General features: G+C 65.9%; 35 protein-coding genes, 1 tRNA gene and 1 pseudogene. 20 read left to right on the top strand and 17 right to left on the bottom strand.

The window, feature by feature from the left end; all coding sequences use genetic code 11:
• Nucleotides 1–293: 293 nt before the first annotated feature.
• Both guaB and OIU93_RS19235 read right to left on the bottom strand, forming a co-directional pair.
• Nucleotides 294–1,799 (bottom strand): IMP dehydrogenase, encoded by a 1,506-nt coding sequence (gene guaB / locus OIU93_RS19230; RefSeq protein WP_264271669.1) that lies wholly within the window; start codon nt 1,797–1,799, stop codon nt 294–296.
• Nucleotides 1,800–2,115: 316 nt separating this feature from the next.
• Nucleotides 2,116–2,664, bottom strand: coding sequence for a 4'-phosphopantetheinyl transferase superfamily protein (locus OIU93_RS19235; RefSeq protein ID WP_264271670.1), 549 nt, complete (start codon nt 2,662–2,664; stop codon nt 2,116–2,118).
• 40 nt (nt 2,665–2,704) lie between these two features.
• On the opposite strand from OIU93_RS19235, the gene OIU93_RS19240 reads away from it, so the two are divergent.
• Genes OIU93_RS19240 through OIU93_RS19255 form a run of 4 tightly spaced genes read left to right on the top strand, consistent with a single transcriptional unit; the run spans nt 2,705 to nt 9,000 of the window.
• Nucleotides 2,705–5,365 carry an AMP-binding protein gene (locus OIU93_RS19240; protein ID WP_264271671.1) on the top strand — a complete coding sequence of 887 codons (2,661 nt, stop codon included), beginning with the start codon at nt 2,705–2,707 and terminating at the stop codon, nt 5,363–5,365.
• Nucleotides 5,362–6,396, top strand: a complete 1,035-nt coding sequence (locus OIU93_RS19245; RefSeq protein WP_264271672.1) for an extracellular solute-binding protein — start codon at nt 5,362–5,364, stop codon at nt 6,394–6,396. The genes OIU93_RS19240 and OIU93_RS19245 overlap by 4 nt, the downstream gene beginning before the upstream one ends.
• Nucleotides 6,380–7,903: an iron ABC transporter permease gene (locus OIU93_RS19250; RefSeq protein ID WP_264271673.1), complete on the top strand. Its 1,524-nt coding sequence runs from the start codon at nt 6,380–6,382 to the stop codon at nt 7,901–7,903. Before OIU93_RS19245 ends, OIU93_RS19250 begins: the two co-directional genes overlap by 17 nt.
• Nucleotides 7,900–9,000 carry an ABC transporter ATP-binding protein gene (locus OIU93_RS19255; protein ID WP_264271674.1) on the top strand — a complete coding sequence of 367 codons (1,101 nt, stop codon included), beginning with the start codon at nt 7,900–7,902 and terminating at the stop codon, nt 8,998–9,000. The genes OIU93_RS19250 and OIU93_RS19255 overlap by 4 nt, the downstream gene beginning before the upstream one ends.
• A 50-nt stretch (nt 9,001–9,050) precedes the next feature.
• Here OIU93_RS19255 and OIU93_RS19260 read toward each other — a convergent pair whose 3' ends face one another.
• Nucleotides 9,051–10,706 carry a glycoside hydrolase family 10 protein gene (locus OIU93_RS19260; protein WP_264271675.1) on the bottom strand — a complete coding sequence of 552 codons (1,656 nt, stop codon included), beginning with the start codon at nt 10,704–10,706 and terminating at the stop codon, nt 9,051–9,053.
• Between the two features lie 185 nt (nt 10,707–10,891).
• Nucleotides 10,892–12,991, bottom strand: a complete 2,100-nt coding sequence (locus OIU93_RS19265; protein ID WP_264271676.1) for an acyltransferase family protein — start codon at nt 12,989–12,991, stop codon at nt 10,892–10,894.
• Nucleotides 12,992–13,647: 656 nt separating this feature from the next.
• Between OIU93_RS19265 and OIU93_RS19270 the strand changes: the two genes are divergently transcribed.
• A complete protein-coding gene (locus OIU93_RS19270; protein WP_264271677.1) occupies nt 13,648–16,026 on the top strand; it encodes an Ig-like domain-containing protein in 2,379 nt (792 codons plus the stop codon).
• A gap of 383 nt (nt 16,027–16,409) precedes the next feature.
• A complete protein-coding gene (locus OIU93_RS19275) occupies nt 16,410–16,634 on the top strand; it encodes a helix-turn-helix domain-containing protein (protein ID WP_264271678.1) in 225 nt (74 codons plus the stop codon).
• A gap of 134 nt (nt 16,635–16,768) precedes the next feature.
• Here the strand turns inward: OIU93_RS19275 and groL are convergent, their stop codons facing one another.
• The 3 genes from groL to OIU93_RS19290 all read right to left on the bottom strand — a co-directional run bounded on the left by groL (nt 16,769) and on the right by OIU93_RS19290 (nt 19,900).
• On the bottom strand, nt 16,769–18,382 hold the full coding sequence (gene groL, locus OIU93_RS19280; RefSeq protein ID WP_264271679.1) for a chaperonin GroEL: 1,614 nt from the start codon (nt 18,380–18,382) through the stop codon (nt 16,769–16,771).
• A 61-nt stretch (nt 18,383–18,443) separates the two neighbouring features.
• Nucleotides 18,444–18,740 carry a co-chaperone GroES gene (groES, locus tag OIU93_RS19285; protein ID WP_217391057.1) on the bottom strand — a complete coding sequence of 99 codons (297 nt, stop codon included), beginning with the start codon at nt 18,738–18,740 and terminating at the stop codon, nt 18,444–18,446.
• 491 nt (nt 18,741–19,231) lie between these two features.
• Complete coding sequence (locus OIU93_RS19290) at nt 19,232–19,900, bottom strand: hypothetical protein (protein WP_264271680.1); 669 nt, start codon at nt 19,898–19,900, stop codon at nt 19,232–19,234.
• A gap of 42 nt (nt 19,901–19,942) precedes the next feature.
• Between OIU93_RS19290 and OIU93_RS19295 the strand changes: the two genes are divergently transcribed.
• The 3 genes from OIU93_RS19295 to OIU93_RS19305 are packed head-to-tail and all read left to right on the top strand — an operon-like array spanning nt 19,943 to nt 22,490.
• The gene (locus tag OIU93_RS19295) at nt 19,943–20,635 is read left to right on the top strand and encodes a DUF2306 domain-containing protein (RefSeq protein ID WP_264271681.1); all 693 of its coding nucleotides are present in this window, start codon (nt 19,943–19,945) and stop codon (nt 20,633–20,635) included.
• A 20-nt stretch (nt 20,636–20,655) separates the two neighbouring features.
• Nucleotides 20,656–21,810, top strand: a complete 1,155-nt coding sequence (locus OIU93_RS19300) for a sensor histidine kinase (protein WP_264271682.1) — start codon at nt 20,656–20,658, stop codon at nt 21,808–21,810.
• The gene (locus OIU93_RS19305) at nt 21,807–22,490 is read left to right on the top strand and encodes a response regulator transcription factor (protein ID WP_264271683.1); all 684 of its coding nucleotides are present in this window, start codon (nt 21,807–21,809) and stop codon (nt 22,488–22,490) included. The genes OIU93_RS19300 and OIU93_RS19305 overlap by 4 nt, the downstream gene beginning before the upstream one ends.
• 584 nt (nt 22,491–23,074) lie before the next feature.
• Here OIU93_RS19305 and OIU93_RS19310 read toward each other — a convergent pair.
• Entirely contained in the window at nt 23,075–23,887 is an 813-nt protein-coding gene (locus OIU93_RS19310) for a TetR/AcrR family transcriptional regulator C-terminal domain-containing protein (protein ID WP_264271684.1), read from the bottom strand.
• 264 nt (nt 23,888–24,151) lie between these two features.
• On the opposite strand from OIU93_RS19310, the gene OIU93_RS19315 reads away from it, so the two are divergent.
• The gene (locus tag OIU93_RS19315) at nt 24,152–24,634 is read left to right on the top strand and encodes an N-acetyltransferase (protein ID WP_264271685.1); all 483 of its coding nucleotides are present in this window, start codon (nt 24,152–24,154) and stop codon (nt 24,632–24,634) included.
• 94 nt (nt 24,635–24,728) lie between these two features.
• Entirely contained in the window at nt 24,729–24,938 is a 210-nt protein-coding gene (locus tag OIU93_RS19320) for a hypothetical protein (protein WP_264271686.1), read from the top strand.
• Nucleotides 24,939–25,453: 515 nt separating this feature from the next.
• Here OIU93_RS19320 and OIU93_RS19325 read toward each other — a convergent pair.
• From OIU93_RS19325 to csrA, 4 genes are all read right to left on the bottom strand, one after another.
• Nucleotides 25,454–27,589 (bottom strand): hypothetical protein, encoded by a 2,136-nt coding sequence (locus OIU93_RS19325; RefSeq protein WP_264271687.1) that lies wholly within the window; start codon nt 27,587–27,589, stop codon nt 25,454–25,456.
• A gap of 305 nt (nt 27,590–27,894) precedes the next feature.
• Nucleotides 27,895–28,077, bottom strand: coding sequence for a transcriptional regulator (locus tag OIU93_RS19330; protein ID WP_264271688.1), 183 nt, complete (start codon nt 28,075–28,077; stop codon nt 27,895–27,897).
• Between the two features lie 346 nt (nt 28,078–28,423).
• Nucleotides 28,424–28,972 carry a hypothetical protein gene (locus OIU93_RS19335; RefSeq protein WP_264271689.1) on the bottom strand — a complete coding sequence of 183 codons (549 nt, stop codon included), beginning with the start codon at nt 28,970–28,972 and terminating at the stop codon, nt 28,424–28,426.
• 131 nt (nt 28,973–29,103) lie between these two features.
• Nucleotides 29,104–29,370, bottom strand: a complete 267-nt coding sequence (gene csrA / locus OIU93_RS19340; protein ID WP_264271690.1) for a carbon storage regulator CsrA — start codon at nt 29,368–29,370, stop codon at nt 29,104–29,106.
• A gap of 255 nt (nt 29,371–29,625) precedes the next feature.
• Here csrA and OIU93_RS19345 point away from each other — a divergent pair, with 255 nt between their 5' ends.
• The 4 genes from OIU93_RS19345 (at nt 29,626) to OIU93_RS19360 (ending at nt 32,187) form a co-directional block, all read left to right on the top strand.
• Nucleotides 29,626–30,165: a hypothetical protein gene (locus OIU93_RS19345; protein WP_264271691.1), complete on the top strand. Its 540-nt coding sequence runs from the start codon at nt 29,626–29,628 to the stop codon at nt 30,163–30,165.
• A 135-nt stretch (nt 30,166–30,300) separates the two neighbouring features.
• On the top strand, nt 30,301–31,176 hold the full coding sequence (locus tag OIU93_RS19350) for a glycosyltransferase family 2 protein (protein WP_264271692.1): 876 nt from the start codon (nt 30,301–30,303) through the stop codon (nt 31,174–31,176).
• Nucleotides 31,177–31,491: 315 nt separating this feature from the next.
• Complete coding sequence (locus OIU93_RS19355; protein ID WP_264271693.1) at nt 31,492–31,689, top strand: hypothetical protein; 198 nt, start codon at nt 31,492–31,494, stop codon at nt 31,687–31,689.
• Nucleotides 31,690–31,884: 195 nt separating this feature from the next.
• Nucleotides 31,885–32,187, top strand: a complete 303-nt coding sequence (locus tag OIU93_RS19360) for a DUF4193 domain-containing protein (RefSeq protein WP_264271694.1) — start codon at nt 31,885–31,887, stop codon at nt 32,185–32,187.
• Between the two features lie 452 nt (nt 32,188–32,639).
• Here the strand turns inward: OIU93_RS19360 and OIU93_RS19365 are convergent, their stop codons facing one another.
• Both OIU93_RS19365 and OIU93_RS19370 read right to left on the bottom strand, forming a co-directional pair.
• Entirely contained in the window at nt 32,640–33,956 is a 1,317-nt protein-coding gene (locus tag OIU93_RS19365) for an MFS transporter (RefSeq protein WP_264271695.1), read from the bottom strand.
• Nucleotides 33,957–34,013: 57 nt separating this feature from the next.
• The gene (locus OIU93_RS19370) at nt 34,014–35,255 is read right to left on the bottom strand and encodes a M20 family metallopeptidase (RefSeq protein WP_264271696.1); all 1,242 of its coding nucleotides are present in this window, start codon (nt 35,253–35,255) and stop codon (nt 34,014–34,016) included.
• A gap of 126 nt (nt 35,256–35,381) precedes the next feature.
• Here OIU93_RS19370 and OIU93_RS19375 point away from each other — a divergent pair, with 126 nt between their 5' ends.
• Nucleotides 35,382–36,386: an Lrp/AsnC family transcriptional regulator gene (locus tag OIU93_RS19375; RefSeq protein ID WP_264271697.1), complete on the top strand. Its 1,005-nt coding sequence runs from the start codon at nt 35,382–35,384 to the stop codon at nt 36,384–36,386.
• Between the two features lie 90 nt (nt 36,387–36,476).
• On the opposite strand, the pseudogene OIU93_RS19380 reads toward OIU93_RS19375, so the two are convergent.
• Nucleotides 36,477–36,779, bottom strand: a pseudogene (locus tag OIU93_RS19380) (hypothetical protein); the annotation flags it as partial.
• Nucleotides 36,780–37,005: 226 nt separating this feature from the next.
• Entirely contained in the window at nt 37,006–38,037 is a 1,032-nt protein-coding gene (locus OIU93_RS19385; RefSeq protein ID WP_264271698.1) for an AsnC family transcriptional regulator, read from the bottom strand.
• Nucleotides 38,038–38,142: 105 nt separating this feature from the next.
• Here OIU93_RS19385 and OIU93_RS19390 point away from each other — a divergent pair, with 105 nt between their 5' ends.
• Together OIU93_RS19390 and OIU93_RS19395 are read left to right on the top strand one after the other, a co-directional pair.
• Nucleotides 38,143–39,396, top strand: a complete 1,254-nt coding sequence (locus OIU93_RS19390; protein WP_264271699.1) for an amidohydrolase family protein — start codon at nt 38,143–38,145, stop codon at nt 39,394–39,396.
• On the top strand, nt 39,393–40,964 hold the full coding sequence (locus OIU93_RS19395; RefSeq protein ID WP_264271700.1) for an AbgT family transporter: 1,572 nt from the start codon (nt 39,393–39,395) through the stop codon (nt 40,962–40,964). Before OIU93_RS19390 ends, OIU93_RS19395 begins: the two co-directional genes overlap by 4 nt.
• A gap of 314 nt (nt 40,965–41,278) precedes the next feature.
• Here OIU93_RS19395 and OIU93_RS19400 read toward each other — a convergent pair whose 3' ends face one another.
• Entirely contained in the window at nt 41,279–42,202 is a 924-nt protein-coding gene (locus OIU93_RS19400) for a M20/M25/M40 family metallo-hydrolase (protein WP_264271701.1), read from the bottom strand.
• A gap of 603 nt (nt 42,203–42,805) precedes the next feature.
• Between OIU93_RS19400 and OIU93_RS19405 the strand changes: the two genes are divergently transcribed.
• Nucleotides 42,806–42,878: transfer RNA gene (locus tag OIU93_RS19405), tRNA-Gln, on the top strand.
• A gap of 220 nt (nt 42,879–43,098) precedes the next feature.
• Nucleotides 43,099–43,536: a hypothetical protein gene (locus OIU93_RS19410; RefSeq protein WP_264271702.1), complete on the top strand. Its 438-nt coding sequence runs from the start codon at nt 43,099–43,101 to the stop codon at nt 43,534–43,536.
• Nucleotides 43,537–43,621 lie beyond the last annotated feature (85 nt).

The raw sequence follows: 43,621 nt of genomic DNA on the forward strand, positions 1-43,621 counted from the left end.
TCGCGGAGATTGGAAGGCTTTTCGTGAAAACTTTAGTGGCTACAGTTTTCGGCCAAAAGAGGGGAATTGCCCCGGAACCATGCGGTTCCGAGGCAATTCCTTAACGTAACCTCAGTCTAGCGATGCGCCAATGCTTTGCAGTGTCACGTAGCCCACTGTTTGGGAACGCCTGCGCGAAACGCGGGATGGGGGTTTTCCCCCCGCCGTTGGCGCAAGCGTGCAGGAGCACGACGAAGGCCCCGGCACTGTCTTTCGAGGGAGACAGCGGCCGGGGCCTTCAAATCAGACGGCGTCTAGCGCGAACGGTAGTTCGGGGCCTCGACGGTCATCATGATGTCGTGCGGGTGCGATTCCTTCAGTCCGGCAGCGGTGATGCGCACGAACTTGCCGCGTTCCTTCAAGTCCGGGATGGTGCGTCCGCCAACGTAGAACATGGTCTGGCGAAGGCCGCCGACCAGCTGGTGGGCCACGGCCGAGAGCGGGCCGCGGTACGGGACCTGTCCCTCGATGCCTTCGGGGATCAGCTTCTCGTTGGAGGGCGCGTCCGACTGGAAGTAGCGGTCCTTGGAGTAGGAGGTGTTCTTGCCGCGGGTCTCCATGGCACCGAGTGAGCCCATGCCGCGGTAGGCCTTGAACTGCTTGCCGTTCATGAACACCAGGTCGCCCGGGGACTCTGCGGTGCCGGCCAGCAGGGATCCGAGCATCACCGAGTCGGCGCCGGCAACCAGTGCCTTGCCGATGTCGCCGGAGTGCTGCAAGCCACCGTCGGCGATGACCGGGACACCGGCCGGGATGGCGGCCTTGGCGGCCTCGTAGATGGCGGTGACCTGCGGGACGCCGACACCTGCGACGATGCGGGTGGTGCAGATGGACCCCGGGCCCACGCCGACCTTGATGGCGTCGGCGCCGGCGTCGATCAGTGCCTGGGCGCCCTCGCGGGTCGCGGCCTGGCCGCCGATGACGTCCACGTGTGCAGCCGCCGGGTCCTTCTTCAGGCGGGCGATCATGTCCAGCACGCCCTGGGTGTGTCCGTTGGCGGTGTCCACGACCAGCACGTCGACGCCGGCCTCGACCAGCTTCATGGCACGGTCGTAGCCCTCGCCGAAGAAGCCGACGGCGGCGCCGACGCGCAGGCGGCCCTCGTCGTCCTTGGTGGCCAGCGGGTACTGCTCGGCCTTGTCGAAGTCCTTGACGGTGATCAATCCCTGCAGCACGCCGTCGTTGTCGACCAGCGGAAGCTTCTCGATGCGGTGCTTGCCCAGCAGCGCGATGACCTCTTCGCGGGACACCCCGACCCGGGCGGTGATCAGCGGCATGGCCGTCATGGCCTCATAGACCTTGGTGGTCATGTAGTTTTCGCGCGGCACAAAGCGGGTGTCGCGGTTGGTGATGATGCCCAGCAGCTTGCGGTTCTCGTCCACCACCGGCAGGCCCGAGACGCGGTAGTGCGCGCACAGGTCGTCCCATTCGGCCAGCGTCGCGCCCGGGTTCACCGTCACGGGGTTGGTGATCATGCCCGATTCGCTGCGCTTGACCTGGTCCACCTGGTTGGCCTGGTCATCGATCGACAGGTTGCGGTGGATGATGCCGATGCCGCCCTGGCGGGCCAGTGCGATGGCCATCGGTGCCTCGGTCACGGTGTCCATGGCAGCGGAAAGCAGCGGGATGTTGATGTTGATCCGCTTGGTCAGGCGCGTGGTGGTGTCAGCCTCCGAGGGGATCACATCCGTCGGGCCGGGAAGCAGCAAGACGTCATCGTAGGTGAGGCCTTCAAAGGCAAATGGATTGAACTCAGTCACGGGGGACCTTTCACGCCGGTGCGGGGATTGATTACATCCTAGAACGCTTCACTCCCAAGCGACATTCCCCCATGGTAGGTGTGGTGAACGCAACTCCCCCGGGCCGCTGCGCGCGACACCCTGCCCCCTAACCACGGACCCTTGGTGCGACGCCTGTCCCTCGCCCATTCCCTTCATGAAAAGAGCACCGAGCGCCGCCCCCGGGAAGGCCAGGCCTGCGACCATCGACATCTGCATGGTCGTGCCGCTCCTCCTGATGCATTGGGGCCGGCGACGGTGCCGAAAGTCCTCCGCCGCTTGGGGGGTCTCGATGCCGTCAAGGCCAGCTCAGGACAACAACGTCACGGTCGTCGCGGGCCGGAAGCGCCGCGGCGGCGGCGTATCCCGCCAACGGGGCCTGCAACTCGCACACCGAACCGGCGGCGGCGGGCCCACCGGACCGCGCCTTGAACAGCGCCTCCCGCCGAACCCACCCTGCCGCGGCTGCCGGGTCATTCAGATCTGCGATCCGCTGCACGTCCACTCCGACCGGTCCCATGGTGCTGAGCGCCACGACGACGAGCACCCCGGAATGCGACACGGACACCCACGGCGCGGCCATCCCCGGGTTCATGACGCGGGGCGCGCCGTGAGGTGCGCCACATTCATTGCAGGTTCGGTCGATGGAGACGTCGGTCGGGGCAATGCCGGCATGGGAGGCGACGGCTACGCGGAGCAGCACTGCCCCCACCAGAAATCGGCCGCGGTCAGCAGGCCTTTCCAACGACTCCAGCCGGGCGCGTTCGGTGGGGTCGAGCATGTCCAAGTGCCCGTGCCCGGCCGCAGTGAGCGAGGACCACCATACCTCCGCCATAAATTGCCTCATGCTTCTCTTGTCTACTTGCCTTAGGCTAACCTTAGCTTTCGTGACGCAAACTCCCGTGCAAGACCTCACGGCCCCGACCCCCGGCCAGGATTCACTGCTGGACCGCGCCTTCGGCTCCCCCCGGGCGGCACGGACCGCGCTGCTGACCGCTGCCGGAAAAGCCATATCGTACGGTGAGCTGCGCGCCGCCGTGGACCGGCTCGTCCTCCATCTCCCGGACGCCGCGACCGGGAAGCGCCTGGTGCACCTGCCGTTGCGCGCCGAAGTGCACAGTGTCGCCGCCTATCTCGCGACGCTTGAGGCCGGCCACGTCGCGCTCGTGACCTCGGACGAGCCCCGGACGGCTGCCATGCTCGAGCGTTACCGGCCGGATGTGACAGCCACCGGCGACCCGGAGCACCCGTTCGAGTTCGCCTCGGGCGCCCCGCTCCACGTGCTGCACCCCGACCTGGCGCTGCTGCTGAGCACCTCCGGCAGCACCGGATCCCCCAAGCTCGTCAGGCTCTCCCATCGAAACCTCGCCGCCAATGCCTCCGCCATCGCCAAGGCACTGCGCCTCACCGAGACCGACAGGACCATCACCAGTCTCCCCCTGCACTACTGCTTTGGACTCTCGGTCCTCCACTCGCACCTGGTCGCCGGCGCATCCGTCGTCCTGCACGAGGGTTCGGTCCTCGACAGCTCCCTCTGGGACGCCATCGACGGCCTCGGCGTCACCAACCTGGCCGCGGTCCCCCACATGGTCGAGCTCATGGAATCCACCGGCGTACTCGAAGCGAGCCACCCTTCGCTGCGGCTGATGGCCCAGGCCGGTGGCCGCATGCACCCTGACCGTGTCCGGCGCACCGCCGACCTCGGCCGCGCGCAAGGGTGGGGACTGTCGGTGATGTACGGGCAGACGGAAGCCACCGCCCGCATCTGCATCCTGGATCCGGCCCTGGCCGCAGAGAACCCCGACGCCGTGGGCAGGCCCGTCTCCGGAACCTCCCTGCATTTGGACACGACCGTGCCCGAGGCGGTCGACGGAGCCGGTGAAGTCGTCGTGCGCGGCCCCGGCGTCATGATGGGATACGCCGAACACCCCGATGACCTGGCGCTTGGCCCGATGCTGACCGAGCTGCGCACCGGGGACCTCGGGCGCATCGGGCCCGACGGGCTGCTGAGGATTGTCGGGCGGCGCTCCGGATTCGTCAAGGTCATGGGCGTGCGCATTGACGTGGCCGCCGTCGAGCATGCCCTGGATGCGGCAGGTCACACGGCGTGCGTGGGCGGGGACGGAACCCGGCTGCTGGTCGCCGTCGAGCCCCGGCCCTCAGGAGCCCCCGATGCCACCGCGGCCGAAGCCCGACGGATCGCCGGGCAGGCCTCGGGCCTGGGCGCCGCAGCAGTAGCCGTCGCGGTCACCGAGCTGCCGCGCCTGGCCAACGGGAAGCTGGACCGGCCCGGCTGCACGGCGCTGGTGCTGGCCGGCGCCGCCGGCCATGCCGCCGAAGCAACGGCCCCGGCCGGGGCCAAGAGCGCGGCCGCCGAGGTCGCGAAGGTTGTCTCGGAGGTGTTGGGCACCGATTCCGTCGACCTTGGCCGCAGCTTCGTCCAGCACGGCGGGGATTCGCTCAGCCACGTCCAAGCCTCCCTCCGTCTCGAGGGCATCGCCGGGCCGCTGCCGCGCGGTTGGCACCATCGAACCCTGTCCGAGTTGGCGGATTTGGCCGCCCACCGGCGCAACGCGCCCGCCGATCCGGGAGCCGCCGGCCTTGCCCGAACGCGCGCCCGCCCGCCCCGGATCTGGCGCACCGTGGAGACCTCCGTCGTGATGCGCGCGCTGGCCGTCGTGGCCATCTGCGGCTCCCACGCGGACCTGTTCGACGTCATGGGCGGGGCACACCTGCTTCTGGCCATCGCCGGCTACAACACCGTCCGCTTCGGACTCTCCGCGCCCGGCGTGGCCGACAGGTGGCGGGCCACCGCACGGATCCTGATCGGCGTGGCCGTCCCGACGATGCTCATCGCGCTGTTCGCCATGCTCACCACCGGACGCTACGGATGGTCCAACATCCTGCTCAGCCACTGGCTGATCGGCGACACCACCGAAGGATCCACGCGCAACGAGTACTGGTTCATCGACGCCCTCGTCGCCGGCCTCCTGGTGCTCACCGCGGTGATCTCCGTTCCGGCCCTTGCCCGTGCGTGGAAGGCCGACCCCTGGCGCGTGGCCGCCTGGTTCACCGCCGCGGCCCTGGTGCCCCGATTCGCTGTCCTGGCGCTGACGGAGGACTCGATGGCGCAATCGATCATGCCCACGACCCTGTGGCTGGTGGGCGTGGGCGCGGCCGCGGCCCATGCCGACACCCGCCGGCGCCGCTGGCTGACCCTGGCCCTGGGCGTCGTCGGCGGCGCAACGTTTTTTGCCGACCAGCCCCTGCGCAATGCCGTCGTCGTCGCCGGCCTCGCCGCCCTGATCCTGGTTCCACGGATGCGGGTACCCGCGTTCCTGCTGCCCCTGCTCGGCCTGCTGGCCGCCGCCTCCCTGTACATTTACCTGGTCCAGTTCCTGGTGCTCTCCGCCTTCGAGAACGACGTTGTCGAGACGGTGGCCGCACTGGGCGTCGGATGCCTGCTCTGGCGCCTGGCCGACCGCCCCATGCGGCGCCTGCAGGACCTGGTCCCCGCACCCAACCGATGGAATGAAAGAACGCCATGACCCACCAACGCCGTCCCATGCTCGCCGTCGCACTCGCACTGCCGCTGGCCCTGGCCGCCTGCTCCGGCGGCCAGGCCGGCGAGGAGGCCTACGCCCCGCAGCCAGACACGCTGCAGATCTACTCCGCCCAGCACATCGAGGTCACCAAGGCCGTTGCCGCGCAGTTCACCGAGGAGACCGGCATCCCGACCCAGGTCCGCGACGGCCAGGACTCCTCCATGGGCCACATGATCGTGAAAGAGGGCAGCTCCTCTCCGGCCGACGTGTTCCTCACCGAGAACTCCCCGGCCATGACCCTCGTCGAACGCGAGGGGCTTCTCGCGCCGGTTGACGCAACCGCCCTGGACCAGGTCCGCGAGGGCCTCGCTCCGTCCTCCCGGCTCTGGGCGCCGATCGCTGCCCGGTCCACCGTGCTGGTCTACAACAAGGACCTCATCAGCGAACAGGACCTGCCGTCCTCGATGATGGAGCTCGCCGACCCGAAGTGGTCGGGCAAGTGGGGCGCCGCCCCCGGCGGCGCCGACTTCCAGGCCATCGCCGCGGGCATGCTCGCCGAACGCGGCGAGTCCGAGACCCGCGCCTGGCTTCAGGCGCTGGCGGATAACGCCGAGGTGTACCAAAACAACATCGCCACGATGAAGGCGGTCAATGCCGGGGAGGTCCCGGTCGGGATCATGTACCACTACTACTGGTACCGCGACCAGGCCGGGGACCGGCAGGGCAGCGCGAACACGGCGTTGCACTACTTCGGCGGTGAGGACCCGGGCGCGTTCGTCAGCTTGTCGGCCGGCGGGGTACTGGCCTCGAGCGACATGCCCGAGCAGGCCCAGAGGTTCCTCGAGTACGCCACCGGCCCCAAGGGCCAGCGGGCCCTCGTCGACAGCGGGTCCATGGAGTATGCGGTGGGCACCGGGACGAATTCGGACCCGGCACTCCCGTCGCTGGAGGAATTGGAAGCCCCGGCCGTTGAGGTCTCCTCCCTCAACTCCGACCAAGTGATTGCCTTGATGACGGATGTCGGGATCCTCTAGCACCCGCGGCGTGGTGGCCGCCGCGACCCTCGTCGCGGCCCTCACCCTGCTGCCGGTGCTCATCGCCCTTCCCGCCGCACTCTCGGAGGGACCGGCCCGCGCGGCCGAATACCTGTTCCGGCCCCGCATCGGGAACCTGCTGGCAAACACCGGGTTGCTGGTGGCCGTCACGGTGCCGGCGGCCGTCGTGCTCGGAGCAGCCGCGGCCTGGCTCGTGGAGCGCACGGCCCTGCCCGGCGCCGCCTGGTGGCGGACCCTGCTGCTGGCGCCGCTGGCCGTCCCCTCGTTCGTCAGTGCCTACGCCTGGGTGACCGTGGCGCCGGGCCTGACCGGTTTCGCCGGGTCGGCCCTGGTGACCACCCTGGCCTACTATCCATTCGTCTTCCTGCCCGTCGCGGCGCAGTTGCGCGCCCTGGATCCGGCCGACGAGGATGCCGCCCGCTCGCTCGGGCTCTCCCCGGCCGCCGCCGTCATGCGCACCGTGCTGCCGCGGCTGCGTCCCTCGCTCAGCGGCGGCGCCCTGCTGGTGGCGCTGCACCTGCTGGCGGAGTATGGCGTCCTGGAGATGATGCGGTACCCGACATTCACCACGGCGATCATGCAGCAATACGCGGTGGGCTTCAGCGATACCTCCGGGAGCCTGCTGGCCTCCGTGCTGGTCGGGCTGTGCCTGCTGGCGCTGTTGCTGGAGCTGATCGCCCGGGGCAGGCGCCGCGTCGCGCGCCTGGGATCGGGGACACAGAGCCCTCCCGTGCCCCACGCCCTGGGTGCCTGGACCGCACCGGCCATGCTGCTGCTCGCGGCGATCGTCGCCGGGGCCTTGGTGGTCCCGGTCGCCAGCGTGGGCCGATGGCTCGCCGCCTCCGAGGGATGGGCCGGCCTGCTCGATACAGGCCTGCTGGGCGCCACCCTTGGCACGGTGGGCCTAGCAACCCTGGGCGCCGTGGCAGCGACCGCTGCCGCGCTGCCGGGTGCCTGGCTGCTGAACCGGCACCACTCCGGCCTGACCGTGGCCCTGGAGCGAGTCACCTTCATCGCCAGCTCGCTGCCCGGCATCGTCGTCGGACTGGGGCTGGTGACCTTGGCCGTGACCTGGGCGGGCCCGCTGTACCAGACCGTCGTCCTGACGGTTCTGGCGTACGCCATCCTCTTCGTCCCCCGGGCCATGGTCTCACTGCGCTCAGGGCTGGCTGCGGCTCCGCCCGAACTCTCCGAGGCCGCGCGCTCCCTTGGAACGGGCGGCGCGGGCACCCTGGTCCGGGTCGTCCTGCCGCTGATGGCACCCTCCGTGTTGACGGGCCTTGTCCTGGTGGCGCTGGCCGTCAGCACCGAACTGACGGCCACGCTGCTGCTCGCCCCCACCGGGACCGAGACCTTGGCCCTGGCCTTCTGGCGCGAGGCCAGCCAACTCGACTACGCCGCCGCGGCCCCGTATGCCGCCGTGATGATTGCCCTGTCCGTGCCCCTGACCCTGCTGCTGCGGCGGCAGATCCTGGAGGAGAAATGACCGAACTCAAGGTCCGTGCCGTCTCGGCCGACTACGGCCTCGACGCGGTGCTCAGGTCCGTCGACCTCACCGTGGCGGAGGGCACGACGATGGCCGTGCTGGGTGGGTCCGGCAGCGGCAAGACAACGCTGCTGCGCATCATCGCCGGCTTCCTTCCATCCAGCGGTGGCGAGGTGTCGGTCGGGGGCCGGGTGGTTGCCGGACCCGGGGTGTGGGTGCCGCCCGAACAGCGCGGGATCGGCTACGTGCGCCAGGAAGGCGGGTTGTTTCCGCACCTGTCGGTGGCCGGCAACATCGCCTTCGGCTTGCCGTGGCCGCGTCGTCGCCATCGGGACCGCGTGCTCGAGTTGCTCGATCTTGTCGGCCTGCCCTCCGCGATGGCGGACCGCCAGCCGGACCGGCTCTCCGGAGGCCAGCAGCAGCGCGTGGCCCTGGCACGCGCGCTGGCCCCGCGCCCGGGACTGATCCTGCTCGACGAGCCGTTCTCCGCCTTGGACAGCGGGCTTCGCGCAGCCACCCGCGAGGCCACTGCCCGGGCCCTGCGGGCGGCGGGCGCGACAGCGGTCCTGGTGACCCACGACCAAGGCGAGGCTCTCTCCTTCGCTGACGAGATCGCGATCCTTGACACCGGCCGCTTCCGGCAGGTCGGCCCGCCGGCGGAGGTATACCGGCAGCCCGTCGACGCGGAGGTGGCCCGCTTCCTGGGTGAGGCCGTCCTGCTCGACGGCACGGCTTTCGCCGGGGCTGTCTCCTGCCTGCTTGGCACCCTGCCCGTCCAGGAAGGGACCCCGGACGGAGAGGTCCAAGTGATGGTCCGACCTGAGCAGATCACCCTCACCCCCGTCGGGAGCGGCCACGTGGAAGCCACGGTCCGTGCCGTCTCGTACTTCGGGCACGACGCCGTCGTGGAACTGGAGGACATCGGCGGCGCATCGTCCCAAGCAGTGATCGCACGGGTCCTTGGCCAAGACGCGCCCCCCGTCAACCAGCGCGTAGGCCTCAGGGTCATCGGCCCCGTCCGGGCCTTTCCCCGCGCCCGCCTCCGCGACCTGTCCCTGCTGCGGCGCGCCGCAGAGTCCGAGGTCCACGCCCCGTAGCCAGGAAACGAACGACCCGGCCCCGCTCCGGGAGACAGGAAGGTGATCCGTCACGCCCTGATGAAGATCGCGGTGGCGCGCGAGGAGTCGATCCCGGTCTGGCTGATCGACTGGATCATGTACCAGTAGCTGTGTCCGAGCACCACGCCGGTGTCCAGCCAGGACTGGGCGGCGGCGGTGCGGCGGCGCACCGCGCGCAGGTAGGTGCCGGTGGATTGGATGTAGGGAATAACGGTGCCGGTGGATTCCCAGCGCCAGATGGCGATGAGCTTGATGGGCTCGCCGCTGGAACTGGAGGTCCAGCTCAACCGCACGCCGGTGCCCTCGCGCACGGCCTTGGAAATGGCCGGGGTGTAGGGGCGGGTGGCGTTCAGCTGCGGGTACGGGACCGGCAGTGAGGGCCGCGCGTAGTGGCGGGCTTTGAGGATCCCGATGGCGTTGAGCTTGTTCGCCCTGAAGGCGGTGGTGTTGTAGTAGGCGTGTCCGCGCACTGCAGGCACCTGGCGGCACTTGGTGAGGTGGTCGCGCAGCTCGTTGGGATCCCGCCAGGCGGCCGTCGCCGGGTCGCCGACCTTGTAGGCGGCCTCCCCGGTGTACAGCTTGACGTTGGTCCCGGCGACCTGCTTGGCCCACCAGTCGACCAGCACGTTGTAGTTGGCCACGGTGTAGCCCTGGTACCAGTAGAGCTGCGGGGCGATGTAGTCGACCCAGCCGTCCTTGACCCAACGCCGGGTGTCGGCGTAGAGGGCGTAGAAGCTTTCCAGCCCGCTGGTGGCCGAGCCCAGGGTGCTGGAGGTTCTGTTGGCCCAGATGCCAAAGGGGCTGATGCCGAACACGACCCGGGGCTTGGCGGCCCGGATGGCGTTGTGGGTGTCGCGGACGAACACGTTGATGTTGTTGCGCCGCCAGGAGGAAATCGAGGTGAAGGAGCCCTTGTAGGTGGCGTAGGTCGAGGAGTCGGGAATCGATTGGCCGGAGACCGGGTAGGGGTAGAAGTAGTCGTCGAAGTGCACCCCGTCCACGTCGTAGCGCTTGACCAGGTCGATGACCACGCTGCGGATGTAGTTGCGCACCGCCGGGATGCCGGGGTTGTAGTAGCGACGAGGCCCGTAGGCGAAGGACCAGGAAGGGTTCAACCGCGCCGGGTGGCTGGCCACCAGGGAGTTCAGCGAGGTGTCCATCCCCACGCGGAAGGGGTTGATCCAGGCATGCAGGGCAATCCCGCGTTTGTGCGCCTCTGAGATCGCGTAGGCCAGCGGGTCGTAGCCCGGGTCCTTGCCCTGGGTGCCGGTGAGGTACCTGGACCACGGCTCCCCCAGCGTGGACTTCCACATCCGGTCGGCGGCGGGGCGGACCTGCAGGAACACCGCGTTGAGGTTCCGCGACACGGCCAGGTTCAGGATCGAGCGCAATTCCGATTGCTGGGCAGCCACGGTCAGCCCGGATTTTGAGGGCCAGTCGATGTTCACCACGCTCGCGGTCCACAGGGCACGGAACTCGGTGCGCGGGTAGGTCGCGGAGGTGGCGGTATTGCGGGAGGAGACGGTGTAGACGTGGTTGCGGATGACCGCCGCGGCGGCGGGTGCGGCAAGCAGCCCGGGGCCAAGCGCGGCGCCGGCCAGGCCCGCCACGGCCGCCGAAAGCACCGCCCTGCGGCTCACGGGATTGGCCAATGACAGGGACAGGGGTGCCATTTCCGTTTTCATGGCGGTGACTCCGATGGTGCGCGAGCGGTCACGGCCGGGCTGGATCGCGGGGCCGCTTGGAGGCAACGCTACGCCGCGCCGGCACGCCCGGAAAGTGCCGAAATATCACGCTTGCGCGGCACTTTGGTTACGCCGTGGAGCGGGCCCCGGCGACACCCTCCGGCCGGTGCCCGGGAACCACCGCGTCAGGGCGAATCGGTGAGCGCAGCGAGGAAGCGCTTCTCGAATTCCACGGCGGTGGTCCTGGCAAAGGTGCTGGTCAGGTGCGACTGGTCCATGTAGACCAGGACGTTGCCGATGACCGGGCGGCAGATCCCGTCGGGGCACAGCTGGTCGGTCATGTCCATGGTGGAGAACCCCTCCCCCAGGCTGCCCGAGGCCGCCAGCTTCTCCAGCGGGGAGGTCTCGGCCATGAGTTCGGAAACCGGTGCGCTGCACTGCTGCGCCTGTGCCCCGAACCGGTCCACGCAATCGGGCACTGGAGTGGTGAAGCGCGGGGTGTCGCGCAGCGACACGACCGGGATGCCGGCTTCGAGCAGCGGTCGGATGCCGGCCTCGTAGTCCGGCACAACCCGTTCCAGCTCCCCGGCGCTGTGGCCGTGCCGGTCCGGGCCCAGCGCGGTAAAGGAGCCGAGGGTGATCACGGCGTCGGGGTCGTGCTCCAGTGCGTAGTCACCGGCGGCCGCGTTGAACTCCCCGCATTCCTCTCCGCGGGTTTCCGAGGGCCCGCCGAAGCGGCACGACGGCTTGGTCAGCAGGACCCAGCGCCACCCCAGCTTCTGCGCCATCGCATCCACCGCGCCGCTCCAGTGCTGCGCGTGCGAATCCCCCAGCAGCACGATGGTCTTTTCCGCCTTCGGGTTTCCGCCCTGCTGGCAGTACTCGATGGCCGGCGATTCGGGTGCCCACGCCCCGGTGCACTCGGCACCGAAGTTCGACCATTCCTCGTCCAGCTTGGTGGTCAACGGGACCATGACGGCCTCCGAACTTGGTTCGTGCCCGAAGCCGGGATCCAGGATGGCCGCGCCGGGATTCTCTACCGGCGCCTGGGAGGCGGCCCTCAGTTCCTCGGCGGAGACGCGGTGTTCCCAGCCGCCCAGCGGGGCGAGCACCAGCGAGAGCAGCACCGCGATGCCCAGCCCCACGCGCCGGCGCTTGGCCGAGAGCCACTGCCAGGAGCGCAGGGGCGACTCGACGATGCGCGTGGTGGCCCACGCCAGCAACAGGGAAACCAGCATGATGCCCAGCCCGGCACCGACGGAGATCTCCGCACTTCCGGATTCAACCAGGAAGAAGACCATGACCGGCCAGTGCCATAGGTAGAGCGCATAGGAGACGTTCCCGAGCCAGCCGAGGACCGGCACCGCGAGCACCCGCTGCACGCCCAAGCGGTGGTTCGGGGACATGATGACCAGCGCGGCGGCGAGCGTGGGCCACAGCGCCAGGTAACCGGGGAACTGTTGCTGGACCTGCAGCAGCATGCCGCAGCTGAGGATTGCCGCCAGGCCCAGCCAGCCCAGCGGGACGGTCAGGGCGGCGGGGAGCCTTTGGAGCATCGGCAGGAAGATGGCCACCAGCGAACCCAGCGCGAATTCCCAGAGCCGTGCACCCGTGTCGAAGTAGGCCCACGATTGCGCCGTGGAAGTGGTGTACACCGAGTAGGCCAGGGACAGCAGGAAGACGGTGCCAAAGAGCGCGCCCATGGCCATCCGGTAGCTCAACGAAGGAATCCTGGTGACGAGCCTCTTCCACAGGATCAGGCCCGCGGCCAGCAACAGCGGCCAGAGGATGAAGATCTGCCCCTGGATGGACAGCGACCAAAAGTGCTGCAGCGGGCTGGCGGTGGCGTGCTCGGCAGCGTAGTAGTCAACCGAGTCGCGGGCCAGCTGCCAGTTTTGGGCGTAGAAGAGGCTGGCGGTGATCTGCTCCATGATGGAGTTCCAGCGCGCCTTGGGCAGCAATGCGACGCTGGCCGCGATGGTCGCCAGCAGGACCAGGACCGCTGCCGGCAACAGCCGGCGGAAGACATTGAGCCAATACCCCAGCAGGGCCAGCGGACGCCCTCCCTCGACCTTGCGGATGAAGGCACCGGTGAGGAAGAACGCGGAGAGCAGCAGAAACACATCCACGCCGCCGGACACCCGGCCAAACCACACGTGGTAGACCATAACCAGCAGCACGGCCAGCGCCCGCAGGCCCTGGAGCTCGGGCCTGAAAACGGATGCGGTGTTCGCCGCACGTGGACTCCGCCCTGCCACGCGTTGCGCAGGTAAGGAAAGCGACATCAATACATCCTGGAAAATCGACAGCGTCCCATGCCCGGAACGTTGGGCATGGGCATCCAACGTTACCAAACCTCGTTATCGGTTCGTTACAGGAGGTTCCCTGACTGGCCGCATGGTGTGACTAGTTGCATCAACTGGTATGCAAGCATCAAAGCCATTCTGGTGCCGTTGGCCGAGCGGGCGCTTTTCGCGCGCCTGCGGCTCCGTCCGGCCCAGGGTTGCCGACCGCGGACGAAGTCGCCGACGAGGAAACCCTATGGCATTCTTCGGGGAGCACACGCGAGGAATTGTCTGGGGAAACAACATCCCCGCGTGCACCGCTCCATAGCGAGTTCCGTTCCGGATTGCACGGGCGCGGCTGCACCCCGAAATCCGTCTCGGGCGGCCTTCCATGCAGCCTCCGATCAGCGCCGTCTCAGATCCTGCGTTGGCTTCGAACCATAGGTCAACCGTGGAACAACGTTCGCGGACATACCCTGCGAAAAGCTTGCGCCCTGTGGCAACCTCCGGGCCCTACGTCGTTCGCCGCAGCCCGAGCGCGCACGATTCCGGGCCCTAGGTTTTTTACAACCTGGAGCGACTACAAATGGGGCTCATGGGGCGGCGGGGGTGTCGCTCCGGCCCAGTGGGGGGCACACCCTGCAGTAGGAGTCATCATGTTTCAGAAGACCCGCACCATAAGGACGGGAAAGCGCGACCTCAAAAGAACCCGGTCCTCGGTGTTGGCAGGTGCGGCGTCCGCGGCTATGCTCGCCGCGGCACTGGTTCCGTTGGCAGGAACCGCGGCATCCGCCAACACCGCAGGCAATGGACCGGTCGATCCACAAAATGGCTTCCCGACCTGGTTCTCCGACGGCACCGCGAAACTCCAGCTGTGCTACACGGCCGGCACCGGCTGCCTGATGGAACCACCGAATCCCGATCTTCCAGCGTCCTACCCGGACAATTTCCCCGATGAGGCATTCTGGTTCGCCGCGGAAGCCAGCGGCGGGAACCTGCGCCTCTACGAGGCCGCCCTGGAGGCAGCGCATGCCAACGAGATCGTCCAGGACGGGGACCAGATGGGCTTTGGCCGGCTGCGCTTCATCATCGAGAACATCGTCGCGGGCCAGCAATACACCGTGACGCACCCCTACGGGGTGAACACCTTCACCGCCGAAGCCGACCCCAAGGTCGGCGGGCGCATCAAGGTCACCCTGGATTCGGGCGCCTGCGCCCCGTCCCTTGCCTCCCCGTGCAACTGGGGCCAGGTGGGCGCGGCATTCCTGGGCGACTACACCACGGGCAGCACCGCGACCTTCCTGCGCCAGGTCGGTGCGGCACCCGGAACCCTGGGCGACATCAACACCGCCCGCGCGGTCACCGGGGCGCCCTCGGGCAATAATTTCGTGACCGTCACCGGCCCCAACGCCGGCGGGCCTGGCATCGACACGTTGACGGTGAGCACCTTTACCGTCCAGGGCCTGCTCTACCAGGGGGACGACGGGGCGCCGAGCACCCCCGACCTGGCAGCGGCCAGCGACACGGGCAGATCAACCACCGACAACATCACCCGCACCAACCTTCCCACCCTCACGGGAACCGCCACCGCCGGATCCACCGTGGAGCTTATGGTCGACGGTGCCACGGTCCCGGCCGTGAGCGGTGTCGCCACCGGCGGCAACTACTCCTTGCGCGTGCCGACGGCGCTGGCCAACGGCGTGCATAAATTCCAGGCCCGGATCGCCAACCCTCTGGTTGCCACCGACCCCGCAGCGCCGCCGTACCTGACCTCGCCTACACTCACCGCGACGGTGGACACCGTGGCACCGGTCTCCTCCGTGGTCGCGCCATTCCCCTCGACCCCCACACTGGATAACACTCCGACCCTGAACACGGCGGTCAATGAGGCACGGTCGACCCTCGAATGCCGGTTGCTCCCGAGCAACCCCGACTGGGAAGCAGGTTGCCCGGCGGCGAAGACCTACGACGCACAGGTCAACGGAACCTACGTGTTTGAGGTGCGAGCCAGCGATGCCGCGGGCAACACCGGTGCCGTTGCGACCCGAACAGTCCGGATCGGCCCTGCGGACACCGTTGCTCCCGCCATTTCCAGCCGCGGTCCGGGAACCAACGCTACGAACGTGAGCACGGCCTCCAATGTCTCCGCGGTCTTCAGCGAGTTCGTCCAGGGAGTCTCCGCCACAACGTTTACCCTGAAGAACCCCGCAGGAACCACCATCCCCGCGGCCGTCACCTATGACCAGGCAACGCGCAGGGCCACGCTGAATCCGACGGCGAACCTCGCCCTCAACACCGTCTACACCGCTCGGATCACCGGGGGCGCGAGCGCAGTCCGCGACATGGCGGGCATCGCACTACCCACCACCACGTGGACCTTCACCACGAACGCGGCCCCGACGGTCACCGTCCGCACACCGGCCTCGGGGGCAAAGTCCGTCGCCGTCGCCGGCAACGTCTCCACAACGTTCAGCGAACCCGTAACCGGGGTGGGAGCGACAACCTTCACCCTCAAAAACGCGGCGACCGGGGCAGCCATCCCATCCGCGGTCTCCTACAACGCGACCACGCGGGTAGCCACGTTGAACCCGACGGCGAACTTGGTCGCCGACACCAGATACACCGCGGTCCTCACCGGCGGCACCACAGCGATCCGCGACGCACAGGGCACCCCGCTGGCCACCCACAGCTGGACCTTCACCACCGGCCCCGCACCCGTGGTGTCTGCGAGGGTTCCGGCAATCAATGCCACTGCCATCCGCAGGGCGAACAACATCACCGTCACCTTCAGTGAAGCGGTGTTGGGAGTCGGAACCACAACGCTGACCCTCCGCAACGCCACCACCGGCGCTTTGGTGTCGGCAACGGTGACGCGCAACGGAACCACCAACCAGTGGATCCTGAACCCGGCTGCCAGCTTGGCGGCCAACACCCGCTACACCGTCCGGGCGTTCGGCGGAGCGACATTGATACGCGACGCGGCCACCAATCCGCTGGTCTCGACTAACTGGTCATTCACGACCGGCGCGTCCTGACACAAAAGTGGCCGCCTGCCCACCGACAGTTGGTGGGCAGGCGGCCATTTCATGGGCCCGGGCAAGGACCGGTGCGGCCATACGCGGCCCGGCGGCGCCGGCACGGAAGGCCTTGCCCGGGAGCCGCGAGGTGCTTGGGATTGGAAACTCCGTGACAGGGCCAGTATCCGCCCGCCCTTCTGGATCGAGGTCCCGCCCTATTGCCACGTCGATACCTCCGGGAAGACCAAAACGTTGCCGAATGGCAACCTCCGGACCTTCCGTCTCTCTGGTGCCCCCGGGAACTTGAGTCTACGATGAGGTCAACGTTGCACCATTGGTTGAAGGTATGCGACGTATCAGCAGTTCGTCCGGGGATGAGCAACACTTTGATTGGGGATGACATGGTTGACTTAGAAAGTTTCGAGGAAGCCCACTACCTGACTGTCGCGGAGGTCGCTTTGGCCATGCGTGTCTCAAAAATGACTGTGTACCGTCTGGTGCACGGAGGGGAACTGCCGGCGGTGCGTTTCGGCCGGTCCTACCGGGTTCCCGCCCAGGCAGTGAAGGACTACCTCATCGCCGAGCCGCACGCGGCGGCACCGGTGCGCCTTTCCGCCTCGAACTAACCGGGCCCGTCGGTGTCGACCGGTCCAGCGCACAACGCCAGGCGCCGCCGGCCTCCGGGCTTCCGTGCCCCCCAAAGGGGAAACGGGAACCTGGCTGCCGGCGGCGCCTGGTGCACTGCCACGCGTGCTGCGTGTTAGTGGTTGTGTCCTGCGTGCGAGTCCGGATCCACGGCCGGCTTTTCGGCGACCAGGGTTTCGGTGGTGAGCACCAGGGCGGCGATCGATGCAGCGTTGCGCAGCGCCGAACGGGTGACCTTGACCGGGTCGATGACGCCGGCGTTGATCAGGTTCTCGTACACGCCGGTCAGGGCGTTGAAGCCCTCGTTGGCCGGTGATTCGGAAACCTTGGCGGTGACGACGTAGCCGTCGAAGCCGGCGTTCTGGGCAATCCAGCGCAGCGGCTGGACCAGGGCGCGGCGCGCAATGCCGACACCCGCAACGGCGTCGCCGGTGAGGGCGAGCACGGCGGGGTCGGTGTCCAGCACGGCAAGGGCGTCAACCAATGCGGTGCCGCCGCCGGCAACGATTCCCTCTTCGAGGGCAGCGCGGGTGGAGGAAACGGCATCTTCGATGCGTGCCTTGCGTTCCTTCAGCTCGACCTCGGTGGCTGCGCCGACCTTGATCACGCCGATGCCGCCCGAGAGCTTGGCGAGGCGCTCGTTGAGCTTCTCGCGGTCCCACTCGGAATCGGTGCGGGTCAGTTCGGCCTTCAGCTGCGAGACGCGGTCATTGACGTCCTCGACCGTGCCTGCACCGTCAACGATGGTGGTCGAGTCCTTGGTGATGGTGATGCGGCGAGCCGTACCCAGCACCTCGAGGCCGACCTGGTCCAGCTGCAGCCCCAGGTCCGGGGAGACAACCTGTGCGCCGGTGAGGATCGCAATGTCCTGCAGCATGGCCTTGCGGCGGTCGCCGAAGCCGGGGGCCTTGACGGCCACGGCGTTCAGGGTGCCGCGGATCTTGTTCACGACGAGGGTGGAGAGGGCTTCGCCCTCAATGTCCTCGGCGATGATGAACAGCGGCTTGCCTGCGGCCAGCACCTTTTCCAGCAGCGGCAGGAACTCTGCAACCGTGGAGATCTTGCCGGAGTTGACCAGGATCAGCGCGTCCTCCAGGACGGCCTCCTGGCGCTCCGGGTCGGTGACGAACTGCGGGGACAGGTAGCCCTTGTCGAACTGCATGCCCTCGGTGACAACCAGCTCGGTGGCGGTCGTGGAGGATTCCTCGATGGTAATGACGCCATCGGTGCCAACGGTCTCGAAGGCCTTGGCCAGGAGCTCGCCGATTTCCTCGTTCTGTGCGGAGATGGCCGCAACGTTGGCGACCTGTTTGCCCTCGACCGGAACGGCGTTGTCCTTCAGGCGCTGCGCAACTGCCTCAACGGCAACTTCGATGCCGCGCTTGATTTCGCCCGGGGCGGCGCCCGCGGCAACGTTGCGCAGGCCCTCCTTGACGAAGGCCTGAGCGAGCACGGTGGCGGTGGTGGTGCCGTCGCCTGCAACGTCGTTGGTCTTGGTGGCTACTTCCTTGGCCAGCTGCGCGCCAAGGTTCTCGTAGGCGTCTTCCAGCTCGACCTCACGGGCGATGGTCACGCCATCGTTGGTGATGGTCGGTGCGCCCCAGGCCTTTGCCAGCACCACGTTGCGGCCGCGCGGGCCGAGGGTCACCTTGACGGTGTTTGCGAGCTTATCAATGCCCGCTTCGAGGGCGCGTCGCGCCTCTTCGTTAAAAGCTAGCTGCTTTGCCATGTCTTGCTCCTTATAAGCTACGTAAAGCCCCGGCCAGGGGCCGGGGCTTTACGAGGAAAAACTACTTTACGACGATGGCCAGGACGTCGCGGGCCGAGAGCACCAGGTACTCGTCGCCGCCGACCTTGACTTCGGTTCCGCCGTACTTGGAGTAGATCACGACGTCGCCTTCGGCTACGTCAACGGGGACGCGGTTGCCGTTGTCATCGACGCGGCCGGGGCCGATTGCCACGACCTTGCCTTCCTGCGGCTTTTCCTTGGCGGAATCAGGGATGACCAGACCGGAAGCAGTGGTGGTTTCTGCTTCGAGCGGCTGGACGACAATGCGGTCCTCGAGAGGCTTAATGGAGACGGACATCGTCTCTCCTTTGCGTGAGTTACCAATGGTTTACGGGCCGTTCGGGTGGTACCAACCGTCGTCGCGGTGCCAGCTGGTGAATTACCTCAGGCTTTCAGCACTTGCCGGGATCGACAGGCGCCACCAATGACTCTAGGCAACCATTAGCACTCGGTCAAGGCGAGTGCTAATTACGGGGTCATTTACGCCCTCGGCGCATCTGACGTGATTGCGCCGATGTCCCCGAAGTGGCGCTGCGACGTCGACACTTTGCCGAACCTTGATCTGGACATCGGAATCGTGGGCAATTACTGGGCAGTCGGAGAAGAGCGGGGCTCCCCTCGAACCTCCAGCCGGTTGTCCCAAGGAACCGGCAGCGTCGAGGGGAATCCACTCTGGCCTCCCCGACATGATCAATGGCGCCATCCCCACGAGCAGGACGCCTTCATCCTGGAGGAACCCTGCCTCACTTGTCGTAAAGTGCCGTTCGCTTCCCACCGCTGTTCCGTTTCCTACGCCCCTCGAACCCATCGTTCGCCGCGTGTCATTAAGTAGCGCTTCCAGGCGTAGCCCCAGGGGGTCACGGCAAGGATCGGCACAACGAAGAGAACGTTGAAGAGCATCGTCGCCGTTGCCGCATCCATGTCGTTTGCGATCAGGTGGGGCAGGGCCACGATTGCGAGCCACAGAACCTTCCACATCGTTTCGAACAGCAGGATCGGCAGCATCCCGAGGGGATAGCGGAGGCCAAGGAACGCCAGCAGGGACATGGCAGTCAGAATGCAGAGAACCACCCCTTCGAACACGGGCATCGACGATGCCTGGAGCAGCAGCGGCCATTTAACGATCATCAGGCCCACTGCCATGAAGAGATAGCCGCCGCGCATCATGTTCAGGCGGAAGGTGGGCAGTTGCCCGGGCCCGGTGGTCAGATCCGGGAGCGGTGCTGCCGCTTGGGGCTGCGAAACTTGGGGCTGGGAAACCGGAAGCGTTGACGAGGCGGAGGATGGCATTGTCTTGTACCTTTCGAATGGTGCGGTTTCGACGGTGCGGTGCGGTGGCAAAACCTTGGGGTGATGTTGTTGCTGTCTTGACTCAAGGTTCCCTGCCGACGTGAGAGCGCGCATCGGCGGAAAGGCCCGGATCGCACCGACCGAAAGTACGGCTTGGTCCTCGGCCAACCTGCCGATGTCTTCCCCCGATTCACGGGCGAGTATCGAGTCATGACAACTGAAACCACCAACAGCCGCGCTCAAGCCGGTTGGCCGCCCCGACGCCGCAGAGCCCCGTGGCTGGCACCCGCCGGGCTGATACTCCTCAGCCTCATACCGGTGATCGCCGGCATGTTTCGGGTCACCGAGCTGACCAGCGGCGGCGTCATCACCCCAGACAACGCCCGATTCTTCGCCTCGCCGATTCCGGTGATCACCCACATCGCCAGCGCCACGGTATATTGCCTGCTCGGTGCGTTCCAGTTCGTGCCGTCGCTTCGCCGCCGGCGCGGCTGGCATCGCATCGCCGGCGGCATCCTAATTCCCGCCGGCCTGCTCGCTGCCCTGTCCGGTTTGTGGATGGCAGCTTTCTACGCATCGCCGGATGGCGGCAGCGCGCTGCTTATGGTCTTCCGGTTGTCCTTTGGCGCGGCCATGGCGGCTTGCATATTCCTTGGAATCATCGCGCTCAAGCGCCGGGACTTCAGCGCTCACGGCGCCTGGATGACCCGCGCCTATGCGCTTGGCATTGCGGCGGGAACCCAGGCCGTGGTGTTTGCGTTCTGGATCCTCGGCGTTGGGCCGGTCAACAGCCTGACCGATGCGCTACTCATGGGCGCAGCGTGGGTTCTCAACGCCACAGTCGCCGAGTTCGTGATTCGCCGGCGCGCTCAGTTGGCCCGCGCATTCCCAGGCCCCCGCTGATGCGCCAGTATCATGAAGGAGTGACCGGTCTCTTGCGCTCCGCGTGGAATGCGCCAGGCGCAGTTCCCCCTCCCCCGCGCCGGGTATGGCGGGACTGGGCGCTGGTATCGGTGGTCGTGCTTGTCGCACTGCTGGAGGCCACTCTCCGCACCGACCTCTCCCAACCGCTGCTAGCGGCGATCATCGTGATCGGCTCGGCCCCCACGCTGTTGTGGCGGCGGACCCTGCCACTGCCCATGCTCGCGATCGCGCACGGCGCCGTGGCAGTAGCGACCCTGCTGATGGGCAACTCGATTCTCTACACGAGCGTGTACGTCATCGTGCCGGCGTACGCACTGTTCCGATGGGGCAAAGGCCGAGACCTCATGCTCGGGTCCGGCATCCTTCTCGCCAACCTCGTGGTCTCCGGCCTGGGCGGTGCGCCTTTCGCCGACATCGTCGGAGAGGTCGGGTTGACCGTCATCGTAGTCACCCTCGGAGTTGCCCTCCGCTACCGGGCACGGGCAAGGATGCGGGAGATCGACCGCGCCAAGTTGCTGGAACGGGAAATGCTCGCCCGGGATTTGCACGACACGGTCGCCCACCACGTCTCCGCGATCGCCATCCGCGCCCAGGCCGGGCTGGCGACTGCCGCCCTGAAGCCGGAAGCGGCAACGGATGCGCTCCGCGTGATCGAGGCGGAAGCGTCCAAGACCCTTGTGGAGATGCGCTCGATGGTGCGCGTGCTGCGTCAAGGCGACGCGCCTGAACTGGAGCCTGAACTGGCTCCTGGCCGGACCATCGCCGACGTTAAGCAGCTCGCCACCACTGAGCCATTTGCTGGCCCCGGGGTGGTCGGCCCGCGCGTCGATGTTCGCCTAACCGGTGACACCGGGAGCATCCCGCCGACCGTGGCCGCCGCCATCTTCCGGCTGGCGCAGGAGTCGGTGACGAACGCGCGCCGCCATGCCCGGGGCGTCTCCATCATCGACGTGGTCCTCGAGGTGGATGAGGGTGGAGTGCGGCTGACGGTGACCAACGACGGTGAGGCGGCGCCGGCCGCGACGCCGGGCTACGGCATCACCGGAATGATGGAACGCACCTCACTGCTCGGCGGCACCTGCCACTCCGGCCGAGCGCCCGGCGGCGGTTGGGTTGTGACCGCAGAGCTCCCTCGTGTTGGATGGACCACATGACGATTCGTGTGCTCATCGCCGACGACCAGGAGTTGGTGCGCACCGGCCTTGGCATGATCCTCGATGCGCAGCCCGACATTGACGTCGTGGGCCAGGCATCCGATGGCATCGAGGCGGTGGCGCTCGCTCGCCGCCTTCAACCGGATGTCTGCCTGTTCGACATTCGGATGCCCCGTCAGGACGGCATCGAGGCCACCCGTGCCATCGCCGGACCGGGCGTGGAGAATCCCCTGGCGGTTGTCATCATCACAACATTCGACCTCGACGAGTACGTCTATGCGGCACTGCGGGCCGGGGCAAAGGGCTTCCTGCTGAAGGATGCCGGTGCGGATTTGCTCGGGCAGGCGGTGCGTGCCGCCGCCAGCGGTGATGCGCTGATCGCCCCCAATGTGACGGTGCGATTGCTCGAGGCGTTCGCGGATGCGGCGCCGGCGGCTGCCCCCGCCCAACCGGTCGAGCCGCTCACCGAACGGGAGGAGCAGGTGCTGGCGGCCGTTGCCCGCGGGCTGGGCAACAACGAGATCGCGAGCGAGCTGTACATCACCCTGAGCACCGTGAAAACCCACGTCGCCAGCCTGATGGCGAAGCTCGGTGCCCGCAACCGAGTCGAGATCGCGATTTGGGCGTACCAGACCAAGCGGAGCCCGCGCCGGCCAGGAGCCACACCGACAGGGCGTTAGCGGTCCACGGGAAACGCATCCTCGGGGAAGTCTTTGCCCTCCGACTACGCGAATTGCGCGAATCTTCCGACTTGACTCGGATCCAGCTGGCAGGCCGGCTGGACGCGAGTCACGCAGAACAGGGTGTCGCGAATAGAGCACGGGGATATTGGGCGGGCGCAGGTTGATACCTTGCGCAAGCGCTACCAGGCAATGTCCCCTGCGGCCCGCCAGCGGCTTCCGGCTGGTGGCCGCCCGATCAACCGGTAGTGTTCCGGACTCTTGCACCACTTCGGGGAACCGGAGCTGCGTCCGCGCTTGAAGTTCGCCCACGCATACCTGGTAGACGCGGAACTCGTCCAGGGCCGGCACGGCCCGCAGAGGGTCGAGGTCCTGGGTCAACAGGAAGGCCCTGGCCTTCACTCCCCCTTGTTCCCGGAACGCCAGCAGCTTCCAAGGAGTCACGGTTGGCCCTGCGCCGATTCACCGATGCGCGGATGCTAGGGCAGGTTGCCTGCCAAGGCGAAGGCTTGCGGACCCACGCATGGGGAACCGTCAGGGGCTTCGGAGCTCCCCCAGTGGAGGAAGGCCTCCGGCGGGCCGTCCTAGTTCGGGAGCGGTGCCGGGCGGAGTCGTTCCTCGAGTCCGGCCAAGAGGATGGTGATGCCTTGATCGAGTTCCTCGGCACCGTCGTAGTCGGCCAGGACGGAGGCAAGGTTGCGCAGCTGGGGGAACTCCTTGGGCGGAAGCCGGTGCAGGCCCAGCCGCAGGATGGCCTCGTTTTCCTCCGGGTCGACGATATGTTCCTGGAGTTCGTTCAGGATGTGGCCATAGATATATCCGTAATAGGCCCGGTAGATGTGCAGGGCACTTTCAGGCGTGAACCCGGCATGGATGAGCAGCGCCAGAATCTGCTCCAGCGGGCGCAGCGTTCCCAGTGGGCGCAGGCCCAGCGGGGTGGACAGGGGCCGGGTGACCAACAGCGGGACCACATGGGGGTGGGCCAGGGCCAAGTGCCGGAACCCGTGGGCGACCTTGCGCAACTGGGACTGCCAGTCGGCGTCGACGGGTTCGATAACCAGTTCCTGGAGCACCATTTCCGAAATGCCGTCCAGCAACGCGGCGCGGTTGGGTGCGTACCGGTAGAGGGCCATCGCATCGCGATCAAGGATCTTTCCCAGCCGGCGCATGGTCAGGGCTTCCAGGCCCTCGTCGTCCACCAGGCGCAGGGCCGCAGCCAGCACTATCTCACGCGTCAGCCGCTCTCGCCGCTTGGGGGCCGGCGCCTCGGAATGCACCTGGTTCGGACCCTGCTCTTGCTCCGGGACTGCGTCGTCTCGGGTCGGATTCTCGGGCATGCGGTGATCGGACTCCATGGGTAGTGTGCGGCCCTGCCAGAGGTTCTGCAGGGTTGCCATACCAACAGTCTACATGTAGCGTCTACAACAAAGGTCTACAGTAGATATCTACAGCGTAGAGATTGCAGGCAACACAGATTTTTCACCAGATACAACGGTTCAGCAGCGAGCCACGGTATTTCCCTTTGAGGAGCACGCCATGAATCGCCCATACCGGAAACCACCTTCCACGCAACTGTCCCGACAACGAGCCACTGCGCTCGAACCCCAGTGCCACCCGGCCCATGCACCCTCGGCCCCCCACGGGAGGCCGACACCATGCGCGTGATCGAGAACAACCGGGAACAATGCCGCTACGAACTCTACGAGTCCGGCGACTTGGCGGGATTCGTGCAATACGGCATGCGCGAGAACGAAATGTGGGTGCACTACACCCAGCTCAAGCGCCGTTACCGGTCCGAAGAGCTCATCGAGGAACTCCTCTTGCATGTCCTTAACGACGTACGGCGCAGCCGCCTGGCCATCATGCCGTTCTGCCTCGCCCTGCGAACCCTGATGGACGAGAAAACCGAATACGCCCCGCTGGTCCCCGAGCTGTGGAGGCAGCGCTTCCTGGGACGAAGTGATCTGCAACGGCGGCCCATGGGCTACGTGCGCTTCACCGGATCCCCCAAGCGCCGCAGCACCGCCAAGGAATGCGACACGCTGCCGGTGCCGCAGTCCATCTCACGAGGCCATTCTTGGACACCTCCATCGCCCTCCGACCCTCGGGTCAATGGGGCACCGGCCAATATTCCAGCCACCTGAGCGGGGGGGCAGGCAGGCCAGCCTGCCTCCCGGGGCAAACCTGCCGCCCCGCCACCCCCGGAGGCAAACCGTCCAACCAACGACAGGAAAATACGTGCACGAACTGAATCTGATCCGGGCTGCGGCCGAAGACGTGGCCGCCGCCCGAGTGGTGCTGAGCGAACGCAGCCAAGCCCTGAAAGCCATCGTCCGCACCGCCCTGGACCACGGAGCTGTCCCGGCCGACGTGGCCCGGGCCAGCGAAGCCGCACTCCCGATGCCCCCAATGCCCGCCAATACGAGCCCGCCCGTGCTGACGGCCTGATCTGTAAGAAGAACAGGCCCCTGCAGGAGACCTCCTGGGTTCTCCCGTAGGGGCCGGCCTGCTCCATCCGCACACCGAAGACAAGGGCCCGCTCGTTCACGAGTGGGCCCTTGTACCGTTCGAACCCATCCCACCAGGATGCCGCGGCGCTTAGAGCCTGAGCCCTGGCAGGCTTCCAACCTCAATGTGAAGCAACGACATGCCCCATCGGGCGCCCGTAAGCCGACCCGCCACCGCAACAACTGGCCGCGGAAGTCAATCCACTGGAGTGAATGGTCGGCTTGTGTGGTCCCCTCATGATTTCTCGTCCCGAATTGTGGGTGCGGTAGTGCGGTCTCGAGTGCAGCACCATCGGTTGCTGCCGATGAAGAAAACCCCGGCAGTCGCTCCATGGGCGGCACTCCAAGACGCGCAACCCGGTGTCTCTGGCCGCCCAGGACCGACGACTGCAAGGCCCGGCCACCATCTTGGTGGCCGGGCCTTTGCGTTGCGCGTGCCCTGTCCGGGGCGGCCGTCTACTTGACCGGGCGCACGTTGGAATAATTGACCACGCTGCGGTAGCCGGGTTTGGAGCCGGTGACGCGGACGGAGACGATCTTGCGCCGGTCGGCCGGACGCAGCACGTAGGTCCGGGAGGTGGCGCCGGTAATCCGGATGCTGTCCTCGCGCAGCCACTGGTAGCGCACCGTGGTGCCCGGGGTCCAGTTGCCGGGGTCGGCGGTCATCTTGCGGCCCACCAGTGCCGTGCCGGTGATGCGGGGCGGGGTGTTGGCCAGCACCCCGTAGCCGGGCCGCTTGACCGCCGAGTACCGTACGGCCGGGGTGTACCCGGCCTTGGTGCCGGTGGCGCGCAGGCGGATCTGTTGGCCGCGATCGGCCGCGACGGGGACGTAGCTGGTGCGCGTGGCCCCGGTGATGTTCCGCCCGTTGCGCTGCCACTGGTATTTCATGGCGGTCCCGGAAGTCCAGGTGGCGGGCAGGTAGCCGGTGAGTTTGCCGCCGACGCGGTTGGTGCCCTCCACGCGCGGTGCGTTAGCGCCAAGCAGCCCGGTCACCGGCCGCTTGGCCCCCGAGGTCCGCGCGGCGGTGGTGTAGCCGGCCTTGGTGCCGGTGACGCGGATCTGGAGCACCTGGTTCTTGTCGGCCGTCGTCGAGCGGTACGTCTTGGCGGTGGCACCTGTGATGGCCTTGCCGTTGCGCAGCCACTGGTATCGCAGGGTGGTCCCGGAGGTCCAAGCCCCCACGCTGGCGTCTTGAAGGTAGCCGATGCCTGCCTCGCCGCTGTAGGTCGGTGTCGGGGCCTTCAGCGTGCCGGGGGCGATGGCCACTGCCGGGGAGGTGGCCACCGCGGGGGTGTGGCCGGGGGCGTTGGAGCGGACCTGGACGGAGAGCTTGTGGCCCATGTCTGCTGCGGTGGCTGTGTAGTCCTGCCTCGAGTGGTTGGGGATCTGGATTCCGTCGCGGAACCAGGTGTAGGTGTGGAAGGCCAGCGTGGTCGCGGGGTGCTGGGCGGGGTCGATCATCTGGTGGCTGGCGTTGAGCGTGCGCCCGACGGCCGGGGTCCCCTTGACTGCGACAGGCCCGATCCCCAGCGGTGCCAGGGCGATGGGCGCGCTCTCGGCCGTGCGGATCCGCACGGTGCCGTCGGGCCAGGTGGCCGTGATCTGCAGGCCGATGGCCTCGCCGGCGTCCTCGGTCTTCACGGGCCGGGTGGTCCCGCCCGGGGCGAAGTCCCAGCCGGTGCGCCAGCTGTAGACGGCCTTCATGCCGGTGGTGATCCAGGGGGCCTGTGCGGTGAGCGTGCCGTTGACCACTGCGGTTCCGCCGACGCTGGTGGTCCCCACCGGGTGGGCGGGGTCATCGACCTGGATCGCCGCGCCGGTGTCGAGCTCGGCGGCGTTGCCGCGGTAGTCCCATAGGTACAGTGTGCCGAGCCGGTAGTGGCCATAGGGGGTGTGGGCGTCTGTGCGGAAGGTGTCCACGATGGTGAACACCCCGCCCTCGTTGTCCGGGACCCCGTAGCGCTCCGGCCTGACGTAGGTGGTCTGGCCCGTGGGCAGGTGGTCTTCCAGGGCGTAGCCCGCAGACAGCCGGGCGGAGGACTCGCGGATCCGCAGGGTGACCTTCACGTCCTGGCCGGGCACGGCAACGCGCGGTTCCACGGTCACCGATTCCAGGACCGGTGCCTCCCCGTCGAAGTCGGCGTTCTCGATGTTGTAGGACAGCGGATCCAGGATGGCGCGGTCGGTGACCTCGGTGGTGTTCCCGATCCCGTCCATCAGCACCAGCCTGGCGATGGACACGGTCGAGGGCGGCACGTCGGTGCCCCAGCCGCAGCCGCGCAGCACCCACACGTCGGGGTCTTCCCAATTGGAGCCGTGGAGCTCGGGCTCGCAGGTCATCCGGTGCCAGCCGCCCGGGGTCTCGCTGTACCCGCGGACGGAAGCGATGCCGCTGGGGTCCTCGGCCCGCACGGCCAAGTGGACGTTGTCACCAAATTGCGCGCTGGTCGTTGCCCCTGTGTGCCCGACCGAGATGAGCCGGGGCCCTTCGGTGTCCGTGGCGTCCGCTGCCTGGGCCGCCGGGGCCAGTCCCAAGCACAGGGCGGCAAGTGCCGAGATGACAGCGGTCTTCAAGGCATTTCCAAGCATGTTTCCCCCAGTGCTGGTGGGCGACACCAGCACCCGTTGGAAGGATCCTACATGAGTCAGAACATCGCCAGCAAAGGCTACCCGCCGCCGAGGGCCGCGGCGAGGGCCTCGTGCATCTTGGTCCAGGTCAGTGCCAGTCCGGTGAAGGCCAGGACCAGACCGGGGACCAGGAAGGACACCGTCAGCCGGAGGGCCCTGCGATCTTCCGGAGTGCATGCACGTGCGCATCGAAGCCGGACCGCCCAGCCCCGGTGAGGGACAGCCAAGGTGATCCGGCGCGCGTCGCTGCGGCCCGCGGACGGGGTCTAACCGGAGTAGACGTAACCGGCCGAGCCGAGGATTTTCACGTGCTTGGAAAGCGTGGCATCAGTGACCTCCAGTGCATCCCGGAGCACGGCAAAATTGAGACGGTCGGCCTGGCGCAAGAGCCCTTGGATGCGCAATCGCACGGGGGCATGGATGGGGTCATCGAACCTGGTCTCACTCACTGGCCGTCAACTCCACTGCCGACCGATAGGCGATGCCGGCCAACCAGTTCGTTGCCGTAAACGCGGCCACGCTCGTTAATGCGCCAGGCCACCGCAAACCGAACGAGACGAAACCCAGGGAGACGCCGAAGAGTACAGGGCGTAGGGCGATGTTCCCGGCCACGGCCCAACCGGCACGCACGCCCATCGCGCGAAAGCGGACCCCGGTCTCGCGCCAGGTGCACCACCACAAGTGCCCCCACCAGAGCCAGCCAGCGACCAGCCACCAGGGGAAGGGTTGTAGTTCCCGCCGGGGCTGGCGGCAGCAGCGGTTGAGACCCAAAACGCCCCTACGGAGCAGTCCCTTTTAATCCGAGTGGAATCCCGCTTGGAACGCGCTGCGGATTGAATGGATGTAGCGGATGGATTCGTTCTCGTCCGTTCCCAGATGTTGTTCGATCCAGGAATAATACCGAACGGCTTCATGCAGGAGACCAGGAATAAAGTCCTTCGGATCAACCATGGCAGTTTGGCTGTTGACGCTGAAGAGCGCCGTCCGCCCCTTCGCCCGCAATCGGAGAGGAACAGGCTGGTCCGGAAAAAGCCTTTCGGCTGATCCTTTCTGAATGAATTCTTCGACCAATTCAAGCAGGGCATGCCAAATGCCGGAGACCTCGTCCCAAAGATCCGCGGAGATCAGGTCGTGCCCGTAATAGGTCAGTGAGAGAAAGCCGTCGCTGCCGTACGGGTTCTTCTTGAGACGCTCCCGCCATAAGTCGGCCGCTCGCTCTGGCTCGTTGAACATGCTGACCAGATACCTGTCGGGATTCTCAACGAAGTCATCCAAATCGGTCACGGTGTGCGGAAGCAGTATGAACGCTTCGCTCTTCACGGCGGCTTCGGTTGGTTCTGTCATCTCTCCTGGTACCTACCTCGGTTGGAACCGTGGCATTCGCACCTCATCGGTGACCCCATCTGAAATGCAGGTATCCCTGAATCAAACACGGGCAAGTGCCGATTACCCCGGTCCATGATCCGTTCCGACGCTTAGGCGCTCGGCACATCCGGTGCGGCGGGCTTGGGCGAAGCGGGGAAAAGGGCTTTCAGCCGGGCCTCGGCGTCCTCGGTGGCGGCTGCGGCGGCCTGCTGGTTGGCCTCGGTCACGGCGGCGATCATCTCGGCCCGCTGGATCTTGATGCCGCGGGGCGCGTCGAAGCCGATCTTGATCGAATCGCCTTTGACATCCAGGACAGTCACCACGATGTCCTCGCCAATCAGGACCTGTTCTCCGACCTTCCGCGTAAGTACCAGCACCTTGCCATCATAACCCGGTGCCCAACACCGGTTTTGACTGTCCCGACACCCTGCGGGCCAGTCCTTGCCTCGGGTCCTCGCTTTTGAGCCGCACCCCAACGCGCCTGGTCTCCGTCAGGAATCGACCAAATGGGGAGGCGCTGCCATCGTTCCGAACCCAGACCGCTCGACGCCTTGCAAATCCCTTTACATGCCGGTGCGGGTGAAGCAACGTGGAATGCATCCAAACCGCTACTACGAAAGGCAGAATACCCCATGTCCGGAAACCTGCTTGCCCGCTCAATCCATGACCTGTCCGCAGCCGCTTGGTTCGGCGGTTCCCTCATGGGTGCTGTGGGTCTGAACGGTGCCACTTCCCAAGCGAAGGACTCCACGGAAAGGACCCGGCTCTCCAGCTTGGGCTGGAAGAAATGGGCCCCCGTCCAAACCGCGGCATTTGCAGCCCACCTGGCCTCGCTGGGCCCGATCCTCTGGGAGAACAAGGGTCGGTATGCAGCCCAGGACGGCGTCATGTCGGCAACCTGGATCAAGACCGGTGTGACGGTGGCCGGCGCAGCCGTCACGTTCTATGCTGCCGTCCTGGGCAAGAAGGTCGACGAGTTGTCGGATGAAGGGGCACGCGGTGCAACCGAGCCCGGTCCCGAAACATCTCCCGAATTGGCAAAGGCACAAAAGCAGCTTCGCCAGCTGCAGTGGGCGATTCCCGGCTTCGCCGCCGCGGTGATCGTGCTGGGCGCCAAGCACGGCGAGATGCAGCGGCCGAAAAACGTCAAGCTCGGACTTCTGAAGGACTGAGCGGGATTCCGCGCCCCGGCACGGTGATCCAAAGTATCAACTCCAGACAAAATGCGTGACCGTGAACGTCCTTGGGGTGCCACACCCCAAGGACGTTCACGTCGCATCCCGAGCAACCACATAGGTGACAACAGAATGATGGGAACCGAAAGTGCATCTGGGACATTTCCCGAGGCAACGTACATCCTGCCGCTGAAATGGCACTCCGACTCCGGCTTGGATGACCTTGCCGAATACCTTGGCCACGTCGTCAAGTGGGTCCGGGTGATTGTGGTGGACGGATCCGAACCCGACCTTTTTGAAAACCACGCAGCACGCTTTCCTTCGGCAGTGGTGCACCTGCGGCCGGTTCCCATGCCGGGGGCCAACGGCAAGGTCGCCGGTGTGCTCACGGGAGTGCATGCCGCGCGCGACGAACTCCTGGTCATTGCCGACGACGACGTGCGCTACGAACGGATCCAGCTGGAGCAGGTCTTGAACCTGCTCCAGCGCGCGGACATCGTGCGACCGCAGAACTACCTGGTGCCACTGCCGTGGCACGCACGGCTGGACACCGCCCGTTCGCTGGTCAACCGGGCCTTTGGAGCCGACTATCCGGGAACCTTTGCCTTGCGCCGTTCGGTGCTGATGGCAGCAGGGGGATATGACGCCCACGTCCTCTTCGAGAACCTTGAACTGCTGCGCACCATCGATGCCGCCGGCGGCCGGGAAATCCGTGCCAACGATGTCTTTGTCCGCCGCCCACCTTCAAACATTTTGCGGGACAGCGTGTTCGCCAGGCCTATGACGACTTTGCCCAGCCCCTGCGCCTGGCCGTGGAGCTTTGCTATGCCCCGCTCATACTGGCCGGCATCTACCGTGCCGTGCGGGGCCGACCCGGCCTGGCTTTCGCCTGGCCATTGGCGGCCTGGGCGATCGCCGAGATCGGACGGCGACGTGACGGCGGGGCCCAGGTGTTTGGAGGCGGTGCCGCCTTATGGGCTCCGGTCTGGGTTCTTGAACGGGCAGTGAGCATCTGGGTCGCCGTGGGACACAGGGTTGCCGGAGGCATGCCCTACGCAGGCACGAAACTCAAGGTGTCGGCGCATTCGGCCTCCACATTGCGCCGGAGGCTCCGCAACAGATCCGTCACCCTGGAACCGGACAGATTTCCGAACGTTCGCGGCAACGACCAAAATCCTTCCGCCCCTCGATCAGCATCGTTAGAGTCGACCTACGGCGTAGGCGATCCGGTAGCATGAACGCCGGCAACAATGGACTTCCCGAATCGAGGGAAGGCCCCGCATGCGCCGAACGTTGCAGGTTTCACACGAAGGAGAACCCCTGATGGCTGAAACAGAGAACACCAACCCCGATTCGAACCCGGACGATGTAACGCAGCCTGAAATTCCCGAAGCAGGTCGGGAAGACCAAGCGGAGCCGGCGAAGGACAAGGAGCACTCGGAGACCTTCCCCGAGGAACCGGACCCGGAGGAAGCCCAGGCCGATCTGGACCAGGCGCAAGCGGGCGAACCGACAGACTAACCAGGACCAGTCCGGGAAAATTCTCCTGGAAGGCTCCCGGTTTTATCCTTCGGGCACGCGGCCAACACCATGGATTGTTGAATGCTTTTGCTTCACAAAAGTGTCAGTATTCACGTCGCACGGAATTCGGTTTGCCCCTGCTACCCACGGCATCTACAATTTCGGAAACGTGTTGAACAATCGGGAGGAATAACCATGGCACAGGATTACGACGAAGCACGCCCGGATGTAGCAGAAGCTTCCGAACGCACCCTGAAGGCCGTTCAGGAAATGGATGCGCCCACGGCGAAAAGTGTCCATTCCGAATTGGAGGAAACGGACCTTTCCGACGGAACCGAGCTTCCGGGCGCGATCGTGCTCGATGAGCTCGTGGTGGAAGTTGTCCCCCAGGCTGCGGATGAGTTCGTCTGCGGAGAATGCTTCGTTGTCAGGCACCGCAGCCAGGCCGCCAAGGAAGTCGATGGCGTCAAGATCTGCCGCGACTGCGCGGAACTCTAAAAGTCCCGAGCGTCACTCCTCGGAAACATTTGCCTGAAAACCCGGATGGCCGTCTGTATTGCAGACGGACATCCGGGTTTCCGTGCTTAAAGCCATCAAAGTAGCAGTCCCGGTTCCTTGGAAGTGGAACACCCTGACCCGGAATCCAAATCAGGGTCAGGGTCTTCCACGTCCTACCTGGCAGGAGGGCTGCTCTCATGCCTAAAACTACACGGTCAGCCAGCAGGCACATGCTGCCTACAACGACCAGCAGCAGTTACATAACGCACAGCATCGTCTTCTTGCGAGAATCGCGACAGGTGATAAAGCCACCTGATCAAGTAAGTGAGACCGCTCAAGGATGAGGTGCTACCGACTGACCTGACGAATCAGGGGACATGAAATTCACGGTTCCCCGGCGTCCCCTTGAGCGGTCAAGGGGAGGCAAGTTCTTCAGTCGGGTTGGAGATCGGTCAGCGCAGGTCTTTGCCCTTGGTCTCGGGAATGGTGAAGATCACGGCGATACTGATCAGCAGCAGCACCAAGGCGTAGAGGCCGAAGGCGATGGGACCGAAGCTGCCGGTGAGCCATGAGTTCAGGTACGGGGCGGTGCCGCCGAAGATCGCCACGGCGATGGAGTACGGCACGCCTACGCCGACGGTGCGGATGTTGGTGGGGAACATCTCGGAGTAGACCGCGGGAAGGATCGCCGCTGAGGCTGCGATAAACACCAGCATCACGGACATGGACACGAACAGTTGCCACGGGGAATCCCGCAGCAGCCAGGTCATGGGGAAGTGCATCAGGGCCGCTCCGCCCATGCTGATCCACAGCACGGGTTTGCGCCCGATCTTGTCCGAGACCTTCCCCCACAGCAGGAGCGCTGCTAGGAAGACGATGTTGGCCGCGGCTCCGGCCCACAGGGCTGCCCCGCGGTCCATGCCCAGGCTGGTCGAGGCGTAGGTGGGAGCCAGCACACCCCAGGTGTAATAGACAACGGTTCCGCCGATGGTCATGCCGATTACCTGCATCGCCTGCTTGCGGTGGCGGACAATCTGCGGCCACATCGGCTCGCGCTTTTCGGCCGCCGACTCGTGCTCAAAGACGTCCGTCTCCTTCATTCGCGACCGCATGACCAGGGCGTACAGCCCCAGCGCCGCGCCGATCAGGAAGGGGACGCGCCAGCCCCAGGCGAGCATGTCCTCTTTGCTGAGCACCATGACCAGGACCACACCCAACATCGTTCCGACCAGGTTGCCCAGGGTTCCCGAGACGTAGATCAGGGTGGACCAGAAACCGCGGTGCTCGCGTGGCGCCATTTCCGAGAGGTACGTCTGGGACGAGGGCAGCTCGCCGCCGTGGGCCAGGCCCTGGATCAGCCGGGCGACCAGCAGCATCACCGAGGCGAATGCGCCGACTGCGGCGTAGGTCGGGGTAATGCCGACCAGCAGGGAGCCCAGTGAGGACATGCCGACCGCAAGCGTCATGGAGTACTTCCGTCCCACCCGGTCGCCCAGCCAGCCGAAGACGAAGCCGCCTAGCGGCCGGGCGAGGAAGCCGACGGCGAAGATCGCCAACGTGGACAATACGGCGGAAGCGGGGTCTTGGTTGTTGAAGAGTTGGCTGGCGAAGAACGGGGCGAAGGTCGCGTAGATCATCCAGTCGTACCATTCGACGGCATTGCCGATGCCGGTGCCGATGACGGTCCGGCGCCTGCTGACCGGGCGAGCCGGTGGCGAGGGCTGGGCCGGGGTGCCGCCGTCGAAGGCGGTCTGCGTGGGTATGTCCATGGAAGGGCTCCTGAGATGAAAGGACTGAAGAAAGAGGGAAGGAAGAAGACGCTTGGGTCAGCGGGCGCCGGCAAGTTGGGCGATACGGTTCAGCGCCAGTTCGGTATAGAGGGCGGTTCCGTCTGCGAGTACGTTGTCGTCGAAGGTGGCCAACGGCGAATGGTTGAACGCGGCGGTCCGGTGATCGGTCTCCGGGTCCGCGGCGGAGAGGCAGACGAAGCTGCCGGGCACCTCAGCGAGGATCCGTGAGAAGTCCTCGGATCCACTCATCGGCTGGGCGAGCCGGGCGTAGCGCGACCCGTCGAAGAGTTCGCTGATGACCCGTTCGGTGATCTCCGTCTCCGCGCCGTCGGTGACGGTCATTGGATATTCGGGCCGGTAGTCCACCACGACTTCCAACCCGTGGGCGGCGGCGATGCCTTCGAGCAGCCGGGGCGCCGCCGTCATCATCTTCTCGCGGCTCGAATCGGAGAAGGTTCGTATGGTGGCCTCGAAACGGGCCGAATCCGGGATCACATTGCGTTTGGTCCCTGCCTGCAGCAGGCCCACGCTGAGCACCACCGGATCGAACATGTTGAACTGGCGGGTGATCATCACCTGCAACGCGGTGACCATCTCGGAGACGGCCGTCACCGGGTCCTTGGCTGCTTGCGGCGCGGAGCCGTGCCCGCCGGCCCCATGCACCGTGACTACGAGCCCATCCGAAGCCGACATCAGGATGCCCGGCTTGGTGAAGAGCATTCCGTTCGGTTCCATCGCGGACATCACATGCAGCCCGTAAGCGGCGTCCGGGCGGCGTCCGGCGGCATCCAACACGCCCTCGCGCAGCATCACTCCGGCACCGTCGAACCCCTCCTCGCCCGGCTGAAACATCAGGACGACGTCGCCGGCGAGTTGGTGCCGGCGCTCGGCCAGAAGCGTGGCGGCTCCGGCAAGCATCGCGGTGTGGAGGTCGTGGCCGCAGGCGTGCATCGCGCCCTCGATGCGGGAGGTGTAGTCCACACCGGTGGCTTCCTGAACCGGTAGCCCGTCCATGTCGCCGCGCAGCAGCACCACCGGCCGTCCCGCGCCGCCCGCTTCGGGGCGGTCTCCGGAATCCGGGGCGGTGCCGCGGAGCACGGCGGTGATCGAAGTGGTCTCACGACCAAGTGTGATCTCGTACGGCAGCCCCTCCAGCGCCTCGAGGACCTTTTCCTGCGTGCGGGGCAGCTCCAGCCCGATCTCAGGTTCCTGGTGCAGCCGGTGGCGCAAACGGACGATGTCGTCCTTGAGCTCGTGGGCGTCGGCAATAACTGACATGGGTGGTAACTCCTCGTGTTTAGCGGCTCTGATAATTGTCGCGTGAGGTGACTCATAATCGACTAGAATGCAGAAATAAATCTCTTTTCCGCCTATAGGGCGAAAAATCGATCAGAAAAGACGCTAATGGACCTATCTGAAGACGACCGCGCCCTGATCAATGTGTTGCAGTTGGCCCCGCGGATCAGCTGGCAGGATGCCGGCTACGTCCTGGGCAGGCACCCAACCACGCTGGCGGCGCATTGGGAACGGCTCCGGACCGCGGGCTTGGCGTGGGTGACCGCGCATCTGCTCGGCGATCCTGCCCACATGACCCTGAGCTTCGTCGAGATCGACTGCGAGCTGCGCCGCCGGGACGAAGTGGAGGCGGCCCTGTGCGCCATTCCGGAGGTGCTCTCCGTGGAGGAATCGGCGAGCAACCGTGATCTCGTCCTCACCGTCACCACGCCCAGCTGGGCGGACCTGACCGGCCGTGTCCTCCCCCAGATCGCCCGTATCCCCGGCATCGTCAAGTACCGGAGCGCCATGTGCACGGCCATGCACGCCACCGCGGACCGCTGGAACCTGGAGGCGCTCAGTGCGCCGCAGCGCGCCCGTCTGCGCACCCTCGTCTCTCCCAGCGCTAGCAGCTACGCCGGGCCCCCGCCGTCTTCGTACTGGCCGATCGTCCAGGTCCTCAGCCGCAACGGAAGGGCGACGGCGATGGAAATTGCGGAGGCCACCGGGCTGCACCCGGTCACCGCCCGCCGGCAACTGAACCGCGTGCTGGGCGGCGGCACGCTCCTGTTCCGCTGCGACGTCGCCCAGAACTACTCCGGCTACCCGGTCAGCTGCCAGTGGTTCGCCAGCCTCCCGCCGGAGGAGCGGGACAGCGCCGTCGCGGTCCTGCGCGGCTTCCGCAGCCTGCGGCTCTGCGCCTCGACCACCGGCACCAGCAATTTCACCTTCGTCATGTGGATGCGCTCGGCGGCGGAGGTCCTGGGCATCGAGGACCAATTCCTCGCCGCCGTCCCTCGCGCACGGATCATCGAAAGCTCGCTCACGGTGAAGTTCCCCAAGCGCGTCGGCGTAATGCTGAATCCCGATACGACGGCGACCGGCGAGGTAGTAGTGCCGGCACTGCCCCGTTGACTCGGCCGCACCATGCCCGTCACCGGCCCTCCCACTCACCGGTTCACGTAGCGATCCCCTTCGTCCCGTCCACTTCGGCCCGAAGCAAGCTCAGTCATGACAGTGCTGCAACCAGGGACGCTTTCCAGATGCTCGTCCTAAGGGGTCGCCGGTTTTCCAGTTGTGCCAGATGCCCGCCGAGAGGGCCAGGAGCTTTGAGGCCACGCGGGCGTAGAGCCCCTCGAGGGTTCGCGCTCCGTGGTGTTCGAGGCCGAGTTGTCCCTTGAGGGTGTCGAAGACCGACTCGATCCATTGGCGGATGCCACCGAATCGTCCGAGGCTGGGTCTTTCGTCCTTGCGGTCCGGTCGGATCAGGTGCGCTCCGAGGTCCTCGGTGACGAAGCGCTCGAACTCTGCCAGCGAAGTCCGTACTTCATGAAAACGCTTCCAAGCAAATGCCCATGCTGGGCGTACCAATTAACAGACCCCAGCCCAAAACATGGGCTGGGGTCTGTCCTGTCCTCGGCACCGACCAGGACCTATCCATCTATTCGTTTGCGGGGTCGTCGTTCGGTTCTTGTGCGACCTGATGGTTGCGGATTATTCTTGGCCCGCGGTGTGCCGTGGCAGGGCAAGTTCCTCAGAACCCCACGGGAAGCACCTCGCCAAAAAGTCCGGATTCGGTGATGCGCGCACCATTATATTTAAAGGTCCGCAAGACGATGCGCCGGTCATCGATCGTCAGCCCGGGAATCGCGCGCAGGATCTTGCGTTCGACGGCGAGTGATTCCGAGGGGTTGTTCAGCCACACCACCATGTGGATGTTGTTGGCGCCGGTCACCGCCACCATGATGCGGATTTCCGGTAGCTCGGCCGCGATGTTGCGATCGATGAGCAAGATGTCGTCGGGGGACATCGAGCCCCAGAACACGGCGCTGACATTGCGGCCAAGTGAGTGGCGCACAATGTCACAGCGCACGTTGATGTAGTTTCCCCCGATGAGCCGGTTGACCCGACGCGCCGCCGCGGGCGGGGTGATCCCGGCACGGTGGGCGATTTCCTTGAAACCCATGCGCCCGCTGATGCTCAGCGAACGCAGGATTTCCTGGTCGATCTCATCCATGGCGACCCGAACTCCACCCTCGCGGGATTCCGGTTTGCTCGCAAGCAGGTACAGCTTGCGCATCGCGGCCGGCGGCAACGCACGAAAATGCCAATTGCTGGCATCCATTAGCTGGTCTGTCACGGTTCGCACCGAATAGTGCAATACCCCGTCCAGGGAGCCAATGGTGGTGAGCAGGAAATCGGCCAGGGACTGCCCGGGGGCAGCCACCGTCACCAAAAGATGCGCGGATCCGGCAATGAACTGGATCGTCATGGTCCGGTGATCCTTGAACAATTCATCGGCCACTTGGATGACTTGGCTGTTGCGGCACGTCAGCTCGATAAAAGCCATTTCCATCTGTGCCGCCATGCCCGGTCCAGGCGCTATCGAGATGCGCGCCAGGCCCGCATTGGTGATGTGTTCCCAGCGCCTCGCCAACGTAGTGGCATGCACGCCGAGGACTACAGAAAGATCGCTCCAGCTGGCGCGCGGCGCCAGCTGGAGCGCATTGACGAGCTCAAGGTCATTTTCGGTCAGGCCGTCGATTTCCTGCAAATTCTTGGTCACTGAACTATTTTCCTGCATCTTCGAAGAAAGTCAGGTCTTTCTCTTAGCGTTTAGTTCGACTTATGACACAGCACACATGGAGGAAACTTGCCGCAGCAGCGACAAATGGTGATTGAACACGTCACCCTGATTGATGGCACGGGCGCCGCTCCGGCACAGATGCACACCGTCATCTTGCGTGGGCGCAAGATCCAGTGGGTTGGACCGGACGCCGAGGCGCCGCTCACGGACACCGAGGCGGGCCGTATTGACGGGCGCGGTCAGTTCCTGCTCCCTGGGTTCATCGACTCGCACGTCCACCTGGCAATGCCTGCCGGCCAGCTCAGCGGAACCGCCATGTTGCACCTGCCCCCGCGATATGGCTATTATGCCGCCATCCCGTTGCTGCGCGCCACCCTCGATGCCGGTGTCACCACCGTGCGCGACCTGGGCGGCATTGACATGGCAACCGAAGTTGCCATTGAACGCGGGCTCATTGAAGGCCCCGAAATCATCTTTGCCTACCGCGCGCTGGGACCCACCGGCGGCCACGGGGACTTCCGCACCTGCTGCGGCTTCAACCAGGGCGAGGCAATCTCCCCCAACGGCGACATCGGTTTCCTGACCGACGGGGTCGACGAGGCCCTGCGCAACACGCGTGAGGTCATGCGTCTGGGCGGCAAGGTCATCAAGGTCATGGCCAGCGGCGGCGTGTGGTCCCCGCGTGACACCCCTTGGCACGACGGCCTCAACATTGCCGAGATGCGCGCCATCGTCGAGGAAGCAGGGAGCCATGGCGTGCCCGTGGCAGCCCACGCCCAGTCGGCGCGCTCCATCTCCAACGCACTCGTTGCGGGGGTCCGGAGCATCGAGCACGGCTACGAAATCGACGACCAGGCCATCGAGCTGATGCTTGCAAAGGACAGCTTCCTGGTTCCCACACTGAGCACCGGAACCATCCCCCCGGATCCGGCCAGGGCCGCTTCCTACGCGGTGGAGAAGAAGCTTCGCCTGCAGGAAAAACTCCACGGCTGCGTTTCGAAGGCCATCTCGGCCGGTGTCAAGGTCGCATTGGGGACCGACGCCGGGGTCTGCGAACACGGCACCAACCTCGCCGAGCTCGGACACCTAGTCGACTTCGGAATGTCCCCGATGGATGCACTCGTGGCCGGAACCCTGAATGCGGCAAAGCTGCTGCAGCTGGAGGACCGAGTCGGCTCCATCGAGCTGGGCAAGGACGCCGACTTGGTGCTGACAAACGTCGATCCGTTGAATTCCATCCATGCGCTGGCCGACCCCAAAAATATTGATATCGTCTTTGCCAAAGGACGGATGGTCAAGGACATCCGGGCCTCAGTCCCCGCAGGAGTAGGCGCATGAGCACATTGATGCGCAAGAAACAGGCACCCGCGCCCGTCACGGAGAAAAAGAAGTTCGGTGCCGCCACCCTGGACCGCATAGAGCGGGCAGGCAACAAGCTGCCAGAGCCTTTCGCGCTCTTCCTGTACCTCTTCCTGGCCGTCGGACTCATTTCCACGGTGGTGTCCTGGTTCAACGTGAGCACCACGCTGCCCGGCGCCGAGGCACCGACGCTCATCAAGGGGCTGTTCACCGGCGAAGGCATCACCTGGCTGATGACCACCGCGGTTGAGAACTTCATCGGGTTCCCGCCCCTTGGCGTGGTGGTCACCCTGTTACTGGCAGTTGGCGTTGCCGAACGCACTGGCCTGCTGCTGGTGTTGGTGAAGTCAACCCTGGGCCGCGCCCCGGGGTGGGCGCTGCCCTACGTCATAGCTTTGGTGGCGTTGTGCGCGCACATCATGTCCGACGCCTCGATCCTGGTGATCCCGCCGATCGCCGCGCTGGTGTTCCGTGCCGCGGGCCGCAACCCGGTTGCGGGCCTGCTCGGCTCCTACGCAGTTGGCATTGCCGCATTTAGCTGCACCCCGTTCATCACTTCCACCGATGCCTTGCTGGCCGGCATTTCCAATGCCGCTGCCGCCCCGGTGTCCGGCCTGGTGCTGCCCGTGACGGCCGTTTCAAACTTGTTCCTGAACATCGTGTTGGCTGGCGTGCTCACGGTGGCCGGCGGCCTGGTCATCGACAAGGTGCTTGAGCCGCGACTGAACCGTACCGGTGTCGGTGTCAATGCCGCGGCTGCGGAAGAAGCCAGCCCGGATGTCACCGCCGCGGAAAAGTCAGCCCTGCGCTGGGCAGGGCTTGCCCTGCTGGTGGTTGTCGGCCTGTTCCTGGCGCTGGCACTTCCGGCCGGCGCCCCGTTGCGCAATGAAGCCGGCGGGTTCCTGCCCAAGTCCCCGTTGCTGAGCTCAGTCATCTTCATCGTTTTTTGCGTCTTGCTGGCTCCGGCCATTGTCTATGGCGCCCGCCTGCGTCTGGTAACCAATATCCAGTCGGTCGTGGAGATGATGGGACAGGCAGTAAAAGACGCGGTGTCTTTCATTGTGGTCGCCTTTATCCTGGCCCAATTCCTGGCCCTGTTCACCTGGTCCGGCCTTGCGTCCTGGGTGGCTGTCAACGGCGCACAAACGCTCAAGGACGTGAACTTCACCAGCTACGGGGCGATCATTGCGTTCATTGCGGCCGTCTCGATCCTCAATCTCTTGATTTCCTCGGGGTCGTCCCTGTGGACGCTGATTGCCGCGGTGTTCATCCCGATGTTTGCCCTCATTGGCTACGAGGCCGGGTTTGTCCAAGCGGCCTTCCGCGTGGGGGATTCGGCCACACAGGCACTGACCCCGTTGAACCCGTACTTGGTTGTCATCCTCGGTTTCCTGCGCAAGTACGAACCAGAGGCCGGCATCGGTTCCATCATTGCCCGCATGCTGCCGTTCACCGCGGTCTTCTGGGTCCTGTGGGTATTGGTATTAACACTATTCTTCGTCACCGGCACTGGCACCGGACCGGGCATGGACATCATGGTCGACTGACGTTCCTTGTTTTCACCGTAAACGCAAGGTAGGGCAGGTTGCCAGGGATGATTGGCAACCTGCCCTACCTTGCGTTTACGGCCGGTGCGCGGTGCCCATTCGTTCCCGGCCATCGGCATGTCCGGTATCGGTATGACAGACAGAACCAAGCGAGGGCGCGACGGTGAAGGGGCGTGGCACTCATCATCCGCTCCATAGAGGGAGTCAGCATGTCGACTACTTTTTCGCAGGGCGAAGAAGCAGCCGCCTAACTCTGCGATGTCTCATTACCTTGGAAGTGGAACACCTTCCCTCGGATGAGGCTTCGCGGCGGCTCAGCCGGCGCCCTCCTCCGTTGCCGCGCCCTTGGCCAGGTCGTTCTCGGTGCCGCCGAGCGAAACCGTCGCGCCCATGAGCGTTTCGGTCATTTGCTCCAGCACGGCCATGTCGGCGTTGTCGATGGTGTCGCAGGCCTGGTGGTAGCACTCGTCGTACTGCTCCCCGGCCTGCCCGCCGAAGGTGCGTGCCTCGGCCTCGCTCTTGGTCCCCACGTCGCCGGTAAACAGACCGCCGGATGGGATGCCGGCCTTCACGAACGCGTCGTAGTCCGAATCCTCGATGAACCCGACCGGTAGCGCCTCGACCCCCTCGGCCCTAAGGATGTCCCGGAACACCCGTTCGATGGCGCCAGACCCCTCCGGCCCGGCTTCCATGCCGTCCGAGCCGTCGCCGTCGAACACGAAGAACGCCGCATTCGGCGAGCCCACCATGTCGACGTTCAAGTACGCAACGTGCGCGGCGGTTTCCTTGCGGGAGAGTTGCTCGACGTAGTGGTCCGAGCCGTGCATTCCGTCCTCCTCGCCGCCCCAGAACGCGAACCGGATCCGCTCCCGCGGCACGGAGCCCTCCTCCGCGAGCCGCAGCGCGACCTCGAGCACCGCGGCGACCCCGCTGCCGTTGTCGTTGATCCCGGGTCCCTCCTCGACCGAGTCCAGGTGCGCGCCGAGTACCAGCACGCCGTCGGAGCTGCTGCCGGTGTCGGCCAGGATGCTGAACGCCTCCACGGGGTTGCGCCGGCCGTAGCTGAACTCCTGGCGCCGCGGCTCGTACCCCGCCGCCCGCAACTGCTCCTCGACGTACGCCGCCGAGGCCTCGTAGCCCCCGGTGGCGTCGGCCCGGTTCCCACCATTCGCGTCCGCCGCATCCTGGAACGCCTCCAGGTGCCGGGTCAGCGCACTGGGTTCCACCACTTCCTGCACGAAAGAAGGGTCTGGCGGCGCCTCCACCGTCACAGGCGGCCGTGACTCGCCCGAACATGCGGCAAGGCCGCCGACCACTGCCGCGCACAGCGCAACGCTCCACAGCCGGGCGCGGTGATGAGGATGGTTGTGGAAACGCTGCGGAACGGATTCTGAACGTCGCATGTGATCTACCCCAAGTCTGCGTCTTCGACGCTCATGGGCACAGTCTAGGGCGGGAGGGCTAGCCTCCTGCATAGCACCTGCCTGTGCCTTTGCTGTGAGCGGCTGGCCGGTGGCTGATCCTTGGGTGAGGAGTGCCCTCGGCGACGATTGTATTCCCGGGCCAGCTGGGCCTTGAGGACTCTTGCCTCTGCACTAGCGGCTATCTCTAAATTTCCATATGAAGGATGCTCGCGACCCCTTCGTCGGAGTACACCCAAAAGCCTTGGGTCCTCGGGCTTATCCTGCGATGCGCTCCCTGCATACGGCCGGCCCGGCACGAGCGCATGAGTGACAATCCGGCCGCGACCAATCTCGCTCGTCCGTGTGACTTGGCTGATCCATGTGAGTGTGAAGGACTCGCTTGCATTTCGATGTAGCAATCACCTAGTTTGGGTCCATCGACGTGTAGCTCAACAGCGAGAGTACCGTGCTCTGGACCCGGAGGGAGCAGGGGCAGCACCTGCCACGTCGGCGAAGCGGCCGCGTTCGCGAGCCGGAGAGGATCGTAGGTGCTCGGATACGTGTGGGGGCAGTTCCGGAAAGCGAAATACACCGCTGGGGCGACTTCCGACCCCGGTGAGCAAGACCGGGCGGAGGAACGTGCCGAGTCGTGGTTGCGTGTTCTGGCTGGAATAGCGGACGGGAGGCTCAGAATCGGGTCAGCCACGCCGGTCAGGGGCTTCCCGGCATGGTTGACACCCAAGACCGTCCGGGGAGGCTTCGTTACGGGGGCTGCCGCGGCCGAGGGCCCGTTGGAAGCGGATGAAATCGCGCTGGCGGAGCACCTCGAAACGAAGCTTGGACGTGCATCCCTGTTCGCATGGTTCCTGTCCGACGACGGACGCCGGAAACTGGACGCATGGTTGGAGTCGGGGATGTATCGCTTGGATCTACCCGAACACGGTGCACTACTGAGTGTTGCGTGGCTACGCCAGAATGGTCGAGAGGATGACGCTTCCGAGCTGGTGCGAGTGCTGGAACCCTGGGCCGGACGTGTGCGGCTCTGGCCCTACGAATTGAATGAGGCCGAGGTGCCGGGTGTGCATGTCGCGACCCTGCCGGTGGTCTCGGCTCGTCTGGAGCGGAAGCGGCCGCAACGGAATTTTTCAAGTCAAGCGGTACCAAAGTGAGTTAGACGGCCGTTAGGCCGCTGTTTTTTCGATGGTTTCCCTTGGTTGGTTGATCCATGCCGGCCCGGGCAGGGCCAGGATCTTG

It is taken from the genome of Paeniglutamicibacter sp. ZC-3 (genome assembly GCF_025847175.2).
GTDB lineage: Bacteria > Actinomycetota > Actinomycetes > Actinomycetales > Micrococcaceae > Paeniglutamicibacter > Paeniglutamicibacter sulfureus.

Bases quoted from the DNA above. Each gene is read 5' to 3' on its own strand.
- OIU93_RS19270 (WP_264271677.1), top strand. From the start codon at position 13,648: ATGTTTCAGAAGACCCGCACCATAAGGACGGGAAAGCGCGACCTCAAA.
- OIU93_RS19325 (WP_264271687.1), bottom strand. From the start codon at position 27,589: ATGCTTGGAAATGCCTTGAAGACCGCTGTCATCTCGGCACTTGCCGCC.
- OIU93_RS19345 (WP_264271691.1), top strand. From the start codon at position 29,626: ATGTCCGGAAACCTGCTTGCCCGCTCAATCCATGACCTGTCCGCAGCC.
- OIU93_RS19395 (WP_264271700.1), top strand. From the start codon at position 39,393: ATGAGCACATTGATGCGCAAGAAACAGGCACCCGCGCCCGTCACGGAG.
- groES (WP_217391057.1), bottom strand. From the start codon at position 18,740: ATGTCCGTCTCCATTAAGCCTCTCGAGGACCGCATTGTCGTCCAGCCG.
- OIU93_RS19335 (WP_264271689.1), bottom strand. From the start codon at position 28,972: ATGACAGAACCAACCGAAGCCGCCGTGAAGAGCGAAGCGTTCATACTG.
- OIU93_RS19260 (WP_264271675.1), bottom strand. From the start codon at position 10,706: ATGAAAACGGAAATGGCACCCCTGTCCCTGTCATTGGCCAATCCCGTG.
- OIU93_RS19370 (WP_264271696.1), bottom strand. From the start codon at position 35,255: ATGTCAGTTATTGCCGACGCCCACGAGCTCAAGGACGACATCGTCCGT.
- OIU93_RS19355 (WP_264271693.1), top strand. From the start codon at position 31,492: ATGGCTGAAACAGAGAACACCAACCCCGATTCGAACCCGGACGATGTA.
- OIU93_RS19365 (WP_264271695.1), bottom strand. From the start codon at position 33,956: ATGGACATACCCACGCAGACCGCCTTCGACGGCGGCACCCCGGCCCAG.
- OIU93_RS19295 (WP_264271681.1), top strand. From the start codon at position 19,943: ATGACAACTGAAACCACCAACAGCCGCGCTCAAGCCGGTTGGCCGCCC.
- OIU93_RS19275 (WP_264271678.1), top strand. From the start codon at position 16,410: ATGGTTGACTTAGAAAGTTTCGAGGAAGCCCACTACCTGACTGTCGCG.
- OIU93_RS19245 (WP_264271672.1), top strand. From the start codon at position 5,362: ATGACCCACCAACGCCGTCCCATGCTCGCCGTCGCACTCGCACTGCCG.
- groL (WP_264271679.1), bottom strand. From the start codon at position 18,382: ATGGCAAAGCAGCTAGCTTTTAACGAAGAGGCGCGACGCGCCCTCGAA.
- OIU93_RS19310 (WP_264271684.1), bottom strand. From the start codon at position 23,887: ATGGCAACCCTGCAGAACCTCTGGCAGGGCCGCACACTACCCATGGAG.
- OIU93_RS19235 (WP_264271670.1), bottom strand. From the start codon at position 2,664: ATGAGGCAATTTATGGCGGAGGTATGGTGGTCCTCGCTCACTGCGGCC.
- OIU93_RS19305 (WP_264271683.1), top strand. From the start codon at position 21,807: ATGACGATTCGTGTGCTCATCGCCGACGACCAGGAGTTGGTGCGCACC.
- OIU93_RS19250 (WP_264271673.1), top strand. From the start codon at position 6,380: ATGTCGGGATCCTCTAGCACCCGCGGCGTGGTGGCCGCCGCGACCCTC.
- OIU93_RS19390 (WP_264271699.1), top strand. From the start codon at position 38,143: ATGGTGATTGAACACGTCACCCTGATTGATGGCACGGGCGCCGCTCCG.
- OIU93_RS19255 (WP_264271674.1), top strand. From the start codon at position 7,900: ATGACCGAACTCAAGGTCCGTGCCGTCTCGGCCGACTACGGCCTCGAC.
- OIU93_RS19265 (WP_264271676.1), bottom strand. From the start codon at position 12,991: ATGTCGCTTTCCTTACCTGCGCAACGCGTGGCAGGGCGGAGTCCACGT.
- OIU93_RS19375 (WP_264271697.1), top strand. From the start codon at position 35,382: ATGGACCTATCTGAAGACGACCGCGCCCTGATCAATGTGTTGCAGTTG.
- OIU93_RS19350 (WP_264271692.1), top strand. From the start codon at position 30,301: ATGATGGGAACCGAAAGTGCATCTGGGACATTTCCCGAGGCAACGTAC.
- OIU93_RS19360 (WP_264271694.1), top strand. From the start codon at position 31,885: ATGGCACAGGATTACGACGAAGCACGCCCGGATGTAGCAGAAGCTTCC.